This is a genomic window from Halorubrum tebenquichense DSM 14210 (assembly GCF_000337415.1).
GTDB lineage: Archaea > Halobacteriota > Halobacteria > Halobacteriales > Haloferacaceae > Halorubrum > Halorubrum tebenquichense.
Map to the genome: position 1 here is coordinate 1 of NZ_AOJD01000027.1, position 57,671 is coordinate 57,671.

Consider the following 57,671-nt stretch of genomic DNA (forward strand, 5'->3'; position numbering starts at 1 on the left):
TTGCCAGCCCGCTCAGAGATGTGTATAAGAGACAGGCCTCGTACATCGTGTACGGGTTCGGGTCGTCTTGGACGGCGGCCTGAGGGGCGAAGCGAAGCGTGGTACCGAGGAAGGGACCGGTCCGGGACTCGACGTCCTCGAAGTCGGAGTCGTCCCAGTTGACGTAGCGGCCGATGTTGTTTCGCGAGATGAGCCAGACATCGGCGTCCGCGGCGTAGAAATTCTCCTTGTCGTAGCCGGACTCGGCGTCGCTGGCGATCTTCGTGACTTGACTCTCGTCGAACCCGAGACCGAGGAGGTCGTAGAACTTCAGCGGCGCGCGTTCGAGACCGGTGGTCGCCGTCGGGTGGATGCCGAGCGCTATTCCCATGTCGATGAAGGGGCTGGTGCCGACACCGTACGTCTCGGGGACCGACTCGAACGTGTACGGGTCGTTGGGTTCGATTTCGACCGTGTACGGCGTCGCCGACGCGGTGGATTCCGACTCTTCCGTCTCGTTTCCGGCGTCCGCGTTCGCCCCGCTGTCCGGCGACCGATCCGTACTCTCCGTCTCATCGGCGTTTCCAGCGCAGCCGGCGAGACCGGCGGCGACGAGACTGGCGCTACCCGCGATCAACTGGCGTCTGCGTGCCATATTTTTAGGTACACCTAAAGTAACTTAGTGATTCTCGCTGTTCGAGCCGGCACGGTACGAACGGTGTTCACGGAGTGTTACGACGACACGCCGCGTTCGCTCGCTGTCAGTCCACGTCGGTCCGCCGATCGAGCGGTACCGCACGGTCGCGGTGTTCGGCGATCACCCGGTCGGCCCACGCGACCACGTCGGGGTGAGAACACGAGATGATGTCGAAGCCGGTCTCCCGCTCCCGGTCGACGGTGAGGAACACGGTCTCGGCGTCGATGAGATCGACCGTACACGGGGCCCGTTCGTCGAGGCTGTAGTACACCGTCGAGTCGGTCCGACTCTCGATCTCCCGCCACTTCGCGCGCAGAGACGAATCCGACAGCATCGTGTCGCTGACGTTCGAATCGAAGACGACGCGCACCTCCGCGTCGGTCCCGTTCCGGATGGCCTGCTCGTATCCGTACATCGGGAGCGAGGTGAACGTCCCGACGAGCGCCTCACAGGAGGAGCCGTCCTTAATGGCGTTCGCGACGACGCGAGCCGCCGCGAGCGGGTCAGCGCTCTCCCCGCGGACGCGTTCCCCGTCGGCGAGACACTGGAGGTCGAAGTCGAACCACTCGGTCGGTAGTCGCGAGATCAGGTCAGAATAGCTCTGTCCGACCGATACCGTTCCCAAGAGTCGAGCGAAATCGCGGTGAACGAGTTCACCGAACGTGGTCAGCTCGCATCCGCCGTCCGAACTCCGCCGTCGGACCAGTCCCCGGTCTTCCAGGTCGCTGAGGATGCGACTCAGGGTCACTCGGGTCGCGTCCGTTCGCTCGCGAAGCTCGTCGCGCGAACGGGGAGCGCTCGCCAACTGATCAAGCACGTGAACCCGGTGTTCCGAACGTGCGAGGAACGCCACGCACTCGAGTTCGCTCCCGCCGGGCTGGCCGTCCGTCTCACCGATCGTCCGTCCGCTCGACTCTCCGGATCTCATGGGATGGACGCTTTTGTTTAGGGCAGCCTAAATCACTCCCGATCCTGTCGCAGCTCGGACCGAGGCGCTCCGTGGGAGAGGGTCCGACCGAGACCGCCCGTGAGAGGGCGTCCGTCGGCGACGCCTGCCGACCCCGCCGATCGCTCCCACCGACACCGACTTTCCCGCGCGGCCCCGACGGACCCTATGCTCTCTGACACTCCCGGACTCCACCACGTCACGGGGATCGTCGGCGACCCCGAGACCCACGCCGCCTTCTACGGCGAGACGCTCGGGCTCCGCCTGCTCCGCCGCACGGTGAACTACGAGGAGATCCTCCAGTACCACCTCTACTTCGGCGACGCGACCGGCTCGCCCGGCTCCGTGTTCACCGTCTTTCCGGACCCGAACGCCGACCCCGGACGGGCCGGAAAGCCCGGCTACGAGGCCGTCGCCTTCGCGGTGCCGCCGGGCTCGCTCGACTACTGGCGCGACCGCCTCGCCGACCGCGGCGTCGAGGCGGGACCGCTCGACCCCGACGCGCGCTTCGGCGACCGCGGGCTGACGCTCGCGGACCCGTCCGGAACGCGGATAGAATTGGTCGCAGACGCGGACGGTGGGGACGAGGGTGAGACCGAAAGCGACGGCTCCGACCCGTGGACCGACGGCCCCGTCCCGGCCCGACACGCGATCCGCGGGCTCTACGGCGTGACCGCGCTCCCCGCGGACCCGTACGGGACCGCGAGCGTGCTGGAGACGCTCGGCTTCGAGTACGAGGCGGAGGCGGCCGACCGGATACGGTACCACGCGCCGGGCGACCGCGCGACGGTCGTCGACCTGCTCGACCGCGACGCCGCGTACCTCCGGGAGGGACCGGGGACGCTCCACCACGCCGCGGTGCGCGTCGCGGACCGCGAGACGCTGCTGGAGTGGCACGACCTGTTCCGCGAGCGGGGGTACGACGTCTCCCGCGTGAAGGACCGCCACTTCTTCCACTCGCTGTACGTCCGCGGTCCCGGCGGGCTCCTCGTCGAACTCGCGACCGAGGCCCCGACCGACGACGGGCCGGCCGGGCCGGGGCTGGCAGATCCGAACGCGACCGGGCACGCGACGGACCTGTACCTCCCGCCGCGCTTCGAGGCGGACCGCGACCTGATCGAGTCGCAGCTTCCGTCGTTCGACGGACCGGGGGGCGGCGGCTCGAACCCGGTCGACGCCGACACCGACGACGCCGAAACCGACGACGCGGAGCCGACCGAATGAGCCGCCGGATCCGAGGCGTCTCCGGACCGCACGCCGAGGCGACGCTCGTCACCGGCGGCGCGCCGGCCGCGGCCGCGGAGGCCGCGGTCGTGCTGGTCCACGGCCGCGGCGGCACGCCGGAGGGGCTGGTCCGCCTCGCCGACGAGTTCTACCGGTCGGGCGTCGCGCTCCTCGCGCCCGGGGCGGTCCGGTCGACGTGGTATCCGGCCCCGCACGAATCGTCGTTGTCGGCCAACGAGCCGGCGTTGACCTCTGCCGTCGACTGCGTCGCGGCCGCGGTCGACGCCGCGCGCGACGCCGGCGTCCCGTCCGAGCGCGTCGTCCTCGTCGGCGTCTCGCAGGGCGGCACGGTCGTCGCCGAGTTCCTCCGGCGTCGCCCCGGGCGGTTCGGCGGCGGGTTCGTCGTCTCGGCCGCGCTGCCGGGCGACGACCTCGAATCGATCGAAGTCGAGCGATCAGAGCGGGAAGTGGACGGAGAGGGCCCCCTCTTCGGGACGCCGGTCGCGCTCGACAGCAGCGAGGCCGACCCGTACGTGCCCGCCGAGCGCGTCCGGGCGACCGCGCGCGTCTTCGAGCGCGCCGGAGCTGCGGTCGACCTCCGGATCGACCCGGGGGACGGACACGGGCTCTCGGACGCGACGATGGACCGGATCGGGGAGCGCCTCGGGGAACTGCTCGGCGACGGTCATTGAGTCCGCTCGGCGACGGTCATTGAGTCCGCTCGGCGACGACCACTGATCCCGCTCGGCGACGACCACTGATCCCGCTCGGCCGAACGTGTTCGCGCCGCTCGACATGCGTCCGTAGCGTCGAGGGTGATCTGCGATGACCGAACTCGACGTCCGAGAGATCCCGCCAAACGAGCGACACGACCGGATCCACGACGCGTTCGACGACTTGGAGCCGGGCGAGTCGCTCACGATAGTCAACGACCACGACCCGAAGCCACTCTACTACGAGCTGTCGGCGGAGGTGCCCGCGTTCGACGACGAGGCGTACGCGGTCGAGCGCGAGGGGCCCGAGCGGTTCGTCGCCGAACTGCCGAAGGCGGCGTCGGCGTCCGAGCCGGAGACCGTCCGGGTCGACGACATCGACGGCGAGCCGGCCGCACAGGCGTTCCCGGGCAGCGAGCCGAAGACGGTTCGACTCTCGCTGCCGGCGGGCGAGAGCGTGGCGGAACACGACCACCCCGACAGAGACGTGCTGTTCCACGCGCTGGAGGGGAGATTCGACGTTGCCCTCGACGGCGAGGACCACCGCGTCGAGGCCGGCGAACTGCTCCGGTTCGACGGCGAGCGCAGCGTGGAGCCGACCGCGCGCGAGGACGCCACCGCGCTGATCGTGTTGGCACCGCGGAGCGAACCGTAGTCGGACCAAGCCCTCGATGGAATTGTGGGAACTCGGCGAGGCGTCTATGCCGAACATATTCGTCGTGTTCCCGATCGGCGGGGCGACGCGCAGGGCGTTACAACCACACGCGACCAATCGACGACCGAACGCATGACCGACGACACCACACTCGATCGACGACGGTTCGTACAGGCGACGACCGCCGCGGGCGCGACGCTCCTGCTCGCCGGCTGTTCCGGCGGCGGCGGTGATGGCGGTGACGGCTCGGACGGTTCCGACGGTGGAGACGGCGGCGACGGCGGTAGCGGTGGCGACGGCTCCGGCAGTTCCGGCGGCGACACGCAGTACCTCGGCGAGGAGCCGGACTACGGCGGCTGGCTCGACGACGCCAACAACTACGAGCAGACCGTCGACGCCACCGGACAGGACCAAGTTACGGTCGACGTCGGCGCGGGGGACGGGCTCGCGTTCGGCCCGGCCGCGGTGGCGGTGAGCTCCGGGACCACCGTGGTCTGGGAGTGGACCGGTCAGGGCGGTAGCCACAACGTCGCCGCGGAGTCGGGCGACTTCGAGAGCGAGTCCTCCTCGGAGGAGGGATACACCTTCGAGTACACGTTCGAGGAGACGGGGACGTACGAGTACGTCTGTACGCCCCACCGCTCGGTCGGAATGAAGGGCGCTGTCGTCGTTCAGTAACGCTCACCGGCGGTTGAGCCGCGCTTCGATCCTCCGATTCGACGCCATTTCCCGCTCGGCTGTCGACCTCCTACAGGCCGGTTCGCCGGTCGTCGCAGTCGCCCGCTATTTGGGACTCACATCCAGTTACACTCGTTTGTCCCCCCGCAGGAGTAGGCTCGCAAATGGGTGAAACGTCGCGATGGGGACCAGCGATCGTGACACTAGTCACTGAAATGGCGGCGAAGGGTCGCTCTCCAGCGTCAGGTGATCGTGCCGTCGTCCCGGAGATTAGTGATGCCATGGCCCTACAGAAGCTTGGATAACAGGGATGCGCATCATCTCAGATTTCAGACACAGTACCAACGTATTAGCAGTACATCCCGTAAACACCGGGAATGTCCCGGCCGATCTGTGAGTTTGGTGATCTGAACTGTTCGTCAGTACCGCGGGCTGCTCCAGTGTAGGTGGTCCACACGGTGGGACGTGCGATCCCGCTGTTGGACGGCGATTTCATGTCCTTAGCCGCCGCCTCCGTCGTGGGGATCGTCTCGTTGTGAGAGTGGGCGTCGCTCCCGATACCGAACACGGATGTTACACCCATTCTCACGGGACCTATTACGGACGGAAGAGTGGATGACAATCGGCCGATTTCTCGGTTCTACGCGGGATTCGTCCGCGAAATCCGCATATAACGAGTGAAACGCGAGCCCCGGCAGCCGAGATCCGTATTCTCCGATGCGTGACCGGTGCGCCGAATGTCGGTGAATCCCGGAGCGTCGATCGGAATCGATTCGCGGCAGGTCACCACGTGAGCCCTTCGTACGTAATGCCGTCCCGGCGCTCGATGATCCGTCGCCCGTCGACGACGACCGGGTTCGCCATCGCGTCAAACGCCTCGTCGAGCGCGGCGAACTCGTCCCAGTCGGTGACGACGACCGCCCCGTCGGCGTCGGCGAGCGCCGCCGCGGCCGAGTCGGCGTACGTGACGTCGTCGAGGGACGCCTTCGCGTTCGCCGTCGCGACCGGGTCGTAGGCGGTCACGGTCGCACCGCGTTCCTGAAGCCCTTCGACGACGGGAATCGCCCGGGAGTTCCGCACGTCGTCGGTGCCAGGCTTGAACGCGAGTCCGAGGACGGTCACGCGCGCGTCCTGTAAGTCGAGATGCTCCGCGAGGAGGTCGACCAGTCGACCGGGTTGGCGGTCGTTGAGGTCGACGGCGGCGTTCAACACCGGCGGCTCGTACCCCTGCTCTTCCGCGGCCGCGATGATCGCGGCGACGTCTTTGGGGAAACACGAACCCCCCCAGCCGACGCCGCTCCGGAGGAACTGTTCGCCGATGCGGTCGTCTAATCCGATCGCCTCGGCGACCTCGTAGGCGTCGATGCCGAACTCCTTACAGATGTTTCCGATGTCGTTGATGAGGCTGATCTTCGCCGCGAGAAAGCCGTTGTTGGCGTACTTGATCATCTCGGCGGTGCGCGTGTCGGTCTCGACGACCGGCGCGTCGGCTCGGTCGACAAGCGGGTCGAACACGTCGCGCATGTCCGCGAGCGCGCGGTCATCGTCGGCCCCGAGCACGACCTTGTCCGGGTTCAGGAAGTCGTCGACTGCGGTCCCCTCGCGCAGGAACTCCGGGTTCATGCCGACGCCGAACGCCTCCCCCGCGGTCGTGCCGCTCGCATCTTCGAGGATCGGCGTGATGGCGTCTTCGGTCGAGCCGGGGACGACCGTGCTCTTGACGACGACGGTGTGCCAGTCCGACTTCTCAGCGAGCGTCTCGCCGAGCTGTGTCGCGCCCGCCTCCATGATCGAGAGGTCGATGCTGCCGTCGTCGTTCTGCGGCGTCGGCAGACAGAGGAACGTCACGTCGGTGTCGAGGATCGCGTCGTAGTCGGTGGTCGCGCGGAGGCGGCCGGTTCCCTCGGGCCCGGCGTGGGCGGCGATGAGCTCGTCGAGGCCCGCTTCGTGGATGGGCGCGTCGCCGACGTTGATCGTCTCGACGATCGACTCGTCGATGTCGACGTTGACGACGTCGTGACCGAGGTCGGCGAAGCAGGCTGCTATGGTAGTACCGACATAACCGCTTCCGATGATAGAGAGGCGCATTATGCGTGGGTGTTCGCGAGACCGGCACAAGAAACGTCTGATCGACGTACTCCCGAGGCTCGGTTCAATCTCTCCTCTTGTTCCGTCCGGCCGAGCGTACACGTCAGAATGATCGATATATCGCGTTCGTCCGTTCTAACTCGCCTGCCTGACCGCCGATGGTCGGTCCGAGTCGAGCGACTCAAAGCGCAGGTCTACGTTCGTGCTCGAAGACGACAACACATGGACGACGAGTGGATCCCGGCTGACGACTGGCGAACGATCGTCGCGAACGTCCCCATCGTCTCCGTCGATTTGGTTATCAGACGCGACGACGGCGTACTCCTCGGAAAGCGGACGAACGAGCCCGCGAAGGGGTACTGGTTCGTACCGGGCGGCCGCGTGCTGAAAGACGAAACGCGCCGCGAGGCCGTTCATCGGGTCGCAGAGACCGAACTCGGAATTGAGGTCGAGATCGTCGAATCGCTCGGCGCCTTCGAACACGTGTACGACACGTCAGACGTGGACGGCGTCGACACGAAACACTACCTCGCGAACGGGTACGTCGTCGACATGATCGACGGGGACGTGGAACCGGACGCCCAGCACAGCGCGTTCGAAACGTTCCGGTCGGCGCCGGAGCCATGCCATGAGTACGTTCGGGCGTACGTCGAGGTAGCATCGGCTGTAGAAGGGTGGAACGCGTAGTCGCTAGTGGAAATAGTTACTCGACACCGTCGGGATGCCACAGAAAGCATTTATTACAACCCTCTGAACGGATCGATATGGCCGATCGAGCGTTAGTCGGAAAGCCACACACCCGGTGAGACGGTCCGTGCGACCGCCCTTCCGGGGCCGTAGCGGGCTGGCCTCCGGTGTGTGTTTGCCCATGAACGATACCGAACTCCTCCGTCGAGAACTGCGTGGTGCTCGCGAAGAACCCGTCCGGAAACGCGCCCGACAGTCTGACGACCAGCCAGCATCGGACCAGAATCTCCCGCTGATGCCGGATCGAGACGAAGTGTTCCTTCGTCTCGCCCTGATGAGCGTTGAAGACCTCGAAACGCATATCGACCGACTCGAACGTGATCTCGCCGACCTCGAAGACGGGTTCGACCGACCGGACGAGTACCCCGACTGACCACCTGACACAGATGGAGCTCACAGAAGACACGATCTACCGCCACGACGAGTTCGGAGAGGTACTCGTCTGCGGCGTCCACCACGTCTTCGAAACGTACGATACAGACGCAGCGGACGGCCGTCTCCGAACGAGAGTCGTTCGCTTTGCCGTAGCATGGGACGACTACGGGCCGATCCCCACCCGTGTCCGTACCGCTCCTGTCGACGAGTTTCGGGCGTCCGTCGGCGACGCCGTTCGAACCTGGGTTGGAATTGCGTGGACAGACGACGATACCTGAACTGATACATCACTCGACCACAGATCGATGAAAGTCTACCCCAAAATCCCACGATACGATCATCCCGTCGTGCCGGAATCGTTCTTCGACGCCGATGACTTGGTGCTCCTCGAGAAGTTCGACGGGAGTTCGTTCCGCTTCACGCTCTATGATGAGCGGTACGCGTCGTCGTATCCGGATCCTGTCGTGAACGCTGCGGAGGGAGATGGAAGTCTCGTCTTCGGAACGCGGCGCTCCATCAGAGGCTGTCATCGCGACGATCTCGAAGATGTCGACGGGGCACTCCACCGGGCCGTCCGTTGTCTTCGCGACGGGATCGATGCGGGTGCCCTCCGTCGATGTCACGACGACCACGGGGGCCCCCTCATCGTGTACGCGGAGAACATGGTGTACTCGACGCTGGACTACGGCTATACCGAACGCGATCTCCCCGCACTGGTCGGCTTCGACGTCCTTCCTTACGCGGCCGTCGATTTGATGACCCCACCGGGAAACCCATATGTAGAGACTTTCGAGGGATTTCTCTCGATTGAAGCGGCGTGGGACGTCTTCGATCGGATTCGGATCGAGGATACGTTACGTGATCGGGCCTTCGTTCCCGCAACGATCATCGCCGAACCGACAGAGTTCGACCCCGAGACCTACGCCGTTCCGAGTTCGTCGCTTGCTGAAGATGTTCCCGCGGAGGGCGTCGTCGTCCGCAGTGACAGCCGGGATCGACGCGTGAAAGTAGTTCGCGAGGCGTTCGAGGAGCTGAACCGCGAGCAGTTCGGTCGCGATCCAGACGACGCGGAGACGGGGGCCGAACGGCTCGTCGCGACGTACTGTACGTCCGCTCGGATCCGCAAGACGGTGCGTTCACTCGTCGTCGAAGAAGACCGTGAATTCGGCGTTCACCTCGTCGAGGACCTGTACCCGCGCGTCGTCGAAGATATCTGGGCCGAACACTGGCAGGAGATCATGCGACTCAACTTCGAGTTCACGCCTGCGGACGTCTACCCGCTCGTCGCAAAGCGGTGTGTCACGGAGGTCCGCAAGATGGAGACGAACGCCGAACTGAACGACGCCGATCCGACGACGATCTGGCAGCACCTTTCGTAGGGGAGATCATGCCTCGCCAGTGAGGTGTAGAACTGGCGGTCTACTATTTGTCACCGAATATAATGGTGAACTCTTCTTCTGAGTTCTGTACATTTCGGTGAACACCTGTTCGATCCCTCGCCGTGGGAGACTTGCTACTCACACGCCTCCTCTGCCAGCTTCTCGCGTAGTTCGGCCGCCGCACGCCCGAACTGGTCGGCGAGGTATGGCGTTCCAGCTGTCACCCGCTCGTCGAGGAAGCCGACGGCGTCTGTGGCTCTATCGGTCTCGCTGGTCGCGGCCGCGGCGCAGTCGACGTACCCGTCGAGCGCTTGTGCAAACGCCTGTGAAAAGTGATCGTACGCGCCGTCGACACGCTCCATGTTGTCGTCGAGCGACTCAACGAGCGCTCGGTAGACGGTTGTCGCCGACGCGTCTCGATCCTGATCGCGGTACTCGTCTGCGAGATCGAACCACTCCGAAAAATCGATCGGCTCGAAGACGACGTAGTACTCGGGGTTTGTCCGCTCGAACTGTCGGTCGATCTCGGCGCGAAGCTCGTCGACTGACCGCGTCGACGACTCGTCGAACCGGGCGAAAAACCGGTCGCGGAGTGTGGTGTTGGTCGCCAACGTCTCGCGGAGGAACGCTCGGAGGTCGTCGGCGTCGGCCACATTGAGTGCAGCTTCGAGGCGATTGCCCTCGTCCGACGGAGCGTCACCGACACATCGAAGCAGTACGGCGACGACATGCTTACACGCGCCCGGTCCGTCGTACGGACAGTCGCACCACGGGTCGAACCCCTCGCCCGCGAGATCGACTCGAACGTCGTACTGACGGCTGCCACTCACGACGGCAGTCACAGTGGTGTCGACGCGGTCGATATCGCGGATACGACTCTCAGCGAGATAGGTCTCGCCGCGTTCGAAGACTGCGTCCGTACAGATATCTCGGACCGCGTCTTCGGTGATGTCCATGTGTCCGTGTAGGTTTTGTCGCAAACCGCAAAAGTGCGTCTGGTCGAATTCACCACAGAGGCCGGGACCAGACCGACGTCGTGAATCCACCGTAGTACGCTCAGAGGCGATGTACCAGAACTGCCGATATTCTCTGTCCCGGAATATCGGCTCGAACAGCTATTATGAGCAGTATACGCGCCCAAAGGTGCGTTCTCAGCTCCCATCACGAACGACAAGAGTAGTATTCTAATTATAATAGTCTAAACTATAACTTTGTAGCACTCGAACGGGCTCGAAGAGGTATGCGGAAGATCCACCACGGGAGGTCGGATACGGCATATCATGGCACATTCGAATTCCACCGGACTATCGATGGTGACTACGTCAGTCTCGACGCGAAATTCACTGACGGTCAGCTCGACGAGATTTCACGTAACAAGTGAATCGAGTGTACGCCACCTAGCAGAGGAACGAGAACGGCTGCGAATCATCGATCCGCGCTGGTTTACAATTCCCGCGAACGAGACCCACAATAATGACATACAACACCCCTGAACCGGCTGAATTGCCACCGTTGAACGAGGAAACGCCCGCACCGGATGACCCTGTAGCCGTTGAGTGGTGGCACAGGTACGATGACGATGGATCTCCCGAGTTGGACACGTTCCATGGATTCCACAATGCTACTCGGATCACAGACGGGGATCCGCCAGCCGTAGAGACAGGCGAACTCGTCACCGAGTCCGGGAAACAAGTAACAGCAGCACAGCACTCCGACATCTCGACGGAGTCACGATACCTCTATCTGACACACGAGGAGGCACTCGACCGTGATCTGTCTCCGTGTACCGAGTGCTTCCCAGCGTACGCGACGGAGATGCGCCTGACGAAAGAACGGGAAGACGGTGGGCTGTTAACCGAGTCCGGTGTCAAAGGTGCGGTGTTTCTCGTCCAGATACGCTCCGATCTGAGCGCGCCCTGGAACGTTGACTCCGTCCACGAGACGTACACATCGATGCTGTATCGGGCACGCGCGATTCGCCAACAGGTCGGGTCTGCTGCGGATCGTCTTCGGCTCTCGTATATGCCGGTACGGCGGTGTGACTATGGATCGTTTGATGACGCGATGGGTTTCGAGCCAGCGATGGACCACGTCTCGGAGCTTCGTGAAATTCAGCCCAAGGAACTACCGGCCGTAGGTGAGTCTGTTGGTGAAGAAATCCTCTCGACACCGGTAGAGATCGATAGTCAGTATACTGCGGCACAGAAGTCAGGACCGTCGATCGTCCACCGAGCCGAAAATCCTCCCTGTGGCTACGAGCGTGAGTTGGGATTCGATGTGTTCGGTGAGGCCGACGAGGATCTGCGAGACCAATTACAGCGCGAGGCCCAGACGATATCGGATGTGATTGAGGGCGGAACTGTGGTTAAATACTGCTCTGAGTGTTTTCCCGAACTCGCCAATTGGGCCGCAGAGTGACCCTCTCTTGGCGTGATTTTCAGCATGACTGTCACGCGATACCCGATCTGTCGAGATAGTACTTCCATCATTCGACGCTTCGAGTTGCCTCGATGAGCTGTCCTGTATCACCCGCATAGTTGTGTGGTGCCTTCCAGCCTGAACGATCGTAGATTTTCAAGAGAAGAGATTCGCTGTTCCCTTACTCACAGATCATCCGTCTCTAGTTAATACTCTCAGTAATACCATCTAGGCCCAGTTTCCGCTCGAATTCTGTCGATTTACCCCTGCTACGGCAAGAAAACCTTGTTCCTAGAGTTGTTTTATTGCTTGGTTTCGGTGGGTATAGTACCTGTATCGTTTAATTAGCATTTTCTAATATTGTTAGATATAATTTCACATCTAAATATTACTATCGGGCTTAACTAAAGACGAATGACTCACAGATGGCCGGTAAAGTGTTACCCCGAGTAGTATAACCGAAGGATGAGTATAGTATGTGTTATCCGCACAGTTAGTGTGAGTAGTGGGAGTCCTAGTCCATGCTAAACCCCATGACGGGGGGCCTCCCACACTATCTGTGACCGATTGAATATAAGAATAATAAGCCCCCACCTGAACGGATCGTGATAAAAGCACTAAGCCGACGGCCACCACGGAGGGAACGCACTCATCTCCATCACACGGACAACCACCTTGGCAAGCAACTACACCACTGACGATGTCGACGGTCGCCTGCACCGTATCGAGCGATGCCATCCCCGGGGAGCATCCACGACTCGGAGGAGAGCGAATCCAACAATCGTATCTGAGAGTGCTCTGTTGAATAGACATTGAGTCACGGTTACAGCGGCTCACACCGTGGTTCTATGTTGGTGATGGCGAACATGAGGACAATTTCACGGAACTGTCGATACCAGCTCAGCGCTCGCACGGCATCGCCGAGCGAGCGCTTCGTTGTTGAGTAGGATGTTTCGGCCATCCACCGCTGAGCGTAGCCGTTTGCTCGATAAGCACGTTGTTCGCGGCTGCTTTCGCTGATGAGCCGCGGTAGTGAACGAGGTACTCAACGTCATGTGCAGCGATTTCGTACTCGGTATGCCAGTCTTGGAAGCCGTTGTCGGCGGCGACGGACTGCAGGTCGTCCGCGTTTCTGCGGACGACCTGCGGTCCGGTCTTCGTATCGTGCTTCCACCGTGCTGCGATGTGAACATCGAGAACAGCAAGCGATTCCACATCTGTCAATGTCGTCGCTTTGAGCGTCTGTATCGTCCGTCCGGCTCGCTGTCGGAAGTACGATGACGCACGTCGCCGGTCGAAAAACGTGCTGTCGAGCGCAGCGTGCCCAGACTGCGGGTGCTGCTGCGCGGAAACGCGCAGCAGCGCCCGCCACACCCACATTTTCAGCCGATCAAACGATTTGTAGATCGTCGTGTGATCGGGAAGATCATCCGGATCTAGGTCGAGAGCGTCACGAACTTCGGCCATGTACTTCAGCCGATTTGGCGTTTCACGGTAGCTGCGCTCGTCTTCGACCCGAAAACAGTGAAGGACGACGTGAACCCAGCGGGCGAACCCGCCGCTGGCGGGCTCGCCCGCGTACTTCCCCAACGCTTGTTTAGCTAGGTGACGACACTGCTCGATGAAGTCGAGGATATCGATTTCCATGGTAGGTTCGATTTCCTCGGCTTCACCCTTCTAAACCGGTGATATCGGCTGATAAGATCGCTCTTCAACAGAGCATCTGAGAGGGCTTTCTTATTGTCGGTCCCACTGAGTGCAACCGCCGCACTTTCAGCGACTTGTCTTGCCTTCTCATAACCGACTGGAACGACGAGACAGAGACGCAGTACGATTAGACTCGTTATCCCTATCCACCTCGAATTAATCGTAGTCTTCTCACCGTCCTGCGTTGGTTATGTTGGATAGCGATCATACCGCGGATCTACGAGATCGTCCATCCGATCTACAAGAAACTGATACTCCACCAATGGAGAAGTCGATCGCCAGATACTCAGATGTCGTACATAATAGACTGACGATTCGAATCCGCCCGGCAGGCGCAGCAAACCCACAACGCAGATCTGCTGGGACGCGTACAAGCCCCAAGTTGTGCGTGTCTCACCGTTCCTGTTTTGGTTTGTTTCTCATATCTCCGATAGATAGTGCTACGGCAGTTAGCTTCCCATAGATGTTGGTCATTATTATTCTTATATACAATCGGATACCGGTAGTATGTCCTACTTTCGTCCTGCGGTTTAGTGTTCTTTAGGATGGAGCATGGACATCCTACTATTATCTAGATTCACCCTAGTATGTCGTAGTATCTCAGTAGCATGAGTCACAACTCCTCTCAGATAACGGATCTGTAGTGGCCCCGAGTAAACTGGCTGTTGTCGCGGTCGTCTCAACAAGTTAACTACCTAACTGGTCCTCCACAAAAGGAGTCGTAGATTATCCGAATCACAAAATTACTCAGAATACTGATAGCCAGCTTTCAGCTGATCGAGGATCTCCACAAGCATGGCAGCGATCCCAACCGAGAGAACCGCCCAGAGGACGCCAACAACAGGTCGTGTCAGAAAACCACTAGTACTTGCTGCGAGTCCAGTACACAGTACAGTCAGTGCGACACCAAGGACAACAAAACTCACCCCAGCGTCCCAGGGGTTCGAGAGTCGACCGCCCCGTATCTGAGCAGGGATGACAGCCGGTCGATCAGCGGTGTTCGGAAGTGGCCCCAGCATCGCCTCGGTATCATCTGTTGCGGTCGGATCGTCCATGGTGATCCGGTCACGGATGTTATATGGATGTGTGCGGTCAAACGCCGGGGCGACGTCTTGGTTTGATGCGAGCCCGTACTTTGTGGTTGACCCGTCTTTGACTCGTTCGAGTAGTCCGGCTTTGACGAGGCCATCGATCGTCTTCCAGTAGGTGTCTTTATCTGGGTTTTTTGTATGGCCGAGTTCGAACTGCTTATGTTGGTCAATGAGGTCTTTGAGCGGGAACCATCGTCGGTCTGTCGAGCCGACACGCAGTTGAACTAAACAGAACGCAGTTACCGGATAGAGACTATGGCGCCGTTGTCCGTTACCAGCGATTGATGCGTATCCACCGGTATTGCTCGCAGCTAGGCTTGGGAAGATGTCCTCAATGGTAGTTGCCTCAGACTGGTCAATCTGATCGACGACCCACTTGGGCAACAGCGGTTTCAGATTACACATAAGAGGACGGTCGATATTGAACTGTTCTCCAGACATTATTATCGCGTAGAGCAACGAGCCATATTATATCTTTTTCTGAGTGTACTGAAACATGAACTGCTATGGCATTTTCCCGAGTCTAGACAGCTCTTGCGTTGTTTTAAAGAATTTATTTAATATATATCATTTATTTTCTACGACACTCCTGTGTCGTCTCAGTTCAGTTGGGATTCGCCACCGGCTCGGTCCACTGCGAGTGGTTGTATTCAGGTAGGTAATTGGTCCACCTCAGGCGAGGCGTTTCGACAACGACGACTCACGACTGGAATATCATCGGTACGCTACGAGTGGTATCTCGTATACGATGCCGTTACCGGAAACTCAATCACAAACGCAAATAGCGGCAAATTCATACGTATTAACCGTTTAATGACCTGATTAACCAAATATAAGTGTACTGTACGAATATAAACATAGCGACTAATCAAGGCTCGTCGATCGGTCGGTACGGATTATCTTTTCATCCCCCCTCTTTCGAGCCACACGACACGAGAACGCACACACCGACGGGCGAATCAACATGTCGCAAAGATCTGCCTCAATAGGCGCTAACACAGTAATACACGGATACAAATGTACACTCAACCGAATTCACAGAGACGCCACCGTCAGCTGGTTGCGGCAATGACAACCCACGTGCTGGCGTCAGGAGCACAGGTACCAATTACACGACCACCACTGGGTGAGCAGCAACACCCCACCGATGGCGATGGTGCGCATCGTTGCCAACGGAGCTAATTTCTGGGGAGATGTTCCAGTATGTCTCAAGCAGTGCAGAGCCACCGGACGCGCAGACGCCAGCAGTAGCTCGCCATGGGGCGATCCATTGTTGTCAAAGCGGTGTCGACGATCCCTCACTGCGGATCTCGAGGTCGCTTGCGGGGCCGATCTGTCGAATTATCACCCGCTTCCATCAAGACGCGATCTGGAGATCGACTGAACTGCTCGTCTGTACCGGTGTCGACGTACCGACGATCACATTCCATAGTAGCGGGCTCGATACGCACAATACAGGGTGGATAGGAGATGCTGGCGGAAACCCACCCACCGAATCAACCGAGGAACTTGCAGCACTGTGTATCGAGGAGTTACCGGGCTGGTACGGCGTCGAAATGGGAACGCTCGTACTCGATCCAGTCGGGCTTACTGCAGTGCCGACAAGTCGGCTCGTTGTTCGGGAGGGGTCACCAGCCGCAGCAACACTAGAATCGCTGCTGCGGACAATTTTCACCCGCAACCACAACCGTAATGTCCCGACTCTCTGTCAGCTGCTCATTCGAACGACAGCAATAGACCCGTTTGAGGTAACGCTCCGCGTGGCTGAACTCGGGTCGACGTGTCGTCCACTCGGTCGGCACGGGCTTACATCGTCGCTTACGTCGCCGGTTCGTTGTCCGATCGATGCGGAAACGCCAGCCGAGATCACCTCAAGTCGGTGCTTGGCCGACGACGACTGGGAAACGGAACCCGAATATACTCAAAGTCGGACGCCAGGACTCGCAGCTCGCGACGGGCTCACCCCGGCCTCCCAATCGGCGATGGTCTCTGCACGGCTTCGACGCAGTACCCACGAATTCGCCGCGCTGCTGGAGGGCTCTGCAGGGACTGAGCCGTATGAATCGCTCCCGGTTACGCCGACACTGTCACTGTCACGAACGGAACTGGAAGCGCTGCTGGACGTGACGCCGCATTATGAATCGTGCTGCTGGCCGTCGAACCTGCCACGGTCTGAGCCGCGATTCATCCGTGAGACGACTCATACGCATGCTGCTGGGACGGACCATACCTCGGTGTTAGCTGGTCCCTCCCAAACGATGTCCCAGAGTGGCGTCCAAGACGGGACCTCGATCATTGACTTTGTCGACGGGTGGCTCGCGGAACGTGGGATCTCCCCGGAGTCGGTTACCGACCGGTCGCGTGGTGACCCGCATTTTCGGGGACATCCGCACGATGAAAATGGTCCTGTCGTGGTGGTTGATCCGAATCATGACGGGGCAGCTGATGTCCTCACGACCGCCGGCGAACTCATTATGACGGCCAATCGGGCGCGTCGGCAAGATGCGCATTTGCTCGTCGTGACACCCTCAGAACAGACGGCCGAGTGGGCCCGCGACGTGCTTACGGCCCCATTTGTCCGCCGTCGTGGCGACGACTACCAGCTATATACACTTCCGATGTGCGTCTTCAACAAGCGTGGGAAGTTCATCTTCACCCCCCGGCGGTCAGCGCCGCTGTACTGGGCTGTCTCCGATGACGGTCACCGGGTGTTGTATCATGGCGACCACCGTCTCGCATCGGGACCGGCGACCGCACCAATCCAGTCGTACTCATTCGAGACGCCGCGAGTGAAAAAACAGGACGGATCACTGGTCCTCACGACTCCTGACGGTGCTGTCCGATCACGGTTCGCTTCGAGAGAGGCGCTTGGAGCGGAGTATCGACCTGTTCCTAATCCTATCTTGCCGATCCGACCGCTGTTTTGTACAGACGTCACGGTCGTCTCCCAAGCTGGGAGCTCCCTCCGTGAACCACCTGCACCACTACAACAGATCGAGGAAACGGGCCAGCGGCGATGCGAAGCACACTTACAACATGCGCTAACGGAGTTTGTTGAGCTGTACACTCAAAAGACGCATACGCGAGCTCCTGGGGACGAACAGAGCGCCCCACGATTCGCCGAGCGCTTCCGGAATTGGTATGATGGACACTCGACTCGGTCACCGCCGAGTAAGCTGGGTGTCGCTGACCTGATACCGCGGAGTTGGGGGCGAAACAGTATTACTGACGCTGGCGCGCTGACCCGCCATTCGTGGTGGACGCCTACTGAAACGCTCTCACTTCCGCTCGCACACGGCCAAGCCGGCAAGAGAGCGACCACAGCTAACCATTCGCAATCAAACTGAACAATATATGATACGCATACAACATAATCAGATCGACGTACAGCGCGGCAGTCGACAGATTCCACGGGGAATCTGTCGATTGCGTTCTCAGGCTGCTATCTCGACCCGACAAATAACCCAGCACTGGCGAGGCAGCCACCGCTCATTGCTGAGCATGGTTGTCTGTGTCAATTCACCGACTCGCCGGCTTCGAACGGACACCAACCAATGAATCAACGTTCCAATATTAGCACCTATATCGATGAAGACGGCACTCAACGGGTATGTCGGCTTGGTGCTGTCAGACTGATGTTTCCCGGACTTGCCGACGACGCCGACGACCGCCAACTCGAACGGTTGCTGACGTTTGATGATGTCGCTGAAGACATCCTCGACGAGTACGGGATCGACCTGCTCGAGTTGCTGACGTGGCCGGGGGAACTCCAACAGGAGTATTTTCTTATCGGTCACAGTGACCAACAGACGGCCGATTCGCATATCGAGCATCCGGAGGAATCAACCTCGGATACCGCCGATGACGCTGCGAGTACTGCCGATAACCAGACGACACTGCCAGCGGTAACTGACGGTGGTGACGACGATGACGACGGCCCGGGATCGTCGGACGGAGAGCCATCGCAGCCGGTTTCAGACGGGAGAGATGGCGACCGAGACACGCGAGCTGAACGCATCAAAGCGATCATCGACGACCACTACGGCGATCGCATCGGGACACAGATCTGTGCCATTGATCTCGGGCCGGTCGGAAAGATGCCGGTCCCGACAAGCCGACTCCTCCAGCCGAAGAACTTCTCTTTCGACCGGCCAGACACCGCCAAAACGTACGCCTCGGCTGAACTCGTTCACGAACTCAACAAGGACCGTGTTTCGTATCTACACCAGAGCTTGTTGGAGCCGGCCGGCTCCTCAAAACCACAGGACTATCTCGTTTCCTCGCGGCTTGCGCCGTTTGGAACGAGCCATGGAATTGTCACCGAAGATGACCTCACGCGGCATCTCGAGGCAGATAACGAGTACCGGATCTCGAACTACGTACCCGGTCCGTCCAAAGACAATTGGTCGCTACCGATAGACGCGCATAAACGCTACGCGAATAGACAAACCACGCATCCATCGCAACTCGAACAGCTTGATGAGATGAGTCTTCGTGATGGACCGATCGAAGCAGTTGCTGCGGGCTTTCCTGAGTATCGAGCACTGCTTGCAGGTCGAATCCACAACGACGATCGGTATGAAGAACTCTTCGGAGTCTTCGGACGGATCCCAATCACGAAATCGATGCTCGGCCATTTCTTCACCATCTTGCCCGCGTACTTTGAGGTGAGTTCGTTCGGTCGGCTCACTACTGTCGACGAACCGGAGATCTCGACGGAACGACTCGGCAGTGATGCCCCCGGAACCCGACAGTCGTATGGAACGGATCGTGCAGAAGATTCGACGACAATGGCCGCTGGCTCTGATGAAGAGTCAGACAAGCATAAAGAGTTGGTCATTGAACGGATCAAGTTTCTGCTCCGGCATGGCCACAAAATTCTCGCTGTTGATCAAGACGTCATCACAGTCGATCTCGCGGATCCTGATCCAACAGAGACTCAATATCTGGACGGCGAGTCTCGACCTGATATTGTGAGTAAAAAGGACGGGACGATCCACTTCCATGAGATCGAAGTCGAAAACGACTCGAAGCCGGCAGCGCTGCTCACGAATCTCGCGCGGGCCGACTATCACGATCACCCTGTCCATGTCATCACCGAATCACAGTCTGAAGCACAGGGCAAACTGTGGTCGGATCCGCCCGAAGCCAAAGATGGGCCCGTGAGTATGACGTTCAAACGCACCGATGAAGAGGGGACTATTACCTATAACCAACGGAACGATGTCTCGACTGGAGACTGTTGGTATCTACTGCCTCGAGACCTCACCGAGTCGACGTGGCGAGTGTTGCCGACGGATACCGCCCAATTGGTTGGCCCAGGTGGATCTATCCTCGCAGAGGGCGATATCGAAGAACCGGTTCAGTCGTATGAATTTCACACCCCCTGTGTCAAAAAAGATGGCAGCGAATGGGTGCTTGAGTCAGCCTCTGGTGAGGAACTTCGTCGACGACGAACAAAGGATGCTGCCGCAAGCGGCTACACGTATATTCGGAAGCCACTCATTCCAACGCGATTCGAGTATCTTGAGAACACGACCGTCGAGTTCCAGTCTGAAGATGGGTTCACCATCTTTCGGAAGCCACCCCTGTGGGAACAGCCACAGCAAAGTGCCTCAATTCGGTATGAGGAGGCTGCGAAAGCGTTCGTTGAGCTAGTCACGATTGAACAGGCAGATGCTGAGATTCCAATTCCCATGCTCCGACGACGGTTCAAAACATGGTACAACGAACAGACAGACTTGAAAGAGCCGAATGAAACGTGGTTTGGGCGCGCTCTGCGTGCCTACTTCGAGGTTGACGACGAGGACGACCACAACAAAACCTTGGTTAATCGGACCTTCCGGTTCACAGAGGGACTCGTCTCACCGGATCTATCTTTCATCAAGGACGACGAGTAGTATCTCTAGGGACTGTAGATTCGAGCGGATAGTAATCTTTCTTTTTGTCCATCCCAGGGAATTAGTATGCCGTGGTTCGGCCGAGTTCTCCGGGTGCTCAACACCGAGAAAAGCGGGCAGATAACTTCTGACCGTAAGTGGGGTGGATCACTGAGGGTCTGATTAGGTTAACTACCTCACCCACGGTGACGTGGGGCTTATCAGCGAACTCGATTTGAGCTGACGTCAATTGGACGAGACGAATCCACGGTTCGGTATCACCCCTTCTAGCCTCAGGGCGAGTTGGCTGTCGTCCGACGCTGAGACAGCTGTATCCCCCGACAGATGTACCGCCAGCGAACATGCTTTCTCGCGGATTCTCCAAACTAGGAGTGGGTCACTCCGAAGGTACGCCTGTGGAGACTGTGCTCGCGACCGGAACAGCGGATGTCCCTGTGACCGCCGAGGCTGCTGACGATTGCCCGATCTGCTCAAGTTTGATCGCGACAACTCGCTCACCAGCCACGGATGCTGTCCTCCGCGATCCGGCCAATCACGGCACGCTGTCGGCGGCAAAGGTTATCTAGACGAGATGGCGACAGCGGAACGAGCGAGCGCAATGATTGCGCTTGCGAGCGACATCTATGCTCAGATTCTCAATCCTGTCGGGGTGTCCCACGAGTGTCTGTGTAGGTGAGTTCTGTAGAGCTGACCCGGGAAGTTTTCACAATGTACAATTAATTAGCTATTATGAAAAGAGCAGGAGTAGTCTTGGACTTTCCGTTTCCCGAAGAGCGGGTGTTCCGCTATCAGGCAATGCAGGATATCCTCCATCACCTCGTGAACAATCCATTCGAGGAGTTCACACAGCAAGAACTCGCATCGATCACAGGAGCGGATGTCTCGTCGGTTTCCCGTTCAGTCACCCTCCTTGAGAAACTCGGTGTGATCGTTGTAAACGACCAACGACCTGCTCAGATCACAGTCGATGCCGATCATCTTCAGCGATCAGATCCCATTTTTTCGATACCACAGCCGAAGTTCCGGACGCCGATCCAGTCCTATCTTGATGATCTCAGGAACCGAATTCAAGCGAGTGAGGAAATTGACGAGCTCGTCGGGACCATTCTTTTCGGGAGTGTCGCTCGTGGAACAGCAGACCGGCGAAGCGACATTGACCTACTTGTCATTGTTGATGGGGATCTCACCTACGGACGGCGCATCTGTACCTCGCTCGCGCGTGAGGTTGAAGACAAATCATTCGACGGTCATCGATACGAATTTGAAGTTCTCGTTGAAACGCCAGAAACAGCGATCTCACACGGAGCTGAACTCTCCGACCTCTTTGATGAGGGATTGGTTCTCACCTCTTCTCCCCAGCTACAGGACCTGCGGCAAGACATTTATCGTCGGTCTCAAGCGGGTGCGTGAGCCGCCTCGGGGTCAAGTGGTTCGAGACGCGGAGCGTCTCGTCATCACGGAAATCAAAGATTTTCGGACGACCCCGAGACACTCGGCCTGCTTCACTGTAAAGAATACACTCGCGAAACCCGTTACTGGGTAGCTAGTTTGTCAACCTAAATCTAGTAACCCATATATACGATTAGGCTTGTAGTATACATATATGATTTCAAATGCCGAGCTTGCTGTGATCGACGCACTGAGCACCGGCCGCGAAGCGACACCAGCCGAACTCGCGACAGAGATCGAGTATTCACAGGCACACATCTACGAAGTGCTCGATACGTTACACGCAGCGGGACTCCTCACCGAAGCCCGTGGCCCAAACAACTTGCGTCGCGTCTCCGTCACGGATCATCCGGTCATCGAAACATATCGTCGGCTACGGGCGAAACTCGGACATATCGAGTGGGCTGACCTCCTTACACCCGCCACCCTTCGAGTGTGCTGGTTTCTCGACGAACCACGTCGCGTCACAGACATCGCAAAACGACTGAATATCACTCGGCAGAGCGTCCACAAAGCGCTGTCCCCACTCAAGGATCGAGCGATGCTGTCCCCGTCCGGTCCCGAGTACGCGGTGAGTGATGATCTCGCGCCACTGCTGTCGTTCACTCAGGCCGTCGTGACCTTCGAACACCGATCGCGGGCACGAGAGATCGCACCCAGTGCGACTATCGAATGGTGCGACCCAAAACGAGCACTCATCCGTGTACAGACTTCGGAAGATACAGCGGCGCTGCTTGACGCACCTGATTGGCAGGTAACTGGACTCGGTCGGTTCGAGGAGTACGGACTACAGTTTTTCCTCGCAGGTGAACCTGCATTCTGGTATACACCCAACGAAGAACTCACGCCTGTCGATATCGTGTGTCACACGCTCGTCCTCAATAGTGAATCTCGCCGCATCAGTTATGCGATGTTGTTGATCGACAAGTTGGATATCGACCGAGAGAAACTCACAGACACAGCAACGTGGTATGATCTAGAGGCAACAGTCGCTACAATGTGCCAGGCAGTTCAGGGCGAGTTCGACGGTTCACAGGATCCTCCCGTCGTCTTGCCGAGTGAATCAGAATATATCGCGCTCAAAGAACAATACGGAGTAGTATGACTGTATTCAGTGGCGGCCAGGCGATCAAAGAATTTCTGTCGGAGTTCGACAATTGGCTATCGGAGTCTGTGACTGTGTATCTCCTCGGCGGGTCGGCAATGACACGGTGTGAGCGGAAGCCCACCCATTCACGGGTGGGTGTGAGCGGACACTCCGACTCAACAATCTACTGTCCTATTGCCCGGTGGTAATTCCCACCGCATCTACAGCCTTTACAATCCAGTAATCCCACACTATTCGCGGTAATGCGGCGGGTCAACATCTTCCGAGTCAGCCCCCTCTCGGAGAGAGACGAGCTGATCCTCTACGAGGTGTTGGACGCGTCCGCTGCGCTGTGGAACGAACTCACCTACCACCGCCGCCAACACTTCTTCAACAATCGAGACGTGTGGAACGTCGACGCCGACGAATACCGTGTGAAGTACAAGGGTGTCCTCGGCTCCGCCACCGCTCAACAACTCATCCGCAAAAGCGACGAGGCGTGGCGGTCGTTCTTCGCCCTCATGGAAGACGGCGAGAATCCCTCGCCGCCCGGGTACTGGAAGGACGAGGATAGCGGAGAGCGCACGCTCCAGACGCTCATCCGCAACGATCAATACACCCTCAAGTGGGGCGAGCGATCGCGGCTGGAGATCCCGGTCGGACACGACCTCAAGGAGAAGTACGGTCTCGGATACCACGAGCGACTTCGACTCGAAGCACGTGGGAACCCGCGGTGGGAAGGAAGTCAGGGCCGGTTGGAACTGGTGTACGACAAGGACGCCGAAGCGTTCAGGGCACGACAACCCGTCTCCGAAGCTACTCCTCGACGGGACGAACCACTGGCCGCCGCCGCGGGCGACGACGGGGTGGTGGCAGCCTTGGACATCGGCGCGAACAACCTCGTCGCCGTCACCACAACCACCGGCTACCAACGTCTCTACCACGCACGCCCCCAATTCCACCGCTTCCGTCGCACCACCAATCAGATCGCCGCCCTCCAAGAACGCCTCGAGTACGGTACGTGGTCAAGCCGGCACATCCGCCAGATGTATCGGCGGCGCACCGAACACGTCCGTCACCTTCAGGACGCCCTCGTCCGCGATCTTGCGGAGTGGTTGGCTGAACACGGTGTTGGCGAGGTGATCGCTGGCGACCTCTCGGACGTGCTGCAGGAGCACTGGTCGGCGCGGGTGAACGAGAAGACCCACCAGTTTTGGAGTCACGGCCGCTTCCGCCGCCGCTTACAGGAGGTGTTGGAAGGCGAGTACAGCATTAGGGTGCGAGAGGTCAGCGAAGTCGGTTCCTCCTCTACGTGTCCGGACTGCGGCAGCGAGAACATACACCGTGAGGGCGACCTGCTCACGTGCTACGACTGCGGTTTCGAGGGGCATTCGGATTTGGCGGCGTCGGAGAACTTGCTGATAGTGAACGACGGGTCGATGGCTCGGCCCGCGGTCTCCCGAGAGAACACGACGGAGAGGGCACACCGATCGGTGGCCCGCCTCGAGTGGAACGATCACCGCTGGCGACGGCGGGATCACTCGACCAAAGCGGAACCCGAAAACCAGAGTACCCACGGCGACGCGGGGAAATTTGCCTCCGGTGGCGCAGGCATCGCCTGAATCACCCACGCGGAGGAATCCCACGGCTGAAGCCGTGGGAGGAAGTCAAAGTACAGGGACTGAGAGACCAAACTGAGGATATCGATCTTACAGTGGGGGTAATCTCTGAATTCGAGCATGTACACCAGACGCTTACGTCGCAGGGGTTCACGGTCATCGACGAACCAACGGAGTCGTTCGAGGGCGTTAGGAAAACCGTCGAACTGTATCACGAAGAGCGCGGGTTTCGGATCGATCTCTTCGAACGGCAGATCGTTGGGAAAGTCTGGATCACCGATCGGATACACGACCGGGCCAAAGAGTTCTGGACTGGGAAGCACGTGACAGTACTCATCCTCTCAGATGAGGATATGTTCCTGCTCAAAGCGGTCTCTGGCGGTGACGTGGCGAGTGGCCGTCGACGTGATATCGAAGATATGCGGAAATACGCCCAGCGTGGGTTGAACTACGAGGTGATTTGGAACGAGATTGATGCACAGCGACCATTTAATACCGGTACGACTGAAGCACGACAAATCCGGGATCGCTCACATCCGCTGTTTGCGATCGAAATGGCCGTGAGTTCTCTCTCCGGACTGCCGAACACGTTCACCACCCAGATCGAAGAATTTACGACGGAGTTCGAAGTCGAATATACGATTCTTGGTGCTCTCGACGCTGATATCAACGACATCGAAGTGATTGGAGAACGAGTCCTCGCAAATGTACAAACTCTGTCGGAGGATCACGCAAGCGCCGTCGACGAAGCGGTTGACCGACTTATTACGAAACAGGTTATCAAGCGGGACAGGAATATGATTCAGCTCCGGTGAGGAAGCGCTTCAGCCCCGGTTGTTGTTTCCCGTCTCGTGAATGATTCGGTGGATAGCTTCGACGAACGATTCACGACGGCTCTAGCACCCCTACTCCCTAAAATCGTACTCGCTCTCGCGGGCACTGACGTATGTCGTGTTGCCCTCTCGATCTGGGACGTAACACGGACCGTCACCGGCCCTGTAGAATACGGGTGCCTCGATGTCGAGGCTGGTTTTCCGATGGAGCAAGAGCGGTAGTCGGTCGCGCAACTCCCGAATGGGCGGTTCCCGCCGCGCGTAGAGTGTGCCGCGTGGTGGTCGGCGTTTCGTTAACGGTCGGAGACGATCTTTCCAGAGATCCGGTTCTGTGAGAATCCGGACATCGAGTTGTTGGGCCAACTTCCACGCGCCCGCGGTCACGTGCCGGGCGATAGCGAGGACAGGCATCGCTCTCGCGAGGGCGGCCCGGAGGGCGATCGCTTCGACGGCGTCACGCTGGACGGGTGTGGTGTGCCAGTCTTTACACTCGACGACGAGGAAGTCCGTGGGGTCACCGCGGAATTCGTCGCGGCGCGCGATGACATCGGTTTCGAGCCCGAAGAGCTGCTCGTTGCGGGCTGTGGTGTACCCCCACTCCTCAAGGGTGTCAGCGACTTCCTCTTCGAACCAGCGCCCGTTGGTTGGATCGTGATCTGGATCGGTCGTCTCGTCAGGCGTGCCGACGGTGTCAATCGCATCAGTCAGGTCGCGAGTGTCGTCACTCATCGGCTTGCTCCTCCACGATGGCGGCTGCTTCGGCTTGGACGGCCGCTTCTTCGAGGGCAGTGGCGATCGTTTTGGCTTCTGCTGGGGACAGCACCGCGTAGATGACGTCACGGTCGTCACCGAAGCTGAGCGTCACCCGTGTGTCGTCATCAACCGTATCGATTTGGATGCTGCCGAGCATCTCCGGCGGGCGGTCGCGTCTGATGACCGTCTCCAGATCGAGTGCGGGCTCGTTCATTGCTGGGTCCCTCCATTAGGGTGGGTCGGTTGCGGCGTTGCGGCTACTGTCGTTGGGGTGGTTGGTGGTGTCATTATGTCGGGTTGTGGATGCGATTGATCGTGGCTGTGCGGCTGTCGGCTGTCGGTAGGCATGAGTATCGGACACATGGTGTCGTGAGCGGTGTCGATGGGGACGGTGGCGATTGATATTGGCGGGCGTCTGTCCCAGCCAGCGCGAGAGCGCCACCACGTGTGGGCTGGGCCCAGAATGGACGGCCTCGTGGAGGTAGGTGACTGTCGGTGCGTCGACGACGAGGTCGCGGGCTGGTCGCTATGGTACGGAAGCCACGCTGTCACCGGTGGTATCCGCTGATCCAGTGAAACTGACTCCATCGTCGTCCACCGACGGTGGCCGTCGATCTGGACGGCGTGAACGCGGTCGAGAGCTTGGACGTCTTCCAGCCGACGGTCATAGCTGCTCGCGGAGATGTCGGCCTGCTCGATCAGCGCGGTCCGACCGAGCGAGCCGTCGGCTTGGAGTAGGGTGGCGTACAGCTTGGTCGCTGTCGGCGTGAGCTTCGGGCGGAAGCGTGTTGCCGGCAGGGTGGCTGCCGCGCGTTCAACGTCGGCCGGTGTCGGTGTTTGTGCTTCGGAGAGCGCCCACAGGAGACTCACGACGACGTCGTACGGACACGCCCGGCGGGTGGTCTCCGATGGGCCGAATGAGCGGAGACAGAGCCGGACGAGTCGCTGTTTCTCACGGGGCGACCACTGGGTGTTGTGGGCTGTCGCGATCTCGTCGATCACCCGTCGGATGGCGGGGTAGGTGGTGCCGTCGACGACGGGGATCTCGAGGGTGGGTGCAGCTTCGGTCCCGTCGGCGACCGCGTCTCGGACGGTAGCGAGTTCCTCGCGAAGGGCCGTGGTGATCTCATCGTGGAGCGCCGTGGCCGTTGGGCCGGCAATGACCCACGACATCGTGAGATCTAGCTGTGCGTCGGGCTCGACTTCGTAGGGGAGTCGCCGGCACAACTTTGTAGGTCGGTCTTCGAACAGCAGTCGATACCCCGAGTGGATCCCGTAGGTGGACTGTTTGGGGACCGTCTTGGCGAGAAACTTACAGAGGTTCTGGAGGCGGGTGGTGGAGCGTGCGAGAGTAGCCGTGTCCGGAACCCGCAGTGTGGTCGTGAGATCGATTCCGGCTGCGTGATACAGCTGGGTGGCCGACGCGATGAGCCCGTGGAGATCTTTGAAGAGCTCGCTGCGGGCAGCGGTGTCGTTATTCTCTGTGAGTTCAGCCACTCGGGACAGCAGGCGATCCCGAACGGTCGTGATTCGCTCGCGCCACGCCTCGTAGGTAGTCTCGGCGTCGCTACACCAGCCAACTTGGCGGCCACGACGCAGCAGGCGACCGACTGCGTACTCGTGGGTGTCTTCGTCGAGTGCCTCGAACTTGTGGCCCAGTCGTTCCGGGGTGAGGATCTGCGAGAGTGCCTTCTCGCTGAGTAAGGCTCCTGCGAGACGTCCCAGGGTAGCTACGGGCCCGCCCCACTGGAGGACGACGAGCGTCTCTGTCTCGGTGTGGCTGAGGTACGCAACGCGGCCGTCCTCGAGGGTCGCGGGCTGGTCACCGACGAGGGTGATGGCGTCGTCGTGGGCAACCGTGGCGAATCGGTCGTGGAGTCGGCTGGCCGGAGTACTGTTGGGGCCGGTGAGCCACTGAACGTAGTCGGCAGCCGTGTCCGGAGTGCCGGTCGCCGCGACCCACTCGTCTGGCGGTGTCGCCTCCGGGCCCCCCGGCCGCCGGGGCGACACTGTACTTGTAGCGTAGTGAGGGGTTGGAGTAAGTCGCTCGTCGAGCCGGCGCTGATCCGGGTGGATGAGCTCGTAATCGTCATCGAGACACGCTCTGGTAGCCCGCTGGCCCAGATCGGTGAGCTGGACCGTGTGCTGCGTTCCGCGACGATTAACGGTGACCAGCCCGCGCGTTTCGAGATCGAGAACGTACCGACTGACGGTTCCGGCTGCGATATCGATTGCGTCGTCGGCGCTGAGGTCGTCGTACCGGCGGGCGTGCGTTGTCGTGAGATTCCCGAGGAGTCGGCGTTTGCCCGGTTCGGTATCGAGATCGCGGACGACGTCCCAGGCGGCCTCGGGAGTCTGTTCGCGGTGGGTGGTGTGGGGAGACCGATCCCGGCTCCCAGTAAGACCGAGATGGTACTCCGTCCAGTTGGGATACCGCCTCGACAGGTGACGGTGGAGTGCGGGCGAGACGACGACGCGAACGTCGAACCCGGCGGCAAGCACGGCGATCGCCGCGAGTGCGCGGACTCCCGTCCGGCGGTCGTCTACCTCGGTCCACGCCTCGCCGTCCAATTGGAGAATGAGGACGGTGGGCTGAGCGTCGAGTTCGCGATGGAGCGCGACCGGGCCTTTTGCGAGCGCGCCGAGGCTGGCGTTCACTGGGCCGCGGCCCGTGCCGATCGCGGTAACGGTCTCGGAGAGGTTCGCGTGGCGCTGGTGATGGTACGCCGACAGGGGCTCAGTGTCCGTATCGTAGGTGAGCGCACGCGCGGTGATCGCGCGGACGTACGCGACGGCTTCGGCGACGTCGTCGGTCCACGTGTTGTCTGTGTTCGACCACTCCGGGTGGAGGCGGGTGAGAAATTGTGAACTCGCCCGCCATCGATCCTCGGTAGTGGTGGTGTCGCGGATGGCGCGTTCGGTGTGCGGTGTGAGCTTCTCGAGGAGGTCTGGAAGCCACTCGGTTAGGCGAGGTGACACCGCGGGACAGCGAATACCGTCGGTGGGAACGCCTGTGGGGCTGACGAGCCGAACCCCTCGGCTAGGGGTCGCGGGTTGGCGTGACTGCATTAGTGATCACCAGGAGGTGGGGGTCTGGTGGATCACTGTGGTCCCTCGTGGGATGCGCCACCATCAGAGCGAGCCCGTTCGCGAACGGCGTCGAGTAGTGAGGGTGGCTCCTCCGATGGTGAGTGGATTGGATCCCGTGGGGTTGGCGCGTCCGCGTGGACGTGTGGGGTTGTACTCGTCGTCGGGCTCGTGACGACGGCGGTCGGATCCAGCAGGACGACCGTCGTCGATTGGATCTGGGTGTTCGTACACGTCCCAACGTGACCCGTGAGGACGTACTCGCGAACACCACGGGTGAAGACGGTCGGGTGTTCGTGGGCATCCGACCCGCACATGATGTAGCCGATCGCGTACGCGGACTCGCCCGCAGCCCGGTAGGCGTAGGCGGTGATGTCGTCGCCCTCGTTGAGGGTGCGGCCACAGACTTGGCAGGCGGGGTGGGTATCCAGCGGGATGCGCGCGAGTTGCTGGCGATCTGGGAGTTCGTCGGTGGATCGGGTCATTCGTTCCCTCCCTCGCTGGTGGTGATGCCAGCTTGCCACGCTTGGCGGGCGGAGAGTGCGCGTCGGGCAGATTCTGTGAGTTGGTACCCTTTTGAGTCGGCGGCGGTGACGAAGTCGCGTTCAATGAGTCCTTCGAGTGCGTCGCAGACCTGGTTGTGGTTGATACTCTCGGTGTAGTAGTCGGAGAGTGCTTGGTGGAGTTGGTTACTCTCACAGGGATCCGTCTGTGCGAGTATCCAGAGCAGGTCGCGGTGGACGGCTGAGAGATCGGCGACCGGGTGGGTTGTGTCGCTCTCGGTGTGGGAGCTACTCATTATGTCCCTCCGCGGTATTATTGCTACTGCTGTGTGTCCTCGCACACGTTGTACAGATCGGGGCATCTAGGGTAGCGTCATACCCGTCGGCCTCGGTAGTACAGAGAGTACAGGTGGTACTGTTCGATCCGCCAGTCGTCTCGCAGGGCTTAAGCCCCGCAGTTGCCAGCATTAGCATGGTTCTGTGATCGGGCACAGAACCCGTCCCGGCTGGGTGCTACAACACCGCAGCCGGGGTTTCTACGCTTTCTCACGAGCCGAGGGTTCGTCGCTGGGCTCTGTGAGTCCCAATAATATCGCTTGTAACTTATAGGTTCGGATAGTGTCTAACATAAATGGAAGTTCTAGACTACACTATCCGAACTCATTACACACATCACGATAGAAGTGGTAACTATGCTGCGGCACTCTGGAAATTGGATGACGTTGGTTGATGATCGAATTTTAGAATATCTTCATGAGAATGAGGCTGCATCACCCACAGAGATGATGAAAGGTGGTCCAATCAAATTTAGTCGAGCATATATCGGTAGGCGATGTAAAAAACTGAAAGAAGAGGGTTTACTCCGCGAAATTAGCGATGCAACGTATGTGATTACAGAAGATGGTGAAGCATATCTTAAAGGCTATCTAGATACTGAGGATTGGCAGTATATTGACGAAGGAAGCCACATGGATAGCGATCATAATTAGACTGAAAATGCTGTTACTGACCATTGAGTGTAGCCCTTACGTCTAGATTGTGTATCTTGAGGATCAGACGACACTCGCTCTTATGTAGAACTGTGAAAAGACTGTATAGTTACACGTTCTCCAGTCGCGATCGACTCGCCGGCACGAGATGCCCCCTGTTTCGTCTGATTTCTCCTAATTATAGGCCCACAGTCGATATCGAGCCGCTTTCCGCACGCTCTCTCGTTGCCACAAGTTGTCGACTCCACCAACGATCAGGTACCTGCGGCCAGTCACAGACGGACGAAACGTACTCTCCTCGTACAGGAGTCATAAAGTTACTCTCACCCCGTAGACGTACGTCGGCCGGATCGACTCCACCGAACTACGAGTCGACGACAGCCTCGCTCGCGTCCGCTTCCTCCGTTTCCTCCTCTTCGCTCACGGCGTCGGCGAGTTCATCGAGTCGCTCCTCGGCTCGATCTCGGTCTTCGGGGTACCCGACATCGATGCGCCAGCCGTCCAGCCGGATCGCGTCGATCGTGCGGCCGGACTGGATGAGGAGATCGATCGCGTCGGGAAGCTCGTACTCGCCGCGGTCGGAGGGCTGGACGAGGTGACACGCGTGGAAGATGGCGGGCGTGAACGTGTAGAAGCCGGTCATTACGAGGTTGCTCGGCGGATCGTCGGGCTTCTCGACGACCTCGACGACCTCGCCGTACTCGTTGGTGTCCAAGACACCGTACCGGGAGGCCTCCTCGTAGGGGACCTCTTCGACGAGGAACGCGGCGTCGGCGCGCTCCTCCTGCTGACGGCTTGCGACGTCGCCGAGGTTCCCGCGGAACACGTTGTCGCCGAGCATCAGCATGAACGGGCCGTCGATGTGGGGTTCCGCCTGAAGGATGGCGTGAGCGAGACCGAGCTGTTCGCGCTGGTGGGCGTAGGTGATTGGGACGCCCTCGTACTCGTCGCCGTAGCGATCGATGATCTGCTCGGCCTTGTAGCCGACGACGACGACGAGTTCGGTCGCGCCCGCGTCGATCAGGTTGTCGAAGACGTCCTGAATGAGCGGCGTGCCGTTCACTTCGACGAGGACCTTCGGTTTGTCGTCGGTGAGCGGTCGGAGTCGCGTGCCCTTGCCAGCGGCGAGTACGACTGCTTGCATGAGTAGGCGGTGTTTGCGGGGTGGGAAATACTTTGTCGTCAGCGATCCGGATCTGAGAGTCGGAGAGTATCACCAATCGCTGTGATCGCCGGTTAGGTACTCTCGGTAGTCCGGGTCTGTGAACGTGAACGTCGCGAAGAAGGCTAACTCGTGGGCGCGGGGATGTCGTCGCGCTCCTCGCCGAAGAGGAACTCGTAGTAGTAGCCGAGGCCTCGACAGGTGAGCATCGCGAACGAGAGGAACGCGAACGCGAGTCGCGTGGCGAGAGACAGTTCGTCGCCTTCCTCGTCGTCGTTGCCCGATCCGCTCGGTCGCGGCGGGATTCCTGGGGTGCCGTAGCGTTCCGGGTAGTACCGTTGCTTCTGGCAGAAGCCGCGACCGACGCGGAAGTTCTTCTTCGCGAGCGATTCGAACCGCGTGCGTGCGGGATGGTAGACGACTGCGTCCTCGGCGTAGCCTTGGTCGTAGCCCGCCTCGTGGACGCGCTCCCCGAACTCGCGGTCGCCGCCGGAGATGAGTCGGGCGTCGAAGAAACCGACCTCCTCGAAGACTTCGCGACGGACGAGGAGGGCGCAGGTAGGGGCGTAATTCTCGTTTTCGAGGTACTGTTTTACCGGGAATCCGGTATGTGCGTTGTATCTGCCGACGAGCGTGTCTTCCGGGAGTGTAAGTTCGACGTTACAGCCGAGGTAGTCGACACCCTGTTCGTCCATTGTTGCGAGAGCGGTTTCGAGCCAGTCACTGTCAACGGTTTCGTCGGCGTCGAGGAACGCGAGTACGTCGCCGTCAGCGTGTTGGAGACCCGTGTTTCGGGCGGCGTAGGAGCCTTGTATTTGTCTCTCACAATAGGATCTGATACGAGGATTGTTCGCTGTAAACGATTGGATTATCTCTGAAGTGTCGTCAGTAGACGCGTTGTCTACTACAACTACTTCACTAATACTATCTTGCCGGAGAATATGATCAAGTGTATTGTTTATTCCCTCTGAATCATTGTAAACGGGGATGATTATTGTAAACTTCGGTTGAATATCACTCATAAAATACAATTCAGGTATTGTTCTTTAATAAGCCGTAGTCAGCATATTTTTGAGTTATACTTTGACAAAAGGTCTCCCATGTAGGCACAGCAGATTTATTCGGCTTGTGTTCTGAGTTATCCAGTAAAGATTCAAATTTCTGACTCCACTGTGAAACATCAGGGGGCACAACAGACACTCCTGGTTCTCCTTCAACAATTTCTCGAACCATAGTATCTGTCGATATTGCCACTCTTGCGCCAGCAACGTACGCTTCTAGTGGAACAAGACCGTATGCGACCCAAGCAGGATGGGCCAGTAAATCAGCCGCTACATAATACTCTGGTAGATCTTTTTCAGGAATATACCCCGCGAAAACAACAGAGCTCTCAATACCGACTTTTGAGACGAGTGACTTCAGTTTGTCTTCCTCCTTACCAGACCCACCAATGACCAATGTAACATCTTCTCGACCAGTCCGTCTACAGAACTCGGCAAATGATTTAATTAGTAATGTGTTTCTTTTTCTTCGATCCAGTCGACCCACATTCAAAATCATATGATCCGTATTGATATTTGGGAGTTCTCTTGGTTCAATATCAACACTAATCTTGAACCAGTCTTGACTGACGCCAGGTCTGACAACCTCTGGGTCAATTTCGTAACAAAACGATAGTTCAGATGCGACTCTGTCTGTGAGGGTTGTAACGATTTCACTCTCCTGTAGAGCCTCTTGACGGAGTCGTTCACGACACTCGTAGTATAACCGTTCTATAGGGGTGCTGTGGTAGTCCTGAAACGTAGCATGACCATCAATAGACGAGATCTGTTGCTGATACCCTTCTTTTCGGGTATGTGGTTGTAATTTTGGATTATCGTCGAACCAGAAGGGTGATCCATTCACATGGCATGCGTAATTAATATCTGTGCCTCGAGTAGCAAGATATACCTCAATGTCTTTGTAGTGAGAAATAACGAAGTCTAAACCATCCTTCAGAATTTGCGATCGGATATCACGAACTTGTTTTAGTCGGTCTGTCTTTGGAACGTTTAATACCCTACCGCTATTGGGTATTTCTTGTATAGCTATATTATTTACTCCGACAGATTCACGAAAGTTTGGATAGTCCTTTTCAGGGTATATACGAACGGTATGGCCCCTTTCTCTGAGATCGCGGGCCTGTTCAAGAATTAAGCGTTCTGCACCACCAGGAGAGAGTGAAAGAGTAACCAATCCAATTTTCATTAGTTGCGATAAGATGTTCACCCAATAAGTAATTTCTTGAATTACACCAGATAGTGGTAGTGAAAAATATAATAGTACTTATATATTTTCTTCAATTAGTTTGTCGATTGTTTCCCAAATATACTCTAACTTTTCTTCGGTCATTCTGTGGTGATTTCCCACAAATAGTCCATTCTCATGGATATGCTCAGAGTGCTCAAGATCTCCCTCTACTCGATGCGGAATCGAGTCGAATACTGGTTGCCTCGCCATGTTACCGGCGAGTATCGGCCTAGTCTCAATGTTATGTTCCTTAAGGTGAGACTGAAGCTCATCTCTCGATATCGGAGCGTCTTCTCGAAGGAGCAACGGATAGGCGAACCACGAACATTCGCCTTTCGGATGCTCCTCAAGGAGAGAGAATATTTCCGAATACTTTAATAGCTTTTCGTTTAGGTACTCCGCGTTCGATTTCCGTTTCTCAAGGAAACCATCGATCCGATCTAGTTGGTGAATTCCAAACCCACCCTGAATCTCGGTTGGACGAAGATTGTATCCTGTGCTCGCGAAAAGGAATCGTTCATCAATTTCCGGGTTTGACTCGACAAACTCAGAGTTGTCGTCCACTTCGCGAACCCAGCCATGGGCTCTAGACATCCGAAGTTTCTCAAGATAATCATCAGAATCAGTCACAATCATTCCTCCCTCAATAGTTGAGATGTGATGGGAGAAAAAGAAACTGAACGTACCCATATCGCCGAAGCTTCCCACGTGATCTCCATCGTATCTCGCGCCGTGAGCCTCACAACAGTCCTCTATGAGAGCGAGGTCGTGTCTCTCACATAACTCAACTAATGCGTCCATATCACAAGGATTCCCGAGAAGATGTACTGGCAGGATGGCCGCTGTGTCCTCGGTAATTGCCTCTTCAGCGGCATCAATATCGATTGTATACGTACTAGAATCGACGTCCACCAGAACCGGCGTTGCACCGACATCTAATATCGGAAAGACACTTGTAGACCACGATACAGCAGGAACGATTACTTCATCCCCCGGTTCGATGGCAGTCCCCTCTAGTGCTTTTAGTGCCAGCAGGTTTGCTGAGGACCCCGAATTCACCATCACTCCATGGTCTGATCCAGTGTACTCACTCCATCCAGATTCGAATTGCTGGACTTTATCTCCCATAGTAACCCAAGTAGAGAGAAGTGATTCCAGCGATTCCATCACTTCGGCAGTCCCGTACGTGGGTCTGCTGAGCCGAATCTTTGACTCTCCGGGTATGAATGTCTCTTCTTCCTCAAAATGCTGTTCAACTTTTGGCTCGATCTCTGTTAGTATCTCGTCGACGTCCATTATGCTCTAATTCCCCGTATTGTGTCTACAATTCCGGCTTCCAAGTCGTATTTTGGACTCCAACCGAGATCGCGAATACGACTGTTGTCCGAAACCATCCGACTGATCTCTACTTCTCGACTTCTTCCCGTTCCCTCTGAGATCACTTTCAATTCAGTCTTATCCAGTTCTTTCAAAATAGTTTCGACAACTTCCCCCACAGAGTGTTCCTGACCACTACCAACATTGTAGATCTCGTACTTTGGCTCCTCTTGAGTTGTCAGCATCTCAACAGCCCTTACTAAGTCAGAGACATGTATAAAGTCACGAGTAGGTTCCATGTTTCCAAGTTGGATTCGATCCTTCGTTTGAGCTTGTCTGATAACAGTCGGTATTAGATTCTGTTCCGTCTGTCCCGGACCGTACACTGTGAATGCGCGTATAATCGTTGTTTCAATACCGTATGCGGCTCCGTATCCCTGTACCAAGTTTTCACCAGCAGCCTTTGTAGCAGCGTACGGATGTGTCGGCTGAATAGGGTGTTCTTCACTAATCGGTAACCTATCTGGTTCTCCATAAATAGACGCACTACTCAGATAGACGAAGTGATCCACATCGTCAATTCGGCATTGCTCTAGTACATTTTGTGTCCCTGTTGTATTCACAGAGAAGGTCTGCTGTGGATTCCTGATCGACCCGCTAACTGAGACGACACCCGCAAGATGAAATACCGCATCAAACTGTTCAAAAGATGGAAGAGTATTTCTAAATGTCACGTCCCCGAAGATAGACTGGACATCACTTGAGAAGTGTTCTGTAGCGTCACGCTCTCGCGCGAGTACAGTAACTCGGCGATTATTGGTGTTCAACTCTCTGACCAAGTGGCTCCCGATGAAACCAGTGCCACCGGTGATCAGTACATTCTCACTCATTGGGCTGAGCTGCCTGTGAATTATCCGACTGTAGTTCCGCTAAATCGGTTTCGACCATCTCTACAATGAGATCCTCAAAAGTCTTCTGGGGTTCCCAGTCCAGTTCAGATTTGGCATTTGAAATGTCCGCCTTCAGTACGTCAACTTCCGCTGGCCGGAAGAACTTTTCATTAATTTCAACGTAGTCCTCCCAGTCTAATCCAACTTCGTTGAAGGCGATTCGAGCGCAATCTCGTACAGAATGATGTTCCCCAGTTCCAATTACGAGATCTTTGGGGGTATCTTGCTGTAACATCAGGTGCATGGCCTTGACGTAGTCTTCAGCGTGTCCCCAATCACGTTTCGCATCTAAATTACCGAGCTCAAGTTTGTCCTGAAGCCCGAGAGAGATCGCTGCTGCCCCCCGCGTTATTTTACGAGTTACAAAATTCTTTCCGCGTCGAGGCGATTCGTGATTAAATAGAACTCCGTTAACCGTGAACATGTCATGGGCTTCCCGATAATTGACCGTTGACCAGTATGCGTAGAGTTTTGACGTTCCGTAAGGGCTACGCGGCTGGAATGGCGTGTCGATTGATTGTGTTTCCTCAGAGGAATTCCCGAACAGTTCGCTGGTAGATGCTTGGTAAAACTTCGCGTCTGGCTGGTGTTTTCGAACAGCCTCTAGAACTCGTGTTGCGCCCAGTCCAGTTATATTACCGGTGTGAACCGGCTGATTGAAACTCTCCGGTACGAAAGAGAGAGCCGCAAGATTATAGACTTCATCCGGTCGAGTCTCTCGAACTACTCTATCCAGAGACGACTGATCCGCAAGATCCCCTTGAACTAGTTCTAAGTCTGTAATATGATCTATACGACGGTGTCCTTGAGTGCTTTTCCACCTTTCTAACCCATACACATCGTAGCCTTTTGATAGTAGATATTCGGCTAGGTAGCTTCCATCTTGACCAGTAACGCCCGTTATTAGTGCGGTGTTGGACATCACTTTAGTAAGACTCCGCCAATATAACAAACCTTTCCATTAGGTGTTCGCGTAACAAATTGCTTACTTTATTATCATACCGATGGGCTAGTGAGCATATAATTTCAAACTAATTTCTGAGATAGCTGTCGATACTAGATGACATTTGAACCAGTTTTAAAAAATAGGCCACGATATAGACGAGCCAGATTCGAGAGCTATTCTTAGAGCGGTTAGCAATCCGAACTGGATTCGGAGGGATAAGCCGGAGTGGACACAAAGGATGTAGAGCGAGGTCAAATTGTTGCCAAAGCTGGTACTGGCCAGTGCCAATTCGTTTAGCTTTCAATACATGCTCTCGAAGTGTGGATCGAACTGGATGTCGAGCGATCAATTGGCCACTGTAATCCATTGCAAACCCAGCGTTGTGAACTCTTTTTCCGAACTCTTTATCCCCACCTGATGTGAGTGATTCTTCGAATAACCCAACGTCATTTACAATGTCTCGGCGGATCACGAGCGCACATGTGGGTGCGAACTGCTTGGTTTCCAAGTAGTGTTCGACGGGGAGACCCATTGCGACATCGTACCGCGCCCAAAATGTGTCCTCTCCCTCCGGGATGTACATCTCGACGTTACACCCCAGATAGTCCACATCGGAGTTTTGGAACCGCTCGTGAACGTCAGCGACCCACGAATCTTCGACCGTAACGTCGGCATCGATGAACGCAAGGAGGTCACCGGACGCGTGTTCAATTCCAGCGTTTCGAGCCGCGTAGGAACCCTGTATTTCCGTCTCCGAGTACCCGAATACGAGCTCCGGGTAGTTCTTCTCAAACTCCTCGATTACGGTTGGTGTTTCGTCGGTCGAGTCGTTGTCGACGACGATGATTTCGTAGTCCGGAGGATTCTGCTGGTCTGTTAGTGATAAGAGTGTGTCTCGGATCCCGCCTGGATCGTTATACACGGGGATAATAACTGAAAGAGTTGTATTGGATCTCATCAACTCATCGTGAATTTTAGTATTTCCAAGTTGGTGCTATTGAGACAAATCAATTTGTTTATTTTCATCATAATTTTTGATCTTTGAACCGACTTTCAATACTCGCTGAATCTACCTATTATATCCGTTTTGGCACTTCTGAGAATATACTTTTTCACTTGTACCGTTTAAAATGCCATATTGTAAGACTGCTATTCTTCAGCTGTCCGTTAGAAGGTCAAAGTACTGCTCGCCACCATCACAAGCAATGAGAACGACCGTCGTATCCTCATCGGTTTCCGCAATACTGTGGGCCACACTTAGTGCAGCACCGGCAGATGGTCCGATTAGAAGGCCTTGATCCCGAGCAGCCTTTTTTGTCCACGATATTGCGGTGTCGTCACCTACTGAAACAACGCAATCGATGTAATCGAACCACATAGTCGGGGTTTCACTTCCCTTGCCAAGCCCCTCTATTTTCGTGTCATAATCTACTGGTTCCTCATCATAGAACGAAGTACTAATGTTCGATCTCTCGGCGTCAACACCGATAATTTCGACTGAATCGTCTTGCTCCTTCACGTACTTCCCGATTCCAGAAAGGGTTCCACCGGTCCCCATTGGACAGACAACATGGGTCAGGTCTTCAGTCTGATTCCAGAGTTCCGGCCCTGTCCACTTTTCATGGACTTGTGGATTCAACTGATTATGATATTGGTTGAGGAAGACACCATCCCGTTCATCAGCAATCCGTTCTGCTGTACTACGATAGTGCCCCGGTTCTGAGGAGTCGACATCGGGGCACGTAACCAGTTCCGAACCAAAGGCTTCAACATAGCCCATCTTTTGACCGCTCGTTGTCTCAGGTGTTGTGATTGTGTTGTCAAGACCGAGCCGATTTGCGACCAGTGCGACGCCACCAGCCGTATTTCCGGAGGAGGCTTCAACGACAAGATCGTCGTCAGAAAGTTCACCGGACGCTCGCATTTCCAGAATCATCCCGAGTGCAATCCTATCCTTCATCGAGCCGGTAGGGTTCTCCTTTTCTAGTTTCACCCAGAGGTCTCCGGATAACTCGTCGGGGTACTTGACCATTGAGGTATCTCCGATAAGAGAGAGTATTGGATCGTCGATATCGTACGGGGGAAGTGGTGTACAGTTTTGTTCGCTGTTCCGGTGGTCCTGCATTGCCTCTGCCGTAGCCATACAACCTCCGGCTAGATTAACCTCGTCAAGAGGGTGCTCTTCCGTCATTATACCACCATAAGGGCAACAATTCGCTTAAAACGATTGGTTTTTATTGAGGTGCTGATAACGAGATGATGTTAGAAAATTTGCTACCATGTCCTCGAATATAAACCTGAACCCAGAGATCTGGAGTAAAAATGGAGACGTACATGTTCGCGGTCACGCCTTTCATGAGGGGGAATATAAAGCTGCGAAGGATCTAGCTGCTCTCGTCAAAGATACAGAAAACGTTGACGAGCTTTCGTTGTTACTTTCATCGTTAAATGGCTTCTTTTCAGTTGTAGTAGACGATAATAATAAGACAATCTTTGCAGCTGACCGTATGCGTACAGGGCCTATTTTTTATTCATTGGTTGACAACGAATTACAGGTGAGTGACAACTGTGGGTGGGTCATAAAACAAACACCAGACCTTACCAAGTCCGAACTTTCGGAAGTTGAGTATGAGACTACTCGATTTGTTACTGGCCCTTACACACTGTATGAAGAAGTAAAACAACTACAATCTGGAGAGGTCGTCGTCTTTGAGAAAGATTCTGCGTCTTTTTCGACCCAGCAACATCACCTTCACACCGTAACCGAAAGTAACTACGAGCAATCAGAGCTTAATCAAGAGTTTCAGCGAGTTCTTGACTCCGTATTCGAGCGCCTAACCGAGGTAGCAGATGGTCGACCCATTGTAGTGCCGTTAAGCGGCGGATACGATTCAAGATTAATTGCGCTGATGCTCAAACGTGTCGGCTATGACAACGTTATAACATACACGATTGATACCGGAGGAGATACGACCTCAATTGCTAGAGAGGTAGCCGAGGATCTCGGTTTTCCTTGGGTTACAGCCGAGGAGACTCATTCCGAATGGGATGAACTCTATAATTCAGATGAGTGGAACGATTTTTTCGATATGGCAGGATATCTTGGAGGGCTTCCTAACCCGACCGGCATTCCCACAATGAAAAAACTGAGAAGATCTGGAAAAATACCGGAAGATGCCTTAATTGTTCCAGGACACTCAGCTTTAGACTCAATGAAGGCAACTCCCAAGGATCTAGAAAATACAGACGATATTAATTTACAGCAACTAACTGACCACATCGTCAAACAACATTACAAGTACAACGAAAAGACGGATATCCCCAAAGAGATGATTTCAGATAGAATTGTAGAATCAATCGGTATTGGGACTTCGCACGCTCCAAAATCCTCAGACGAAGCATTTGAGCGCTGGCGATTGAAGGAACGACGAACGAAGCTAATTTTTAATGGGAATCGCAATTTTGATTTCTTCGGGTGGGATTGCTGGGTACCGTTAGAAGATAATGAATTGTACGAGTTCTGGCGGAAGGTTCCAATGGAGCAAAAGCGCCACCGCTCATTCTATGAGAATCATATTGAAAATTTATACGTAGAAGTTGGTGGTGTAAGTCCAGAGAAGGCAGGGGTAGTTGAAGATGAAAGCCTGAAAATGGAACTCGCGGATAAAATCCGTGATCTACCAATATGGCCAGTGGTCCGACAAATGTACTATGCTTGGGATAACAGCCTGTTAAAATACGAATACATGAAACGATTTCAGCTGGATGAGATATATGAATCTGATTATCGATTCGGTATTATGTCTCCAGAGAAATTACAAGAACACTATGAGGGACAGAAATACATCTTCTTCTCATTGTTAGCGCGCTCAACGACGGACAAGATCGATCTTCAAGACTGATACTGATAGTTAGTGTTGTATTAATAGGTTCTACGCTCTTCTGTAGGAGATTGTTGATACTGCTGAGCTGTGGCTGTCGAGTCGAAGAGGACAAGGACACCGCGTCAGCGGTGTCCGACACGGATGATTCCGCTAGATGTGTTTGGGTCGGAATCGGTCGCAGCGGACCTGTTACAGCAGGTTCGCTGGCGTGACGGCGTTTCCTGTCCTCGCTGCCGTTCTGACCGAACGGTCAGAAACGGCAGCTACGGGCACTTTCAGCGGTATCTCTGTAAGGATTGCGACCGCACGTTCAACGATAAGACCGGCACGATCTTCGCTCACTCGAAGATCGCGCTCCGCAAATGGCTGTTCTCGATCTACGCCTTTTTGCGGTTTAACACGAGTCTCAGGCAGTTACAGTGCGAAATCGAAGTTACCTACAAAACGATCCACAGGCGTGTCGAGCGCTTCGCCGAAGCGCTCGACGCGCCGTCACTCGATCTCCGTGGTCCGGTCGAAATTGACGAATTCTACGTCTCTGCCGGCCTAAAAGACCGCGAGCGCGACCGCTGGTCGCGCTCTCGCGGCCTCTCTCGACGCGGGCGCGGAACATTTGAACAGGACAAGCCGCCGGTGTTCGTCCTCGTGGATCGTGGCACCGAGAAGCGGTACATCGTGCCGGCGAAATCCGCAGATGAATCGACGATCCGGCTCCTGCTGGCTGGCCGCCAGCAGGAGCCTCTCACCGTCTATACCGATGGATTTCGCGCGTACGATCCGCTTGAAGAAGACGAAAACTTCGAGCGTGAATACGTCGTTCACGGCGACGGCGAATACGCCGACGACACGATCCACGTGAACACGTGCGAGAGCCACGCGTCGCTAGCGCGACGGTGGCTCTCGCCGCATCGAGGCATCTCAAAAGACCGTCTCACACAGTATTTCCGAGCGTTCCAACTCAGACGAGAACTCTACCGCAAACCCGGACGAAAAGCGCTCAAACACGCCGTCAAAGCAACTCTCTGAGATCAACAATGTGCTACACAAGAGCGTAGGTTCTAAGCCACGGTAAAGTGGTTTAGATATACTTTTAGGTTGCTGATAGCAAGCATCAGTACAATCATAGAACTACGAGCATAGTATTTGACCGCCTTAGCGAACAGATATTTCATCATTAAGCAGGAATTTATATCCATTCTCCGCTGGAAGTAGTATTTGCTCGATTGAGTGGGTTGTTTGCGGTTGATCACGCCAATAAGATGTCAGATACGTATATTGAAATATCTTATACACATATACACCATGAAATAAAAGAGGGAACCTAATTTTGAATATTTTAACTTAACGGTACAGGCATATGACTTCCACTAATGATATAGTTCTTTAACATAACATCAGGATAGCTACTTAGATGAGAACATTGGTAGCGTAAATGGGAGATTCTCTTCTACAATAGTACGGAATTCTTTCGAGAAAGACAGTAAACTTACAAAATAGACTGTTACACCGATACAGATGAGTATAATTACGACAGGTAAGGAACTGTCGATGAGAATTTGCCCTAGCAGAACGATGAGCGCCATTATGCCTGCCGCAACCATTTGTTTGAAGATCTCCCTAACCGGGATTACGACATCAACAATTTGGCGAGTATAGTAGTATCCAAGTAGGAGACCAAGCCCGGAGGATGCCATCGTAGCTGTGGCGGCACCATACCACCCAAATTCCAGAATTAAAACAACGTTCATAATCAAATTAACTATTACAAATACAATATTAATATAGAACGTAATTTCTGGTCGATCAAGAGCATTAATAGTCGACATAAATTGACCCATATAACCGTATAACAACCGGGCGAAGATGAGAATAAGGAATATGTAGTATCCCGCATCAAATCCTGTACCATAGATCGTCAAAACCACGTCACCAACGAGTGCCGAACCCACTAAACCTGGAATAATGAACAGACCAGAGTAGGCAAGACTTACTCGTAGTAGCCCTGAAATTTCATCCCGAGCATCACTTTCAGAGGATATTTTACTGAGTTCTGGAAAGAGTGTTCGACGAATTGATCCTCCAAAAATCGAAAAAATCCCTGCTAAACTCCATGCGACCTCGTAAATTGCAATTTGGCTATGAGGTACGAAGGCAGCGAGAGCAATTGTATCCATTGACATAAAGGTTCGTCCTTTTATGGATCCAACCCACGAGAACTGGGCGAATGACTTCAGGCGCTGAAACTCATACCGAGATGGTAAGGAAGTCGGAACGGAAACAAAATAGGCCCCAATAATAGTAGCAACAAGTGCCCCAATAGCGTATCCGGCAAACGCGCCTCCAATTCCAAATCCTGAAACGACCAGAGACACCTGTATGATACTTCTGCTTGTCCATTCAATAGGGTCCAGAATACTTGAAATGTGGACAAGATGCTGACCATCAAGGACCGAGCGAATAATCACAACTCCTAGTCGAGTGGCTAAAATGACGATAATTATCCAAGTAGCCTCTATACCTATGAACCCGTTTAGGTATGGTCGTCCAACCCAGAGAGAGACTGCTACGACAAGATACAATCCGAATTGTGAAGCAATACCAGACAGAACAAAATTACCATCATCAGATTCACTGACTCGTTTTCGAATTGCTGCGGGAAGCCCTAATTGTGCTGCCATCACTACCCATGCCAACACGGATAATACAACCACGTAGGTCCCGTACTGCTCTTGCCCGAGTGTCCGCGTGAGAACGATAGTAGCAAAGAACCCCGAGAACGACATCACTAGCCGTGATACGAAGTTCACAATTGATGTTTGACCGTATCTCATGAGAGGACACGCAGGGCTCGCGTTATCGACAAAATTTCACCACTGACGTATCAATACCGCGATTATCGTCCAGAGAAAAGGTCACTTTTTTTTTGCTTACTCTGTCCACTAATTCCAAATGAAGTTCTCTCACGGATGAGAGAAAATTTTAGTAGTCAAACATAATTATTTTCATGTCCTTGTTCAGGTGAGATCGATCGGTGTCTATTTCATTTCAGGCTCACTTTCTCCAGTCTCCTCATCAACCTCCTCACGTAACACGTCACGCCGCACGAGCCCGTACAGATATCCGAGCCCGACCGTTCCCGTGAACACCAGAATCGCAATGATCTGCTTGACCTGACTCAGCGACGGCCCGAACACCGCCTTCTTCGTCCGAGCCGGCAGATACCGTGCGAGTAGATCCTTCAAAAAGGCACTCTCGTTCCCCTGCGCACCCGGATACAACAGTTCCATCACGCGCTTGGAGAACCCCTGCCAAAACGATCGGAACACCAGCCACCGGAACTCGCCGCGATACTCGAAGAGGGTGTGATGTACCACCGCGTCCTCGACGTACACCACGCCCTTCCCGTACTCTTCACGAATACGAATTCCAACAGGAGCCTCGTGCGCCTGAATATGCCGGTCGCCTTTCCGCCCCGTGTTCACGTCGTAGCCGCCGACCCCAAGAAATACGTCGCGCTTGTACGAGACGTTCGAGCCGTAGCCGTTCCGAATCTCCTCGCCGTCTTCCGCGAATCCGACCTCCGTACAGCCGACGAGCCAGTGGAACTCCGCCGGAAAGAAATCCGGTTTCTCGGTCTGCCAATTCGGTGCGACGTACCCCGCAACGGCGACCGCGTCCGTCTCCTCGTACGTCTCGACGTGTTTCGCGATCCAGTCCTCCTCGGCCACGCCGTCGTCGTCGATGAACGCGACGATCTCGCCCGAGGCCAGCTCCGCGCCCTTGGTCCGACTATAGGAGATTCCGCGGTTCTCGTCGTTGTCGTGGATCACGACGTTCTCGTAGTCTCCGAAATCCTCGACTGCGTGATCGTACACCTCGGGATTTCCGTCGATCACCAACACGACCTCGATCGGGTCGTACGTCTGCGCGAGCGCGCTCTCGACGGCCTCAGTGAACACGTCGTAGCGCTCCATCGTGTACGTACAGACGACGACGGAGACTGTCATTGAACCCGCGTTTTCCGCCCGGATCAATAAGGATTCTGAACCCGTCGTCGGGCGGTATATAACAAGCCTTATGGAGGTTTTGGTGTTCACCACGTACAATGAGCGCGCAAACAGACACCGACGAGGACGGAGGGGACGCTCCCCTCAACGTCCTCAAACGGTGGTACCACGTCCCGCTCCTCCTCGGGGCCGTGGCCTTCATGCTGTGGACTCGCCTCCGGTCGTACGGCAACTTCGTCCAGAACGGCGAGGTGTACTTCCGCGGTAACGACCCGTGGTATCACCTCCGCGAGACGACGTATCTCATGGAGAACTGGCCGAACACGCTGCCGTTCGATCCATACACAGGGTTCCCGTTCGGCCGAACTGCCGGCCAGTTCGGGACGCTGTGGGACCACATCATGGCGGTCGGCGTCTGGCTCGCCCGCCCGATCATGGGCAGCACCGAGGAGGTCATGCTCGTCATGGCTCCGATCGCGGGCGCACTCGTCGCGATCCCGACGTACTTCATCGCGCGCCGGTTCGCCGGCCGCGTCGCCGCGCTCGGCGGAGCCTTGGTCCTCGCGCTTCTCCCGGGGACGTTCTTCAGCTACTCGCTCGTCGGCTTCCCCGACCACAGCGCGGCCGAGGTGCTCTTCCAGAGCATTGCCGTCCTCGCGTTCCTCGTCGCATTTGCCGTGGCCGAACGCGAAAAGCCGGTCTGGGAGCTCGTCGTCGACCGCGACGTCGAGGCCCTGAAACGGCCCGTCTCGTACGCGGCTGCCGCCGGCGTCGCGCTCGGCCTCTACATCTGGACGTGGCAGCCCGGCGTCCTCCTCGTCGGTATCACAGGCATCTACCTCGCGGTGAAGCTCACGAGCGACGTCTACCACGGCCGGAGTCCCGAGCCGGTCGCCTTCGCCGGTGCGGTCGCGATGACGGTCACGGCCGTGATGCAACTGATCGCACTCAACGATCTGTCGTTCGGCGTGACCGCCTACTCGCTCACGCAGGTCGTCCTCCCGCTCGGCGTCGCGGTCGGCGCGGTCTTCCTCGCGTGGCTCGCCCGCGAGTGGGATACACGCGACCTCGACGTCTCGACGTACCCGCCGGCAGTCGGCGGACTCATCCTCACGTCGGCCGGCGTCGTCTGGCTCGCCATCCCGTCGCTGTGGTCGACGCTCACGAGCAACCTGCTGAACTTCGTCGGGTTCAGCGCCCGCGCGACGTTCCAGACGATCGGCGAGGGCGGCCCACCGCTCCAGGACGCAACCTTCACGAACTTCGTGCTCTCGCAGTACGGGCTCGCCTTCTTCCTCGCGCTCGCGGCGGTTCTCTACATTCTCGCACGCCCGCTGTATCGCTCCGACGACACCAACCACACGCTGTACATCCCGGCCGCGCTCGCCGTGGTCGGCTCCGTCTACGCGGTCCCGCAGGCCTACGACGCGATCGGCGGCGTCGTCGGGGTGAGCTGGCAGGTGGTCGGACTCGTCGTCGCCGCGGCGTTCCTCGTCGGCGCGACGTTCCTCGTCGAGTACGACGCCGAGGAACTGTACTTCGTCGTGTGGGCGGCGTTCATCGGGAGCGCGGCGTTCACCCAGTCCCGGTTCAACTACTACCTCGCCGTCGTCGTCGCGGTGGGGACGGCGTACTTCCTCCAGGTCGCGCTCGACGCCTTGGAGCTCACGTCGTTCGACGCGGTCCGCGAGATCGAGGGCTGGCAGGTGCTCACCGTCGTGGCGGTGCTCGCAATCCTCCTCGTCCCGCTCGTCGGCGTCGCCACGCCGGTCTGGCAGGCGGGCAACTCCAGTCAGCCGGGCAGCGTCGTCCAGTGGGACGAGAGCCTCCAGTGGATGAGCGACGAGACGCCGCAGCCGGGCGAGCTCGAAGGCGCGGACAACGCGATGGACCCGTACGCGACCTACGAGCGGCCCGCCGACGGCGACTTCGACTACCCGGAAGGCGCGTACGGAGTCCAGTCGTGGTGGGACTACGGCCACTGGATCACCACTCGCGGCGAACGTATCCCGAACGCCAACCCGTTCCAGCAGAACGCCGGCGAGGCGGCCGACTACCTGCTCGCGCCCAGCGAACAGCAGGCAGCCGAGGTGCTCGCGAGCCAGAGCGACGAGGGGAACCAGACCCGCTACGTGATGGTGGACTGGCAGATGGCGTCGCCGAACTCCAAGTTCAACGCGCCGGTGACGTTCTACAGCGGCAACGAGACGACCCGTGACTTCAACGAGGTGCTCTACCAGCGGGTCGAGGGGCAGAGCGGCCAGCAGGGTGGACTCCGGGCCGCGCTCCAGACGCGCACGCAGCGCTACCACGAGAGCCAGATGATCCGGCTCTACCAGCACTACGGGAGCGCGGTCGAGCCGGATCCGGTCGTGTTGGACTGGGAGCCGCAGACCGCAGAGACCCAGTCCGGCGAACAGGTCGACATCAAGGTCCTCCCGAGCGAGGGACAGCCGGTCCAGCGGTTCGAGAACCTCTCGGCCGCCCGGTCGTACGTCGAGGAGGACGGCTCGGCGCAGGTCGGCGGCGTCATGGGCGTCCCCTCCGAGCGCGTCGATGCGCTCGAACACTATCGGCTGGTTCACGCCACGCAGTCCCCCGGTCGGTCGTCGTACAGCCAACAGGCACAGATCCTCTCCCAGCGGTTCGGCGTCGACCTCCAAGCGACGTTCGGCGAGTCGCTGTTCGGCGCACTGAGCGACGACTTCGTCAAGACGTTCGAACGCGTGCCGGGCGCGACCGTCGAGGGGTCGGGCGCGGAGCCCGGTCAGGAAGTCGAGGCGACCGTCGAGATGCGGAAGCCGAACGGGCAGACGTTCGAGTACACGCAGTACGCGACCGCCGACGAGAACGGCGAGTTCGAACTCACGCTCCCGTACTCGACGACGGGCTACGACGAGTTCGGCCCCGAGAACGGCTACACGAACACGAGCGTCCGCGCGACCGGCCCGTACAACGTCACCACCGAGCGGACGACGGGTGAGGACCTGTACACCACCGAGCAGTTCGGACAGGTCGAGGTGACCGAGGGGCAGGTCGTCGGCGAGGACGACGCGGCGGCGACGGTCGAACTCGAAGAGCGGATCGTCGACTGCCCGAGCGGCGATCCGGCGTGTCCCGTCGACGACGGGGGCGACGAGGGCAGCGACAGCGACGGCGGCAACACGACGAACTCGACCGACTCAGCGAGCGTGCTCGGCGCGGCCGAACCGGTGACGGCGGTCGATGCTGCGAGCGCGACGGCGACCGGCGACGCCTCCGCCTGACACCTGTGGACGCGAGCGCGTGATTCCGGGCCGTTAACTACCGCCGCACTGTTTTCGACGCATGGACGACCCCCGCGAGTGGCTGGCGCTGTACCTGAAAGGCGTCGCCATGGGGAGCGCTGACGCGGTGCCGGGCGTCTCGGGCGGCACCATCGCGCTCATCGTCGGCATCTACGAGCGACTGATCGCGGCGGTCACCGCGATCGATCCGAGTCGGGTGCGCCGCGTGCTGGCGGGGGTCCGGCCGGGGAACCTTCCGGACGCGCGGGCCGCGTTCCGCGAGGTCGACGGCGCGTTCCTGCTCGTGTTGGGGGCGGGCATCGGCACCGCGGTCGTCGGGGTGTTGAGCATGGTGAACTACCTGCTCGCGACGCGGCCCGTCGCGACGTACGGCTTCTTCTTCGGACTGATCGCCGCCAGCGCCGCGGCCCTGCTCGGCGACGTCGACCTCGGCACGCCGCGGCGGAAGGCCGCCGCGCTCGGCGGGTTCGCGCTGGCGTTTCTCGCCTCCGGAGTCGCCTCGACCGCGCTCGGAAGTTCGCTGCCCGTCGTATTCGTCGCGGGCGGGGTCGCCGTCAGCGCGATGGTGCTCCCGGGGATCTCGGGCTCGCTGCTGTTAGTCGTCCTCGGCCAGTACGAGTACATGTCCGGCGTCGTGAGCCGGTTCGTCGACGGGATCGGCGCGCTCGCGGTCGGGAACGGCTCCGACGCGCTCGTGGAGACGCTTCCGCCCGTCGTGGCGTTCCTCGTCGGGGGCGTCTGCGGGCTGTTCACGGTCGCGCACGCGGTCCGCTACGCGCTCTCGCGGGCGCGGGCCGCGACGCTCGCCTTCCTCGTGAGCCTGATCGTCGGCGCGCTCCGCGCGCCGCTCGTCGAGACGTCGGTCCGGCTGGCCGAGAGCGGCGAGTCGTGGCGGGCGGCCGCGCCGCGGTTCGCGCTGGCGGCGGTCGGCGGGGCCGCGCTCGTGTTAATCTTGGACCGCTACTCCGACGCGGTCGAGTACTGACCGCGCAACGCCTTTTCGGCTCGCCGCCGTAGCTCGGATCGACATGGTCCAGACCGAATCCGAGTCCGAACTCGACCGCGGCGACGCCGCCCCCGACTTCGAGCTGCCCGGCGCGGACGGGGAGACGTACGCGCTCGACGACTTCGAGACGGACGCGCTGCTCGTCGTCTTCACCTGTAACCACTGTCCGTACGCGAAGGCGAAGGTCGACCTGCTGAACGACCTGGCGGCCGACTACGACGACCTCGCCGTCGTCGGGATCAACCCCAACGACGCCGACGAGTACCCCGATGACTCCGTCGAGGCGATGCGTGAAGCCGTCGCCGACGGCACGGTCGCGTACGACGCGTACCTCCGGGACGAGACCGCCGAGGTCGCGGCCGCCTATGACGCCGTCTGTACGCCCGACCCGTTCCTGTTCGGTCGCGAGGACGGCGCGTGGAGACTTCGCTACCACGGCCGCCTCGACGACGCGCTCAACCCCGACGACGAGCCGACGGAGTTCTACGTCCGCGACGCGGTCGACGCGGTCCTCGCCGGGGAGGCGGTCGAAATCCCCGACCGCCCCTCTCGGGGCTGTTCGATCAAGTGGCCGGACGCGTAGGGACCGACCGCCGGGCCCGAACCGGATCCGCGTTCCGACGGAGACGGGTTAACAAGGGACCGGCTCGAACGGCTTCGCATGAGCATGAAAGGCGACGACCCGAACCTCCACGAGATCGATCGGTACGACGGCGGCGTCGGTTGGATCGCGTACCCTGACGAGACGATGGAGCGCGCGAGCCACGCGTTTGCGGTCCACAACGAGGAGAGCGACGAGGACGACGTGTGGGTCGTCGACCCGGTCGACGCGCCCGGCGTCGACGACCTCCTCGGCGAACTGGGCACCGTCGCCGGCGTCGTGATCGGGCTCGACCGCCACGTGCGCGACAGCGACACCCTCGCCGCGCGCCACGACGTGCCGGTGTACGTCCCCGAGTGGATGACCGGCGTCGTTGAGGACCTCGACCCGGAGGTCGAGGTCGAGCGGTTCGGCTCGCGGCTCGCGGACACCGGCTTCGAGGCGGTCCGGATCCGCGACTCGTCGGTCCCGCCGTGGCAGGAGGTCGGGCTGTTCGACGGCGAGACGCTGATCGTCCCCGAGTCGGTCGGCACCGGGTCGTACTTCCGCGGGGACCGCGAGCGCCTCGGCGTCCACCCGATGCTCCGGCTCACGCCGCCGACGAGCGCGCTCTCGGGGCTGAACCCGGAACGCGTCCTCGTCGGCCACGGCGTCGGCGTCCACGAGCGCGCCGCGGTCGCCCTCGAAGACGCGCTCTCGAACTCCCGGAGCAAGGCCCCCGGCCTGTACGCGAGTACGCTCAAGTCGGCGCTGCCGTTCTGACGCGACTCGGCGGCGACCGAACCGGTCGGGCCGTGCGTGCCCTTTTGGCACCCCGAGCCGTAGCGGGGGCCGACCAGTGATCTACGTCACCCGCGACCTGTTGACCGTGCTGCGGGAGCGCGCCGCGAGCGAGGACCCCGACGAGGTGAACCTCCGGCTCTCGGCGACGCCCGCCGGCGAGTTCGAGACCGGCCTCGGCCTCGACCCGGAGACGCCGGTGGTGACCCACTTCACGCTGCCGTCGGTGGGGAGTTCGGTCAGCTCCGTGTTCGGCGTCGACCTCGGGACGCCGGCCGGGGAGGGGGGCGCGCGGTTCGTCTCGCACCCGGACGGCTTCCTCGGCGTGTCGCGGACCGACGACCTCGCGGGCGTGGTGTTCGTCGCCGTTCCCCCGTACGACGAGGACTCGGTCGCCGCCTTCGACCGGTCCGGGGACGGCGTCGAACTCGCCGTCGTCGACGCGGTCCCGCCGACCGAGTCGGTCCCGGAGTGAGAGAACAGGGGTTTCAAGCCGCCGGAGGAAGTAGGCCGCGGCGATGGCAGCACGGCCACCCGGCGGCGGCGATACCGACGAGCCCGAGGCGATCGAGTTCGGCATCGCGGCCCTCGACGCCCGGATCGACGAGGCGGAGGTGTCGTTTCCCGCGACGGCCGCGGAGCTCCGCGACGCGCTCGGCGACCAGTCGATCCCCTACGACGCGCACGGCCGGTCGCTCACCGTCTCGGACGCGCTTGACCGCGTGCCGCAACGGGAGTTCGAAAACGAGACGGCGTTTCTCAACGCGCTCTACCCGGTGTTCGACGAGGCGCGCCGCGAGGAGCGCGGCGTGATCGCCAGCCTGCGCGACGCGCTCCCGTTCTGAGACGGGGCGGAAGGAACGAAGCGAAGGGGACGGGCGTCCCTATCTGGGTTCCGAGCGGGCGACGTCCTCGGCCGCCTCCTCCTCCGGTTCGCCGGCGTCGTACCGTTCGATCACGTCGTTGACTAGGACGATATCGCCGACGGCGCGGACCCAGCGGTACGGGACGATGACGCCGGTCGAGCCGCCCACCTCCCCGGCGAACAGCTCGTGGTTGAGCTCGGCGAGCGCGAGGCCGGTCACGGCGCGGGCGTCCAGATCCAGCTGGATGTCTTCGATCTCACCGACGAAGACGCCGTTGCTGGAGTACACCTCGCGGCCGACGAGCGACGTGATCTCTTCGGGGGCTGCGTTCATACTCGATACGGTCACGAGCGCGCCTAATAAGCGTTCGTTGTCGAACGACGCGCGTCGGACGCTCCGGGGTCGCGGGGGTCGGAGGGGCGTCGCCTCGCGCTCGGTCCCCGCCTCACTCCCGCGGGGCGATCACCTCGATGGGATGCATCGGCGTCGACTCCAGCAGGGCGTCGAGCTGTTCGGTACAGGACGTTCCGGGCGCGACGACGGTGCGCTCGGTGTCGCCGAACTGCTCGCGGAGCGGCTCGCCGACGTCCATGCTCAGCTCGTAGTAGTCGCTCTTGTAGCCGAACGAGCCGGCCATCCCGCAACACTCCGTGTCCGAGACGCGCACGTCGTAGCCGAGCCGCTCGAACGTCGCGGTCGCGTACTCGCCGACCTCGACGGTGCGGGCCTGACAGTGCGGGTGGTACGCGAGCCGGGCCCCCGACGCCACCGGGCCGGTCCCCTCGGCGGGCGCGCGCAGCGCCGCCGGGTCCCCGCCCGCCTCCAGCAGGCCGAACACGTACTCCATCGCGTCGTAGCTCGCGTCCGCGAGCCGCTCGTGGGAGTCGGCGGGGAGGAACCGCTCGTACTCCCGGCGGAACGTCGCGAGGTCGCTCGGCTCGATCACGACCACGTCGCGCCCGGCGTCGAGGTGGGGTGCCAGCCCGGCGTACACGTCCTCGGCCGCCGACTCGGCGGTGGCGACCATCCCCTGCGAGAGCGGCGGTCGGCCGCTGCCGGGGAGGTCGGGGACCCGGACGTGGACGCCCAGCGCCTCCAGCGCGCGGACCGTCGCCTTCCCGCGGTCGACGTCGACGTAGTTCGTCGCGGTGTCGGGGTAGACGACGGCCTCGCGGTCGGCCTCGTCCGGGTCGACCGCCGAGCCGCCCCGGTCGTCGAACCACTCGACGAGCGACACGCGCGCGAACTCGGGCAGCTCGCGGCGGCTGTCGATCCCGACGACCCGCTCGGCGAGCGCGCGCGCCGGCCCGAAGTTCGCGAGCCGGTTGGCGACCGGCGCGGTCCTGTGGCCCCACTCCGCGAGCGTCGCGTAGTTGCCGACCAGCCGGGTCGACAGGTCGAGTCCGCCCGGCTCCTCGTCGGGCACCAGCTCCTCGAACGCCCAGTCGAGCTGGCTCGGGTCGGCCTCGCCGCGGTTGATCCGGTCGCGGACCGCGGTGTTGATCCACGGGATGTCGATGCCGACCGGACAGGCGGGCACGCAGCGCGAGCAGCCGGTACAGAGGTCGTTGAACTCGGCGGCGGTGTCGAGCCCTTCAATTCCCGCCTCCCAGCCCGTGGCGATGCCGCCGGAGTACGTCTCGCCGCCGAACGCGTGGCCGCCGACGCTCTGGAAGTTGCCGCAGGCGTTCGAGCAGGCCGAACACCGGATGCAGTATAACGTCTCCTTCAGCGTCTCGTCGTCGCGCATCGCCAGCCGCCCGTTGTCGATCAGGACGAGGTGGAACTCGCGGTCGTCGCCGGAGCCGTCCGCGAGCGGCTCGTCGTCGGCCTCGAAGTCCGGCACCGGCGACGCGACGGGCGGCGTGAGCGTCGAGATGTAGGAGGTCACGTCCTGTCCGGTCCCCGACCGTCCGATCAGCTCGACGAACGGCGCGAACTCCTCGACGGTCGGCACGAGCTTCTCGACGCCCGCGACCGCGACGTGGGTGTCCGTCGCGGTCACCGTCTTCCGGGCGTTTCCCTCGCTGGTGACGAGGAGCATGGTGCCCGAGTCGGCCGCGATGAAGTTCGCGCCGGTCATCCCGAGGTCGGCGTCCTCGATCAGGTCGCCGAGCCGCTCGCGGGCGAACATCGTCAGCGCCTCGGCGGTCTCGGGCGGGTCGTCGAGGTCGAACCGCTCGGCGAACAGCTCCGAGATCCCCTCGCGGGACTTGTGGATCGCCGGCGCGACGATGTGCGACGGCTCCTCGTCGGCGAGCTGGAGCACCCACTCGCCGAGGTCGGTCTCGACGACCTCGACGCCGTCGCCCTCGAGCGCCGCGTTCACCTCGATCTCCTCGGAGGTCATCGACTTCGACTTGATCGCGCGCCCGGCCTCGCGCTCGGCGGCGACCTCGCGGATGTACCGGTTCGCGTCCGCGGCGTCGTCGGCGAGATACACGGTTCCGCCGTTGGCCTCCACCGTCTCCCGCACCTCGTCGATGAGGTCGGGCAGCCGCTCGATCGCGTCCTCTTTTATTTCCCGCGCCCGCTCTTTCAGCGCCTCGTAGTCGTCGAGGCGGCCGGTCGACTCGTAACGGCCCGCGTTGAACCCGCGGGTGTTCTCGGCCACGGCGTCGCCCTCCGTCGCCAGCAGTTCGCGAATGCGCTCGGCCTTCGTCTCCCGGTTCGGGCCGGCCGCCGCGTCGCCGGCGGCGTCGGCGTCGCTGCTCATCCGTCCACCCCCGTCCCGTCGGTCGAGCCGGGCGCGTCGCCGTCCCCGTCAGCCGGCCCGGGCGCGTCGCTATCCCCGTCGCCATCGCGCAGCAGGACGACGTGGACCTCCTTCGGGCCGTGCGCGCCGTGGACGAGTCCGCCCATGTCGGCGGTCGCGCTCGGCCCGGTGGCGAACACCACGTCGGTCGACTCGTCGCGGGCCCGCGGGCCGAGCCACGCGAACGCGTCGGGGACGTCCGGCACGAGGTCCGCCTCGCGGAGGACGACGACGTGGCGGTCGACGAAGAGGCTCACCGGCTCCGTCCCGCGGGCGTCGGCCTCGACCGCGACGCTCCCGTAGCTCGCGATCCCGAGCGACGCCGCGGTGACCCCCGTGTGCGCGGCGCGCAGGTCGGCGGTCGTCGGGTCGGTCGCGACGCGCTCCGGCAGCGACGCCGCCGAGCCTTCGAGCGCGTCCGGCCCGGACTCCCCCAGCGGCACCCCGACCGCCGGGTCGCCCGCGGCGTCGTCGATCAGCGACGCGCACGCCGCGGGCGGCCCCTCCGAGACGGTGACGCCGAAGTCGTCGAGCCGCCCCCTGAACGTCGACGTGTCAGCAGTTGCCATGGGAATCGGTTCGACGGCCTCCGTGTTGGGTGTTGCGGCGGGATCGGAGGTGCCTTTTTCATCGCTCGACCGTGAGAGAGTCGCATGGCGACCAACCCGGAACCGGACCCGACGGACGGCGGGGACTTCGACTACGCCGGCGGTGCCGTGGAGCGGCCTGATCTCGTCTACGCGCTCGACCGCCGCGTCGACGGCGACGTGCGGTTCGACGACTACTCCAAGCGGCTGTACGCGACCGACGCCTCGGCGTACGAGGTCACGCCGATCGGCGTCGTGATCCCGGCGTCGACCGCGGACGTCGCGGCCGTCCACGAGTACTGCTTCGAGGAGGGGATACCCGTCCTCCCCCGCGGCGGCGGCACCTCGCTGGCGGGCCAGAGCGTCAACGAGGCGGTCGTCCTCGATCTCACCGGCGAGATGGACGCGGTGATCGAGACCGACCCGGAGGCGGGGACCGCCCGCGCGCAGGCCGGCGCGTACGTCGGCGACCTCAACGCCGCGGTCGAGCCGCACGGACTGAAGTTCGCCCCCGACCCGGCGTGGCGCGACAAGTCCGCGCTCGGCGGCGCGATCGGCAACAACTCCACCGGCTCCCACTCGCTGAAGTACGGCAAGACGGACCACTACGTCGAAGAGGCGGAGGTCGTCCTCGCGGACGGCACCGTGACGACGTTCGGCGAGGTCGCGGTCGAGGATCTCCGTGCGTCCGCCGACCCCGACGCCGACGACCTCCTGCCGCGAATCCACGCCGAGGTCGTCCGGATCCTCGACGAGGAGGCGGCCGAGATCGACGAGCGGTACCCGGAGCTGAAGCGGAACGTCTCCGGCTACAACCTCGACCGCCTGCTCGCCGAGCACCGGGGCGAGTACGGCGAGGCGGGCGTCGTCAACCTCGCTCGGCTCATGGCCGGCAGCGAGGGGACGCTCGCGACGGTGACGGAGGCGACCGTCTCGCTCGTCGAGATTCCCGAGACGAAGTCTGTGGCGCTGTTGACGTACGACGACCTCCTCGACGCGATGGAGGACGTGGCGGCGTGTCTCGAACACGACCCCGCCGCGGTCGAGGTGATGGACGACGTCCTCCTCGGCCTCGCCGCCGACACGCCGGAGTTCGCGGACGTGGTCGGCATGCTCCCCGAGGGCACCGACTCGGTGCTGCTCGTCGAGTTCTACGCCGAGAGCGACGCGGCGGGGCGTCAGAAGGTCGCCGACCTCATCGCGGACCGCGTGGGCGTCCCGGAGACAGCTGCCGAGCCGAGCGACGGCGCGGCCGAGACGACGAGCCAGCCGCGGCGCGCGGTCGACGCCCTGGAGGCGCACGACCCCGACCAGCGCGACCGGTTCTGGAAGATGCGGAAGGCGGGGCTCCCGATCTTACTCTCTCGTACCACCGACGAGAAGCACATCTCCTTCATCGAGGACTGCGCCATCCCGCCCGAACACCTCCCCGAGTACACGCGGGAGTTCCAGCGGATCCTCGAAGACAACGACACGTTCGCCACCTTCTACGCCCACGCCGGGCCGGGCGTGTTGCACGTCCGGCCGCTGATCAACACGAAGGACGTCGACGACGTCGAGGCGATGGTCGACATCGCCGACCGCGTCACCGACGCCGTGGTCCGGCTCGGCGGCTCCGTCTCGGGCGAACACGGCGACGGCCGCGCCCGCACCGGGTGGAACCGGAAGCTGTACGGCGACGACCTCTGGGAGTCGTTCCGCGAGTTGAAGACCGCCTTCGACCCCGACTGGCTGCTCAACCCGGGGAACGTCTGCGGCGACCACGACATGGGGGAGAACCTCCGGTTCGACGCGGAGTACGACTACGACGCCGGCTTCGATCCCGCGATGGAGTGGGCGGTCGACAACGGGATGCAGGGGATGGTAGAGCTCTGTCACGGCTGCGGCGGCTGCCGCGGGCCACAGGAGACGACCGGCGGCACCATGTGTCCGACCTACCGCGCCGCCGAGGAGGAGATCCAGTCGACCCGCGGCCGCGCGAACATGCTCCGCGGGGCCATCTCCGGCGAACTGCCGGACGACCCGACCGACGACGAGTTCGTCACCGAGGTGATGGATCTGTGTGTCGGCTGCAAGGGCTGTAAGGTGGACTGTCCGAGCGGCGTCGACATGGCGAAGCTGAAGGCGGAGGTCGAACACGCCCACCACGAGGAACACGGGCTGGACCTGCGCACGCGGCTGCTCGGTCGCTTCGAGTCGCTCGCGCCGCTCGCCTCGAAGTTCGCCCCGCTCTCGAACCTCCCGAACAAGGTCCCGGGCAGCGGCCTCCTCGCGGAGAAGGCGCTCGGGATCGCGCGGGAGCGGGACCTCCCGACCT

The 57,671-nt window shown here is 59.3% G+C and carries 45 protein-coding genes and 2 pseudogenes (1 of these 47 running past the window's edge); 23 read left to right on the top strand and 24 right to left on the bottom strand.

Translation table 11 applies throughout. The features are described 5' to 3' along the window. Together C472_RS03655 and C472_RS18160 are read right to left on the bottom strand one after the other, a co-directional pair. Positions 1 to 634, bottom strand: a pseudogene (locus C472_RS03655) (ABC transporter substrate-binding protein); the annotation flags it as partial. Positions 635 to 740: 106 nt separating this feature from the next. Continuing rightward, complete coding sequence (locus tag C472_RS18160) at positions 741 to 1,604, bottom strand: helix-turn-helix transcriptional regulator (RefSeq protein ID WP_006628440.1); 864 nt, start codon at positions 1,602 to 1,604, stop codon at positions 741 to 743. Between the two features lie 186 nt (positions 1,605 to 1,790). Here C472_RS18160 and C472_RS03665 point away from each other — a divergent pair, with 186 nt between their 5' ends. The 4 genes from C472_RS03665 to C472_RS03680 all read left to right on the top strand — a co-directional run bounded on the left by C472_RS03665 (position 1,791) and on the right by C472_RS03680 (position 4,892). Further along, on the top strand, positions 1,791 to 2,846 hold the full coding sequence (locus C472_RS03665; protein ID WP_006628441.1) for a VOC family protein: 1,056 nt from the start codon (positions 1,791 to 1,793) through the stop codon (positions 2,844 to 2,846). After that, positions 2,843 to 3,538 carry an alpha/beta hydrolase gene (locus C472_RS03670; RefSeq protein ID WP_006628442.1) on the top strand — a complete coding sequence of 232 codons (696 nt, stop codon included), beginning with the start codon at positions 2,843 to 2,845 and terminating at the stop codon, positions 3,536 to 3,538. Before C472_RS03665 ends, C472_RS03670 begins: the two co-directional genes overlap by 4 nt. A 133-nt stretch (positions 3,539 to 3,671) precedes the next feature. After that, positions 3,672 to 4,214, top strand: a complete 543-nt coding sequence (locus tag C472_RS03675; protein WP_006628443.1) for a DUF2249 domain-containing protein — start codon at positions 3,672 to 3,674, stop codon at positions 4,212 to 4,214. A gap of 132 nt (positions 4,215 to 4,346) precedes the next feature. After that, positions 4,347 to 4,892: a halocyanin domain-containing protein gene (locus tag C472_RS03680; protein ID WP_006628444.1), complete on the top strand. Its 546-nt coding sequence runs from the start codon at positions 4,347 to 4,349 to the stop codon at positions 4,890 to 4,892. 783 nt (positions 4,893 to 5,675) lie between these two features. Here C472_RS03680 and aglM read toward each other — a convergent pair. Next, a complete protein-coding gene (gene aglM / locus C472_RS03685) occupies positions 5,676 to 6,980 on the bottom strand; it encodes a UDP-glucose 6-dehydrogenase AglM (RefSeq protein ID WP_006628445.1) in 1,305 nt (434 codons plus the stop codon). 222 nt (positions 6,981 to 7,202) lie between these two features. Between aglM and C472_RS03690 the strand changes: the two genes are divergently transcribed. The 3 genes from C472_RS03690 (at position 7,203) to C472_RS03705 (ending at position 9,481) form a co-directional block, all read left to right on the top strand. After that, positions 7,203 to 7,667: a GDP-mannose mannosyl hydrolase gene (locus C472_RS03690; protein WP_006628446.1), complete on the top strand. Its 465-nt coding sequence runs from the start codon at positions 7,203 to 7,205 to the stop codon at positions 7,665 to 7,667. Between the two features lie 446 nt (positions 7,668 to 8,113). Further along, positions 8,114 to 8,380, top strand: a complete 267-nt coding sequence (locus C472_RS03700) for a hypothetical protein (protein ID WP_006628447.1) — start codon at positions 8,114 to 8,116, stop codon at positions 8,378 to 8,380. Between the two features lie 27 nt (positions 8,381 to 8,407). Then, a complete protein-coding gene (locus C472_RS03705) occupies positions 8,408 to 9,481 on the top strand; it encodes a hypothetical protein (RefSeq protein ID WP_049906278.1) in 1,074 nt (357 codons plus the stop codon). Between the two features lie 134 nt (positions 9,482 to 9,615). Here C472_RS03705 and C472_RS03710 read toward each other — a convergent pair whose 3' ends face one another. Beyond that, entirely contained in the window at positions 9,616 to 10,437 is an 822-nt protein-coding gene (locus tag C472_RS03710; RefSeq protein ID WP_006628449.1) for an SWIM zinc finger family protein, read from the bottom strand. A 517-nt stretch (positions 10,438 to 10,954) separates the two neighbouring features. Between C472_RS03710 and C472_RS03715 the strand changes: the two genes are divergently transcribed. After that, positions 10,955 to 11,899, top strand: a complete 945-nt coding sequence (locus C472_RS03715; protein WP_049906280.1) for a hypothetical protein — start codon at positions 10,955 to 10,957, stop codon at positions 11,897 to 11,899. 823 nt (positions 11,900 to 12,722) lie between these two features. On the opposite strand, the pseudogene C472_RS03720 reads toward C472_RS03715, so the two are convergent. Next, a pseudogene (locus C472_RS03720) lies at positions 12,723 to 13,546 on the bottom strand (IS5 family transposase). 803 nt (positions 13,547 to 14,349) lie between these two features. Beyond that, entirely contained in the window at positions 14,350 to 15,138 is a 789-nt protein-coding gene (locus C472_RS16855; protein ID WP_152420592.1) for a hypothetical protein, read from the bottom strand. Between the two features lie 3,113 nt (positions 15,139 to 18,251). Between C472_RS16855 and C472_RS03725 the strand changes: the two genes are divergently transcribed. From C472_RS03725 to C472_RS03735, 5 genes are all read left to right on the top strand, one after another. Next, the gene (locus tag C472_RS03725) at positions 18,252 to 20,597 is read left to right on the top strand and encodes a hypothetical protein (RefSeq protein ID WP_206536571.1); all 2,346 of its coding nucleotides are present in this window, start codon (positions 18,252 to 18,254) and stop codon (positions 20,595 to 20,597) included. 729 nt (positions 20,598 to 21,326) lie between these two features. After that, positions 21,327 to 22,007 carry a nucleotidyltransferase domain-containing protein gene (locus C472_RS16170; RefSeq protein WP_082238225.1) on the top strand — a complete coding sequence of 227 codons (681 nt, stop codon included), beginning with the start codon at positions 21,327 to 21,329 and terminating at the stop codon, positions 22,005 to 22,007. 193 nt (positions 22,008 to 22,200) lie between these two features. Further along, positions 22,201 to 23,151 carry a MarR family transcriptional regulator gene (locus C472_RS16175; protein WP_006628455.1) on the top strand — a complete coding sequence of 317 codons (951 nt, stop codon included), beginning with the start codon at positions 22,201 to 22,203 and terminating at the stop codon, positions 23,149 to 23,151. Between the two features lie 245 nt (positions 23,152 to 23,396). Further along, positions 23,397 to 24,755, top strand: a complete 1,359-nt coding sequence (locus C472_RS03730) for an IS200/IS605 family transposon protein TnpB (protein ID WP_006628456.1) — start codon at positions 23,397 to 23,399, stop codon at positions 24,753 to 24,755. 92 nt (positions 24,756 to 24,847) lie between these two features. After that, positions 24,848 to 25,567: a hypothetical protein gene (locus C472_RS03735; RefSeq protein WP_006628457.1), complete on the top strand. Its 720-nt coding sequence runs from the start codon at positions 24,848 to 24,850 to the stop codon at positions 25,565 to 25,567. Positions 25,568 to 25,657: 90 nt separating this feature from the next. Here C472_RS03735 and C472_RS03740 read toward each other — a convergent pair whose 3' ends face one another. From C472_RS03740 to C472_RS03755, 5 genes are read right to left on the bottom strand one after another with little or no spacing between them, the layout of a single operon-like run. Then, complete coding sequence (locus C472_RS03740; RefSeq protein WP_006628458.1) at positions 25,658 to 26,314, bottom strand: restriction endonuclease; 657 nt, start codon at positions 26,312 to 26,314, stop codon at positions 25,658 to 25,660. Beyond that, positions 26,307 to 26,552, bottom strand: coding sequence for a hypothetical protein (locus C472_RS03745; protein ID WP_006628459.1), 246 nt, complete (start codon positions 26,550 to 26,552; stop codon positions 26,307 to 26,309). The genes C472_RS03740 and C472_RS03745 overlap by 8 nt, the downstream gene beginning before the upstream one ends. Further along, the gene (locus C472_RS03750) at positions 26,549 to 29,407 is read right to left on the bottom strand and encodes a hypothetical protein (protein ID WP_049906284.1); all 2,859 of its coding nucleotides are present in this window, start codon (positions 29,405 to 29,407) and stop codon (positions 26,549 to 26,551) included. The genes C472_RS03745 and C472_RS03750 overlap by 4 nt, the downstream gene beginning before the upstream one ends. A 32-nt stretch (positions 29,408 to 29,439) precedes the next feature. Continuing rightward, positions 29,440 to 29,910 (bottom strand): hypothetical protein, encoded by a 471-nt coding sequence (locus C472_RS16180; RefSeq protein WP_006628461.1) that lies wholly within the window; start codon positions 29,908 to 29,910, stop codon positions 29,440 to 29,442. Continuing rightward, a complete protein-coding gene (locus tag C472_RS03755) occupies positions 29,907 to 30,224 on the bottom strand; it encodes a hypothetical protein (protein ID WP_006628462.1) in 318 nt (105 codons plus the stop codon). The genes C472_RS16180 and C472_RS03755 overlap by 4 nt, the downstream gene beginning before the upstream one ends. 420 nt (positions 30,225 to 30,644) lie before the next feature. Here C472_RS03755 and C472_RS16185 point away from each other — a divergent pair, with 420 nt between their 5' ends. Further along, on the top strand, positions 30,645 to 30,917 hold the full coding sequence (locus C472_RS16185) for a winged helix-turn-helix domain-containing protein (RefSeq protein ID WP_321163253.1): 273 nt from the start codon (positions 30,645 to 30,647) through the stop codon (positions 30,915 to 30,917). A gap of 364 nt (positions 30,918 to 31,281) precedes the next feature. On the opposite strand, the gene aglF is transcribed toward C472_RS16185, so the two are convergent. From aglF to C472_RS03785, 8 genes are all read right to left on the bottom strand, one after another. Then, on the bottom strand, positions 31,282 to 32,061 hold the full coding sequence (aglF, locus tag C472_RS03760; protein WP_006628464.1) for a UTP--glucose-1-phosphate uridylyltransferase AglF: 780 nt from the start codon (positions 32,059 to 32,061) through the stop codon (positions 31,282 to 31,284). A gap of 143 nt (positions 32,062 to 32,204) precedes the next feature. Further along, positions 32,205 to 33,101: a glycosyltransferase gene (locus C472_RS03765; RefSeq protein WP_049906286.1), complete on the bottom strand. Its 897-nt coding sequence runs from the start codon at positions 33,099 to 33,101 to the stop codon at positions 32,205 to 32,207. A gap of 10 nt (positions 33,102 to 33,111) precedes the next feature. Beyond that, positions 33,112 to 34,326 (bottom strand): glycosyltransferase family 4 protein, encoded by a 1,215-nt coding sequence (locus C472_RS16190; protein WP_082238226.1) that lies wholly within the window; start codon positions 34,324 to 34,326, stop codon positions 33,112 to 33,114. Between the two features lie 78 nt (positions 34,327 to 34,404). Beyond that, on the bottom strand, positions 34,405 to 35,664 hold the full coding sequence (locus C472_RS03770) for a DegT/DnrJ/EryC1/StrS family aminotransferase (RefSeq protein WP_006628466.1): 1,260 nt from the start codon (positions 35,662 to 35,664) through the stop codon (positions 34,405 to 34,407). Then, positions 35,664 to 36,575, bottom strand: a complete 912-nt coding sequence (locus C472_RS16195) for an NAD-dependent epimerase/dehydratase family protein (RefSeq protein ID WP_006628467.1) — start codon at positions 36,573 to 36,575, stop codon at positions 35,664 to 35,666. The genes C472_RS03770 and C472_RS16195 overlap by 1 nt, the downstream gene beginning before the upstream one ends. After that, positions 36,568 to 37,557, bottom strand: coding sequence for a GDP-mannose 4,6-dehydratase (gmd, locus tag C472_RS03775; RefSeq protein WP_006628468.1), 990 nt, complete (start codon positions 37,555 to 37,557; stop codon positions 36,568 to 36,570). The genes C472_RS16195 and gmd overlap by 8 nt, the downstream gene beginning before the upstream one ends. Before the next feature lie 109 nt (positions 37,558 to 37,666). After that, the gene (locus C472_RS03780; protein ID WP_006628469.1) at positions 37,667 to 38,539 is read right to left on the bottom strand and encodes a glycosyltransferase; all 873 of its coding nucleotides are present in this window, start codon (positions 38,537 to 38,539) and stop codon (positions 37,667 to 37,669) included. 198 nt (positions 38,540 to 38,737) lie between these two features. Beyond that, positions 38,738 to 39,772 (bottom strand): PLP-dependent cysteine synthase family protein, encoded by a 1,035-nt coding sequence (locus tag C472_RS03785; protein WP_241432949.1) that lies wholly within the window; start codon positions 39,770 to 39,772, stop codon positions 38,738 to 38,740. Between the two features lie 88 nt (positions 39,773 to 39,860). Between C472_RS03785 and C472_RS16865 the strand changes: the two genes are divergently transcribed. Together C472_RS16865 and C472_RS03790 are read left to right on the top strand one after the other, a co-directional pair. After that, positions 39,861 to 41,483: an asparagine synthase-related protein gene (locus C472_RS16865; RefSeq protein WP_006628471.1), complete on the top strand. Its 1,623-nt coding sequence runs from the start codon at positions 39,861 to 39,863 to the stop codon at positions 41,481 to 41,483. A gap of 123 nt (positions 41,484 to 41,606) precedes the next feature. Further along, positions 41,607 to 42,491: an IS1595 family transposase gene (locus C472_RS03790; RefSeq protein ID WP_006628472.1), complete on the top strand. Its 885-nt coding sequence runs from the start codon at positions 41,607 to 41,609 to the stop codon at positions 42,489 to 42,491. Positions 42,492 to 42,868: 377 nt separating this feature from the next. Here C472_RS03790 and C472_RS16200 read toward each other — a convergent pair whose 3' ends face one another. Both C472_RS16200 and aglG read right to left on the bottom strand, forming a co-directional pair. Next, positions 42,869 to 44,296: an oligosaccharide flippase family protein gene (locus tag C472_RS16200; protein WP_006628473.1), complete on the bottom strand. Its 1,428-nt coding sequence runs from the start codon at positions 44,294 to 44,296 to the stop codon at positions 42,869 to 42,871. 204 nt (positions 44,297 to 44,500) lie between these two features. Continuing rightward, positions 44,501 to 45,472, bottom strand: coding sequence for a glucosyl-dolichyl phosphate glucuronosyltransferase (gene aglG / locus C472_RS03795; protein WP_006628474.1), 972 nt, complete (start codon positions 45,470 to 45,472; stop codon positions 44,501 to 44,503). Between the two features lie 98 nt (positions 45,473 to 45,570). On the opposite strand from aglG, the gene C472_RS03800 reads away from it, so the two are divergent. From C472_RS03800 to C472_RS03825, 6 genes are all read left to right on the top strand, one after another. Further along, positions 45,571 to 48,738 carry an oligosaccharyl transferase, archaeosortase A system-associated gene (locus C472_RS03800; protein WP_006628475.1) on the top strand — a complete coding sequence of 1,056 codons (3,168 nt, stop codon included), beginning with the start codon at positions 45,571 to 45,573 and terminating at the stop codon, positions 48,736 to 48,738. Between the two features lie 61 nt (positions 48,739 to 48,799). Then, positions 48,800 to 49,744 (top strand): DUF368 domain-containing protein, encoded by a 945-nt coding sequence (locus C472_RS03805; RefSeq protein WP_006628476.1) that lies wholly within the window; start codon positions 48,800 to 48,802, stop codon positions 49,742 to 49,744. 43 nt (positions 49,745 to 49,787) lie between these two features. Beyond that, positions 49,788 to 50,348, top strand: a complete 561-nt coding sequence (locus C472_RS03810) for a thioredoxin family protein (RefSeq protein WP_006628477.1) — start codon at positions 49,788 to 49,790, stop codon at positions 50,346 to 50,348. A gap of 84 nt (positions 50,349 to 50,432) precedes the next feature. Then, positions 50,433 to 51,128 carry a hypothetical protein gene (locus C472_RS03815; RefSeq protein ID WP_049906317.1) on the top strand — a complete coding sequence of 232 codons (696 nt, stop codon included), beginning with the start codon at positions 50,433 to 50,435 and terminating at the stop codon, positions 51,126 to 51,128. Between the two features lie 76 nt (positions 51,129 to 51,204). Beyond that, the gene (locus tag C472_RS03820; protein ID WP_006628479.1) at positions 51,205 to 51,621 is read left to right on the top strand and encodes a hypothetical protein; all 417 of its coding nucleotides are present in this window, start codon (positions 51,205 to 51,207) and stop codon (positions 51,619 to 51,621) included. 43 nt (positions 51,622 to 51,664) lie between these two features. Then, complete coding sequence (locus tag C472_RS03825; RefSeq protein WP_006628480.1) at positions 51,665 to 51,991, top strand: DUF5789 family protein; 327 nt, start codon at positions 51,665 to 51,667, stop codon at positions 51,989 to 51,991. Between the two features lie 39 nt (positions 51,992 to 52,030). Here the strand turns inward: C472_RS03825 and C472_RS03830 are convergent, their stop codons facing one another. From C472_RS03830 to C472_RS03840, 3 genes are all read right to left on the bottom strand, one after another. After that, the gene (locus C472_RS03830; protein WP_006628481.1) at positions 52,031 to 52,345 is read right to left on the bottom strand and encodes a PRC-barrel domain-containing protein; all 315 of its coding nucleotides are present in this window, start codon (positions 52,343 to 52,345) and stop codon (positions 52,031 to 52,033) included. A gap of 112 nt (positions 52,346 to 52,457) precedes the next feature. Continuing rightward, positions 52,458 to 54,728 carry an LUD domain-containing protein gene (locus tag C472_RS03835; protein WP_006628482.1) on the bottom strand — a complete coding sequence of 757 codons (2,271 nt, stop codon included), beginning with the start codon at positions 54,726 to 54,728 and terminating at the stop codon, positions 52,458 to 52,460. Continuing rightward, positions 54,725 to 55,336, bottom strand: coding sequence for an LUD domain-containing protein (locus C472_RS03840; protein WP_006628483.1), 612 nt, complete (start codon positions 55,334 to 55,336; stop codon positions 54,725 to 54,727). Before C472_RS03840 ends, C472_RS03835 begins: the two co-directional genes overlap by 4 nt. An 84-nt stretch (positions 55,337 to 55,420) precedes the next feature. On the opposite strand from C472_RS03840, the gene C472_RS03845 reads away from it, so the two are divergent. Further along, a protein-coding gene (locus C472_RS03845) for an FAD-binding and (Fe-S)-binding domain-containing protein (protein WP_006628484.1) crosses the window boundary here: on the top strand, positions 55,421 to 57,671 show its 5' portion. Its footprint extends 800 nt past the window's final position; 2,251 of the gene's 3,051 nt are visible here — the first part of the coding sequence; its start codon is at positions 55,421 to 55,423; the stop codon falls past the right edge of the window.

What these genes read in the sequence shown, in the direction of transcription:
- C472_RS03770 (WP_006628466.1), bottom strand. Translation starts at nt 35,664, where the DNA reads ATGGACGTCGACGAGATACTAACAGAGATCGAGCCAAAAGTTGAACAG.
- C472_RS03840 (WP_006628483.1), bottom strand. Translation starts at nt 55,336, where the DNA reads ATGGCAACTGCTGACACGTCGACGTTCAGGGGGCGGCTCGACGACTTC.
- C472_RS16855 (WP_152420592.1), bottom strand. Translation starts at nt 15,138, where the DNA reads ATGTCTGGAGAACAGTTCAATATCGACCGTCCTCTTATGTGTAATCTG.
- C472_RS16180 (WP_006628461.1), bottom strand. Translation starts at nt 29,910, where the DNA reads ATGACCCGATCCACCGACGAACTCCCAGATCGCCAGCAACTCGCGCGC.
- C472_RS03805 (WP_006628476.1), top strand. Translation starts at nt 48,800, where the DNA reads ATGGACGACCCCCGCGAGTGGCTGGCGCTGTACCTGAAAGGCGTCGCC.
- aglG (WP_006628474.1), bottom strand. Translation starts at nt 45,472, where the DNA reads ATGACAGTCTCCGTCGTCGTCTGTACGTACACGATGGAGCGCTACGAC.
- aglM (WP_006628445.1), bottom strand. Translation starts at nt 6,980, where the DNA reads ATGCGCCTCTCTATCATCGGAAGCGGTTATGTCGGTACTACCATAGCA.
- C472_RS03810 (WP_006628477.1), top strand. Translation starts at nt 49,788, where the DNA reads ATGGTCCAGACCGAATCCGAGTCCGAACTCGACCGCGGCGACGCCGCC.
- C472_RS03665 (WP_006628441.1), top strand. Translation starts at nt 1,791, where the DNA reads ATGCTCTCTGACACTCCCGGACTCCACCACGTCACGGGGATCGTCGGC.
- C472_RS03710 (WP_006628449.1), bottom strand. Translation starts at nt 10,437, where the DNA reads ATGGACATCACCGAAGACGCGGTCCGAGATATCTGTACGGACGCAGTC.
- C472_RS03800 (WP_006628475.1), top strand. Translation starts at nt 45,571, where the DNA reads ATGAGCGCGCAAACAGACACCGACGAGGACGGAGGGGACGCTCCCCTC.
- C472_RS16865 (WP_006628471.1), top strand. Translation starts at nt 39,861, where the DNA reads ATGTCCTCGAATATAAACCTGAACCCAGAGATCTGGAGTAAAAATGGA.
- C472_RS03725 (WP_206536571.1), top strand. Translation starts at nt 18,252, where the DNA reads ATGAATCAACGTTCCAATATTAGCACCTATATCGATGAAGACGGCACT.
- C472_RS16190 (WP_082238226.1), bottom strand. Translation starts at nt 34,326, where the DNA reads ATGAAAATTGGATTGGTTACTCTTTCACTCTCTCCTGGTGGTGCAGAA.
- C472_RS03755 (WP_006628462.1), bottom strand. Translation starts at nt 30,224, where the DNA reads ATGAGTAGCTCCCACACCGAGAGCGACACAACCCACCCGGTCGCCGAT.
- C472_RS16200 (WP_006628473.1), bottom strand. Translation starts at nt 44,296, where the DNA reads ATGAGATACGGTCAAACATCAATTGTGAACTTCGTATCACGGCTAGTG.
- C472_RS03830 (WP_006628481.1), bottom strand. Translation starts at nt 52,345, where the DNA reads ATGAACGCAGCCCCCGAAGAGATCACGTCGCTCGTCGGCCGCGAGGTG.
- C472_RS16175 (WP_006628455.1), top strand. Translation starts at nt 22,201, where the DNA reads ATGATTTCAAATGCCGAGCTTGCTGTGATCGACGCACTGAGCACCGGC.
- C472_RS03730 (WP_006628456.1), top strand. Translation starts at nt 23,397, where the DNA reads ATGCGGCGGGTCAACATCTTCCGAGTCAGCCCCCTCTCGGAGAGAGAC.
- C472_RS03790 (WP_006628472.1), top strand. Translation starts at nt 41,607, where the DNA reads ATGATTCCGCTAGATGTGTTTGGGTCGGAATCGGTCGCAGCGGACCTG.
- C472_RS03780 (WP_006628469.1), bottom strand. Translation starts at nt 38,539, where the DNA reads ATGAGATCCAATACAACTCTTTCAGTTATTATCCCCGTGTATAACGAT.
- C472_RS03690 (WP_006628446.1), top strand. Translation starts at nt 7,203, where the DNA reads ATGGACGACGAGTGGATCCCGGCTGACGACTGGCGAACGATCGTCGCG.
- C472_RS03835 (WP_006628482.1), bottom strand. Translation starts at nt 54,728, where the DNA reads ATGAGCAGCGACGCCGACGCCGCCGGCGACGCGGCGGCCGGCCCGAAC.
- C472_RS03740 (WP_006628458.1), bottom strand. Translation starts at nt 26,314, where the DNA reads ATGAGTGACGACACTCGCGACCTGACTGATGCGATTGACACCGTCGGC.
- C472_RS03675 (WP_006628443.1), top strand. Translation starts at nt 3,672, where the DNA reads ATGACCGAACTCGACGTCCGAGAGATCCCGCCAAACGAGCGACACGAC.
- C472_RS16170 (WP_082238225.1), top strand. Translation starts at nt 21,327, where the DNA reads ATGAAAAGAGCAGGAGTAGTCTTGGACTTTCCGTTTCCCGAAGAGCGG.
- C472_RS03745 (WP_006628459.1), bottom strand. Translation starts at nt 26,552, where the DNA reads ATGAACGAGCCCGCACTCGATCTGGAGACGGTCATCAGACGCGACCGC.
- gmd (WP_006628468.1), bottom strand. Translation starts at nt 37,557, where the DNA reads ATGTCCAACACCGCACTAATAACGGGCGTTACTGGTCAAGATGGAAGC.
- C472_RS03825 (WP_006628480.1), top strand. Translation starts at nt 51,665, where the DNA reads ATGGCAGCACGGCCACCCGGCGGCGGCGATACCGACGAGCCCGAGGCG.
- aglF (WP_006628464.1), bottom strand. Translation starts at nt 32,061, where the DNA reads ATGCAAGCAGTCGTACTCGCCGCTGGCAAGGGCACGCGACTCCGACCG.
- C472_RS03765 (WP_049906286.1), bottom strand. Translation starts at nt 33,101, where the DNA reads ATGAGTGATATTCAACCGAAGTTTACAATAATCATCCCCGTTTACAAT.
- C472_RS03680 (WP_006628444.1), top strand. Translation starts at nt 4,347, where the DNA reads ATGACCGACGACACCACACTCGATCGACGACGGTTCGTACAGGCGACG.
- C472_RS03815 (WP_049906317.1), top strand. Translation starts at nt 50,433, where the DNA reads ATGAAAGGCGACGACCCGAACCTCCACGAGATCGATCGGTACGACGGC.
- C472_RS03750 (WP_049906284.1), bottom strand. Translation starts at nt 29,407, where the DNA reads ATGCAGTCACGCCAACCCGCGACCCCTAGCCGAGGGGTTCGGCTCGTC.
- C472_RS03705 (WP_049906278.1), top strand. Translation starts at nt 8,408, where the DNA reads ATGAAAGTCTACCCCAAAATCCCACGATACGATCATCCCGTCGTGCCG.
- C472_RS03670 (WP_006628442.1), top strand. Translation starts at nt 2,843, where the DNA reads ATGAGCCGCCGGATCCGAGGCGTCTCCGGACCGCACGCCGAGGCGACG.
- C472_RS16195 (WP_006628467.1), bottom strand. Translation starts at nt 36,575, where the DNA reads ATGAGTGAGAATGTACTGATCACCGGTGGCACTGGTTTCATCGGGAGC.
- C472_RS18160 (WP_006628440.1), bottom strand. Translation starts at nt 1,604, where the DNA reads ATGAGATCCGGAGAGTCGAGCGGACGGACGATCGGTGAGACGGACGGC.
- C472_RS16185 (WP_321163253.1), top strand. Translation starts at nt 30,645, where the DNA reads ATGACGTTGGTTGATGATCGAATTTTAGAATATCTTCATGAGAATGAG.
- C472_RS03715 (WP_049906280.1), top strand. Translation starts at nt 10,955, where the DNA reads ATGACATACAACACCCCTGAACCGGCTGAATTGCCACCGTTGAACGAG.
- C472_RS03700 (WP_006628447.1), top strand. Translation starts at nt 8,114, where the DNA reads ATGGAGCTCACAGAAGACACGATCTACCGCCACGACGAGTTCGGAGAG.
- C472_RS03785 (WP_241432949.1), bottom strand. Translation starts at nt 39,772, where the DNA reads ATGACGGAAGAGCACCCTCTTGACGAGGTTAATCTAGCCGGAGGTTGT.